Annotated in this window: 52 protein-coding genes, 1 other RNA gene and 1 riboswitch (1 of these 54 running past the window's edge); of the genes, 34 read left to right on the top strand and 19 right to left on the bottom strand. The window is 60.4% G+C overall.

What is annotated here, in order from left to right; all coding sequences use genetic code 11:
* From PTZ19_RS22525 to PTZ19_RS22505, 5 genes are all read right to left on the bottom strand, one after another.
* A protein-coding gene (locus PTZ19_RS22525; protein ID WP_276357888.1) for a sugar phosphate isomerase/epimerase family protein crosses the window boundary here: on the bottom strand, window positions 1-743 show its 5' portion. The gene continues 85 nt to the left of window position 1, outside the view; the window shows 743 of its 828 coding nt (coding positions 1-743); the start codon lies at window positions 741-743; its stop codon lies off the left edge, out of view.
* A 101-nt stretch (window positions 744-844) separates the two neighbouring features.
* The gene (locus tag PTZ19_RS22520; protein WP_276357887.1) at window positions 845-3,412 is read right to left on the bottom strand and encodes an ABC transporter permease; all 2,568 of its coding nucleotides are present in this window, start codon (window positions 3,410-3,412) and stop codon (window positions 845-847) included.
* Window positions 3,409-4,098 carry an ABC transporter ATP-binding protein gene (locus PTZ19_RS22515; RefSeq protein WP_276357886.1) on the bottom strand — a complete coding sequence of 230 codons (690 nt, stop codon included), beginning with the start codon at window positions 4,096-4,098 and terminating at the stop codon, window positions 3,409-3,411. Before PTZ19_RS22515 ends, PTZ19_RS22520 begins: the two co-directional genes overlap by 4 nt.
* Before the next feature lie 99 nt (window positions 4,099-4,197).
* Window positions 4,198-5,544 (bottom strand): sensor histidine kinase, encoded by a 1,347-nt coding sequence (locus PTZ19_RS22510; protein ID WP_276357885.1) that lies wholly within the window; start codon window positions 5,542-5,544, stop codon window positions 4,198-4,200.
* Window positions 5,532-6,218, bottom strand: a complete 687-nt coding sequence (locus PTZ19_RS22505; protein ID WP_276357884.1) for a response regulator transcription factor — start codon at window positions 6,216-6,218, stop codon at window positions 5,532-5,534. The genes PTZ19_RS22510 and PTZ19_RS22505 overlap by 13 nt, the downstream gene beginning before the upstream one ends.
* A gap of 218 nt (window positions 6,219-6,436) precedes the next feature.
* Between PTZ19_RS22505 and PTZ19_RS22500 the strand changes: the two genes are divergently transcribed.
* Window positions 6,437-6,703 carry an aspartyl-phosphate phosphatase Spo0E family protein gene (locus tag PTZ19_RS22500; protein WP_276357883.1) on the top strand — a complete coding sequence of 89 codons (267 nt, stop codon included), beginning with the start codon at window positions 6,437-6,439 and terminating at the stop codon, window positions 6,701-6,703.
* Here the strand turns inward: PTZ19_RS22500 and tadA are convergent.
* A complete protein-coding gene (gene tadA, locus PTZ19_RS22495) occupies window positions 6,626-7,129 on the bottom strand; it encodes a tRNA adenosine(34) deaminase TadA (protein WP_276357882.1) in 504 nt (167 codons plus the stop codon). The genes PTZ19_RS22500 and tadA overlap by 78 nt on opposite strands.
* A 338-nt stretch (window positions 7,130-7,467) precedes the next feature.
* On the opposite strand from tadA, the gene PTZ19_RS22490 reads away from it, so the two are divergent.
* Entirely contained in the window at window positions 7,468-8,001 is a 534-nt protein-coding gene (locus tag PTZ19_RS22490) for a hypothetical protein (RefSeq protein ID WP_276357881.1), read from the top strand.
* A 33-nt stretch (window positions 8,002-8,034) separates the two neighbouring features.
* Here the strand turns inward: PTZ19_RS22490 and PTZ19_RS22485 are convergent, their stop codons facing one another.
* Together PTZ19_RS22485 and motA are read right to left on the bottom strand one after the other, a co-directional pair.
* Entirely contained in the window at window positions 8,035-8,841 is an 807-nt protein-coding gene (locus PTZ19_RS22485) for a flagellar motor protein MotB (RefSeq protein ID WP_276357880.1), read from the bottom strand.
* Window positions 8,819-9,628 carry a flagellar motor stator protein MotA gene (gene motA / locus PTZ19_RS22480; RefSeq protein WP_276357879.1) on the bottom strand — a complete coding sequence of 270 codons (810 nt, stop codon included), beginning with the start codon at window positions 9,626-9,628 and terminating at the stop codon, window positions 8,819-8,821. Before motA ends, PTZ19_RS22485 begins: the two co-directional genes overlap by 23 nt.
* A gap of 351 nt (window positions 9,629-9,979) precedes the next feature.
* On the opposite strand from motA, the gene PTZ19_RS22475 reads away from it, so the two are divergent.
* Together PTZ19_RS22475 and PTZ19_RS22470 are read left to right on the top strand one after the other, a co-directional pair.
* Window positions 9,980-12,760 (top strand): S-layer homology domain-containing protein, encoded by a 2,781-nt coding sequence (locus PTZ19_RS22475; RefSeq protein WP_276357878.1) that lies wholly within the window; start codon window positions 9,980-9,982, stop codon window positions 12,758-12,760.
* Window positions 12,761-12,811: 51 nt separating this feature from the next.
* Window positions 12,812-13,111, top strand: coding sequence for a 4a-hydroxytetrahydrobiopterin dehydratase (locus tag PTZ19_RS22470; protein WP_276357877.1), 300 nt, complete (start codon window positions 12,812-12,814; stop codon window positions 13,109-13,111).
* 81 nt (window positions 13,112-13,192) lie between these two features.
* Here PTZ19_RS22470 and PTZ19_RS22465 read toward each other — a convergent pair whose 3' ends face one another.
* Both PTZ19_RS22465 and PTZ19_RS22460 read right to left on the bottom strand, forming a co-directional pair.
* On the bottom strand, window positions 13,193-13,396 hold the full coding sequence (locus tag PTZ19_RS22465) for a DUF378 domain-containing protein (RefSeq protein WP_276357876.1): 204 nt from the start codon (window positions 13,394-13,396) through the stop codon (window positions 13,193-13,195).
* A 113-nt stretch (window positions 13,397-13,509) separates the two neighbouring features.
* Window positions 13,510-14,013 (bottom strand): GNAT family N-acetyltransferase, encoded by a 504-nt coding sequence (locus PTZ19_RS22460; RefSeq protein WP_276357875.1) that lies wholly within the window; start codon window positions 14,011-14,013, stop codon window positions 13,510-13,512.
* A gap of 78 nt (window positions 14,014-14,091) precedes the next feature.
* Between PTZ19_RS22460 and PTZ19_RS22455 the strand changes: the two genes are divergently transcribed.
* On the top strand, window positions 14,092-15,303 hold the full coding sequence (locus PTZ19_RS22455) for an MFS transporter (RefSeq protein ID WP_276357874.1): 1,212 nt from the start codon (window positions 14,092-14,094) through the stop codon (window positions 15,301-15,303).
* Between the two features lie 110 nt (window positions 15,304-15,413).
* Here PTZ19_RS22455 and gdhA read toward each other — a convergent pair whose 3' ends face one another.
* Both gdhA and PTZ19_RS22445 read right to left on the bottom strand, forming a co-directional pair.
* Entirely contained in the window at window positions 15,414-16,787 is a 1,374-nt protein-coding gene (gdhA, locus tag PTZ19_RS22450) for an NADP-specific glutamate dehydrogenase (RefSeq protein WP_276357873.1), read from the bottom strand.
* A gap of 180 nt (window positions 16,788-16,967) precedes the next feature.
* Window positions 16,968-17,969 carry a diaminopimelate dehydrogenase gene (locus tag PTZ19_RS22445; protein WP_422615033.1) on the bottom strand — a complete coding sequence of 334 codons (1,002 nt, stop codon included), beginning with the start codon at window positions 17,967-17,969 and terminating at the stop codon, window positions 16,968-16,970.
* Window positions 17,970-18,167: 198 nt separating this feature from the next.
* On the opposite strand from PTZ19_RS22445, the gene PTZ19_RS22440 reads away from it, so the two are divergent.
* Window positions 18,168-18,926, top strand: a complete 759-nt coding sequence (locus tag PTZ19_RS22440) for an MgtC/SapB family protein (protein WP_276357871.1) — start codon at window positions 18,168-18,170, stop codon at window positions 18,924-18,926.
* Between the two features lie 85 nt (window positions 18,927-19,011).
* On the opposite strand, the gene PTZ19_RS22435 is transcribed toward PTZ19_RS22440, so the two are convergent.
* A complete protein-coding gene (locus PTZ19_RS22435) occupies window positions 19,012-20,415 on the bottom strand; it encodes an ABC transporter substrate-binding protein (protein WP_276357870.1) in 1,404 nt (467 codons plus the stop codon).
* 216 nt (window positions 20,416-20,631) lie between these two features.
* On the opposite strand from PTZ19_RS22435, the gene PTZ19_RS22430 reads away from it, so the two are divergent.
* Complete coding sequence (locus PTZ19_RS22430; protein ID WP_276357903.1) at window positions 20,632-20,946, top strand: TFIIB-type zinc ribbon-containing protein; 315 nt, start codon at window positions 20,632-20,634, stop codon at window positions 20,944-20,946.
* 65 nt (window positions 20,947-21,011) lie between these two features.
* On the opposite strand, the gene PTZ19_RS22425 is transcribed toward PTZ19_RS22430, so the two are convergent.
* From PTZ19_RS22425 to PTZ19_RS22415, 3 genes are all read right to left on the bottom strand, one after another.
* Window positions 21,012-21,512 carry a C40 family peptidase gene (locus tag PTZ19_RS22425; protein ID WP_276357869.1) on the bottom strand — a complete coding sequence of 167 codons (501 nt, stop codon included), beginning with the start codon at window positions 21,510-21,512 and terminating at the stop codon, window positions 21,012-21,014.
* A gap of 5 nt (window positions 21,513-21,517) precedes the next feature.
* Window positions 21,518-21,654, bottom strand: a riboswitch (cyclic di-AMP (ydaO/yuaA leader).
* Window positions 21,655-21,877: 223 nt separating this feature from the next.
* Complete coding sequence (locus PTZ19_RS22420; protein ID WP_276357868.1) at window positions 21,878-22,696, bottom strand: hypothetical protein; 819 nt, start codon at window positions 22,694-22,696, stop codon at window positions 21,878-21,880.
* 11 nt (window positions 22,697-22,707) lie between these two features.
* Entirely contained in the window at window positions 22,708-24,693 is a 1,986-nt protein-coding gene (locus tag PTZ19_RS22415) for a M1 family metallopeptidase (RefSeq protein WP_276357867.1), read from the bottom strand.
* 152 nt (window positions 24,694-24,845) lie between these two features.
* On the opposite strand from PTZ19_RS22415, the gene PTZ19_RS22410 reads away from it, so the two are divergent.
* Window positions 24,846-25,568, top strand: coding sequence for a hypothetical protein (locus tag PTZ19_RS22410; RefSeq protein ID WP_276357866.1), 723 nt, complete (start codon window positions 24,846-24,848; stop codon window positions 25,566-25,568).
* A gap of 76 nt (window positions 25,569-25,644) precedes the next feature.
* Here the strand turns inward: PTZ19_RS22410 and PTZ19_RS22405 are convergent, their stop codons facing one another.
* Window positions 25,645-27,756, bottom strand: coding sequence for a HelD family protein (locus PTZ19_RS22405; protein WP_339329353.1), 2,112 nt, complete (start codon window positions 27,754-27,756; stop codon window positions 25,645-25,647).
* Between the two features lie 215 nt (window positions 27,757-27,971).
* On the opposite strand from PTZ19_RS22405, the gene PTZ19_RS22400 reads away from it, so the two are divergent.
* From PTZ19_RS22400 to PTZ19_RS22365, 8 genes are all read left to right on the top strand, one after another.
* Entirely contained in the window at window positions 27,972-28,475 is a 504-nt protein-coding gene (locus PTZ19_RS22400; protein WP_276357865.1) for a YwhD family protein, read from the top strand.
* A gap of 43 nt (window positions 28,476-28,518) precedes the next feature.
* Window positions 28,519-28,974, top strand: coding sequence for a GNAT family N-acetyltransferase (locus PTZ19_RS22395; RefSeq protein ID WP_276357864.1), 456 nt, complete (start codon window positions 28,519-28,521; stop codon window positions 28,972-28,974).
* 170 nt (window positions 28,975-29,144) lie between these two features.
* Complete coding sequence (locus tag PTZ19_RS22390; RefSeq protein ID WP_276357863.1) at window positions 29,145-30,890, top strand: sensor histidine kinase; 1,746 nt, start codon at window positions 29,145-29,147, stop codon at window positions 30,888-30,890.
* A 1-nt stretch (window position 30,891) separates the two neighbouring features.
* Window positions 30,892-32,463 (top strand): response regulator, encoded by a 1,572-nt coding sequence (locus PTZ19_RS22385; protein WP_276357862.1) that lies wholly within the window; start codon window positions 30,892-30,894, stop codon window positions 32,461-32,463.
* A gap of 221 nt (window positions 32,464-32,684) precedes the next feature.
* Window positions 32,685-33,710 (top strand): sugar ABC transporter substrate-binding protein, encoded by a 1,026-nt coding sequence (locus PTZ19_RS22380; RefSeq protein ID WP_276357861.1) that lies wholly within the window; start codon window positions 32,685-32,687, stop codon window positions 33,708-33,710.
* Between the two features lie 19 nt (window positions 33,711-33,729).
* On the top strand, window positions 33,730-34,743 hold the full coding sequence (locus PTZ19_RS22375; protein WP_276357860.1) for a substrate-binding domain-containing protein: 1,014 nt from the start codon (window positions 33,730-33,732) through the stop codon (window positions 34,741-34,743).
* An 84-nt stretch (window positions 34,744-34,827) separates the two neighbouring features.
* Window positions 34,828-36,342: a sugar ABC transporter ATP-binding protein gene (locus PTZ19_RS22370; protein WP_276357859.1), complete on the top strand. Its 1,515-nt coding sequence runs from the start codon at window positions 34,828-34,830 to the stop codon at window positions 36,340-36,342.
* The gene (locus PTZ19_RS22365) at window positions 36,339-37,325 is read left to right on the top strand and encodes an ABC transporter permease (protein ID WP_276357858.1); all 987 of its coding nucleotides are present in this window, start codon (window positions 36,339-36,341) and stop codon (window positions 37,323-37,325) included. Before PTZ19_RS22370 ends, PTZ19_RS22365 begins: the two co-directional genes overlap by 4 nt.
* 49 nt (window positions 37,326-37,374) lie before the next feature.
* Here the strand turns inward: PTZ19_RS22365 and PTZ19_RS22360 are convergent, their stop codons facing one another.
* Window positions 37,375-39,411, bottom strand: a complete 2,037-nt coding sequence (locus PTZ19_RS22360) for a transglycosylase domain-containing protein (RefSeq protein ID WP_276357857.1) — start codon at window positions 39,409-39,411, stop codon at window positions 37,375-37,377.
* Between the two features lie 235 nt (window positions 39,412-39,646).
* On the opposite strand from PTZ19_RS22360, the gene speE reads away from it, so the two are divergent.
* The 3 genes from speE (at window position 39,647) to argS (ending at window position 42,994) form a co-directional block, all read left to right on the top strand.
* Entirely contained in the window at window positions 39,647-40,474 is an 828-nt protein-coding gene (speE, locus tag PTZ19_RS22355) for a polyamine aminopropyltransferase (RefSeq protein ID WP_276357901.1), read from the top strand.
* A 400-nt stretch (window positions 40,475-40,874) separates the two neighbouring features.
* Window positions 40,875-41,321 carry a DUF1934 domain-containing protein gene (locus PTZ19_RS22350; RefSeq protein WP_276357856.1) on the top strand — a complete coding sequence of 149 codons (447 nt, stop codon included), beginning with the start codon at window positions 40,875-40,877 and terminating at the stop codon, window positions 41,319-41,321.
* Complete coding sequence (gene argS / locus PTZ19_RS22345; RefSeq protein WP_276357855.1) at window positions 41,318-42,994, top strand: arginine--tRNA ligase; 1,677 nt, start codon at window positions 41,318-41,320, stop codon at window positions 42,992-42,994. Before PTZ19_RS22350 ends, argS begins: the two co-directional genes overlap by 4 nt.
* A 24-nt stretch (window positions 42,995-43,018) precedes the next feature.
* Here argS and PTZ19_RS22340 read toward each other — a convergent pair whose 3' ends face one another.
* Window positions 43,019-44,164, bottom strand: coding sequence for a S8 family peptidase (locus PTZ19_RS22340; protein ID WP_276357854.1), 1,146 nt, complete (start codon window positions 44,162-44,164; stop codon window positions 43,019-43,021).
* A 420-nt stretch (window positions 44,165-44,584) separates the two neighbouring features.
* Between PTZ19_RS22340 and rpoE the strand changes: the two genes are divergently transcribed.
* From rpoE to PTZ19_RS22265, 15 genes are all read left to right on the top strand, one after another.
* Window positions 44,585-45,130 carry a DNA-directed RNA polymerase subunit delta gene (gene rpoE, locus PTZ19_RS22335; RefSeq protein WP_276357900.1) on the top strand — a complete coding sequence of 182 codons (546 nt, stop codon included), beginning with the start codon at window positions 44,585-44,587 and terminating at the stop codon, window positions 45,128-45,130.
* A 262-nt stretch (window positions 45,131-45,392) separates the two neighbouring features.
* A complete protein-coding gene (locus PTZ19_RS22330) occupies window positions 45,393-46,997 on the top strand; it encodes a CTP synthase (protein ID WP_276357853.1) in 1,605 nt (534 codons plus the stop codon).
* Window positions 46,998-47,145: 148 nt separating this feature from the next.
* On the top strand, window positions 47,146-47,541 hold the full coding sequence (locus PTZ19_RS22325; RefSeq protein WP_276357852.1) for a response regulator: 396 nt from the start codon (window positions 47,146-47,148) through the stop codon (window positions 47,539-47,541).
* Window positions 47,542-47,635: 94 nt separating this feature from the next.
* Window positions 47,636-48,490 carry a class II fructose-1,6-bisphosphate aldolase gene (fba, locus tag PTZ19_RS22320; protein WP_276357851.1) on the top strand — a complete coding sequence of 285 codons (855 nt, stop codon included), beginning with the start codon at window positions 47,636-47,638 and terminating at the stop codon, window positions 48,488-48,490.
* 151 nt (window positions 48,491-48,641) lie between these two features.
* Complete coding sequence (locus PTZ19_RS22315; RefSeq protein WP_276357850.1) at window positions 48,642-49,892, top strand: UDP-N-acetylglucosamine 1-carboxyvinyltransferase; 1,251 nt, start codon at window positions 48,642-48,644, stop codon at window positions 49,890-49,892.
* An 86-nt stretch (window positions 49,893-49,978) separates the two neighbouring features.
* Window positions 49,979-51,268: a transcription termination factor Rho gene (gene rho, locus PTZ19_RS22310; RefSeq protein WP_276357899.1), complete on the top strand. Its 1,290-nt coding sequence runs from the start codon at window positions 49,979-49,981 to the stop codon at window positions 51,266-51,268.
* 36 nt (window positions 51,269-51,304) lie between these two features.
* A complete protein-coding gene (locus PTZ19_RS22305) occupies window positions 51,305-52,564 on the top strand; it encodes a radical SAM family protein (protein ID WP_276357849.1) in 1,260 nt (419 codons plus the stop codon).
* A gap of 106 nt (window positions 52,565-52,670) precedes the next feature.
* Window positions 52,671-52,868 (top strand): 50S ribosomal protein L31, encoded by a 198-nt coding sequence (gene rpmE, locus PTZ19_RS22300; RefSeq protein WP_276357848.1) that lies wholly within the window; start codon window positions 52,671-52,673, stop codon window positions 52,866-52,868.
* A gap of 173 nt (window positions 52,869-53,041) precedes the next feature.
* Window positions 53,042-53,470 carry a hypothetical protein gene (locus tag PTZ19_RS22295; protein ID WP_276357847.1) on the top strand — a complete coding sequence of 143 codons (429 nt, stop codon included), beginning with the start codon at window positions 53,042-53,044 and terminating at the stop codon, window positions 53,468-53,470.
* Window positions 53,471-53,530: 60 nt separating this feature from the next.
* An RNA gene (gene ffs / locus PTZ19_RS22290) (signal recognition particle sRNA large type) lies at window positions 53,531-53,794 on the top strand.
* 150 nt (window positions 53,795-53,944) lie between these two features.
* Window positions 53,945-55,726, top strand: coding sequence for a DNA polymerase III subunit gamma/tau (gene dnaX, locus PTZ19_RS22285; protein WP_276357846.1), 1,782 nt, complete (start codon window positions 53,945-53,947; stop codon window positions 55,724-55,726).
* A gap of 15 nt (window positions 55,727-55,741) precedes the next feature.
* Window positions 55,742-56,053 (top strand): YbaB/EbfC family nucleoid-associated protein, encoded by a 312-nt coding sequence (locus PTZ19_RS22280; RefSeq protein WP_276357845.1) that lies wholly within the window; start codon window positions 55,742-55,744, stop codon window positions 56,051-56,053.
* Window positions 56,054-56,075: 22 nt separating this feature from the next.
* On the top strand, window positions 56,076-56,675 hold the full coding sequence (gene recR, locus PTZ19_RS22275) for a recombination mediator RecR (protein WP_276357844.1): 600 nt from the start codon (window positions 56,076-56,078) through the stop codon (window positions 56,673-56,675).
* Between the two features lie 314 nt (window positions 56,676-56,989).
* Window positions 56,990-57,190: a hypothetical protein gene (locus PTZ19_RS22270; protein ID WP_422615032.1), complete on the top strand. Its 201-nt coding sequence runs from the start codon at window positions 56,990-56,992 to the stop codon at window positions 57,188-57,190.
* Window positions 57,187-57,453: a pro-sigmaK processing inhibitor BofA family protein gene (locus PTZ19_RS22265; RefSeq protein ID WP_276357842.1), complete on the top strand. Its 267-nt coding sequence runs from the start codon at window positions 57,187-57,189 to the stop codon at window positions 57,451-57,453. Before PTZ19_RS22270 ends, PTZ19_RS22265 begins: the two co-directional genes overlap by 4 nt.
* Window positions 57,454-57,671 lie beyond the last annotated feature (218 nt).

The raw sequence follows: 57,671 nt of genomic DNA, 5'->3' as shown, positions 1-57,671 counted from the left end.
CCGTCGTAGCGCGACTGTTTCATCGCCTCCAGGCACCGGCGGAACTCCGTTTCGTCGGGAAATCCGTTCTCGTCATAGGAGGCTTTCGCGTGGACGGAGAGGCTGCGGGGCAAGATCGCCCGGAATTCCTCGTACTTGGAAGGCGCTTCGAAATTGCCGAAGTCGGTAATAAAGCCGATGGCGTCCCCCGTCAAGCCGAGCAGCTTCGCGCAGCTGCCGCCCGTTTTCGTTAGCGCCTGAAAATTTTCGGACACGACGCTCACCCCGAAGCGCGACGCGTATTCCGCGAGCTCGACCAGCCGCCCGGCAGACCGGCGGATCGCTTCTTCGTCCGTGTGCGGCGCTTGCCCGGCGATTACGCGGATCCGTTTCGCGCCCGCCTCGGAGGCGATCACAATCCACTTGCGGATCATTTCCAGATCGGCCTCGAGACGGTCCGGGTCCTGCGACGTCAAATCGCCGTAATCGAGCAGCAGCGTATCGAAAGCGACGCCCGCCTGTTCGAACGCGCGCCGGAGGGATGCCGAATATTCCGGATCCGTAGACGGAAAATGGAAGTGGCAAATCTCGGCGGCCGCATACCCCCGTTTGGCCAACTCCCGCGGCAGTTCCAGCAAGGAGAAGACTTCCGGTTCGGGCTGCACGTGCGTGACGTGGGTCCGGCGCTCTTCATCCCACCCGGTCCACCGAAGCGGGCCGAGCAGCCGATGCAGGCTCCAGGTACTGACGGATAAATAGGACATCGTTTGCCATCCTCTCCCAAGAACATGAAATTACTGTCATCATAGCCTGCCGGCAACGAAAAAAGAAGGCCGGATTCGGCCTTCTTTATATGCGATTGTGGCTAGGTGTCCTCGCGCAGCTCCTCGATCAGATTGGACCGGGCCATCTTGCGCAGCGGGCCTTGAACGGAGAGCAGGCCGACCCCCAGGGCGAAGACGCATGCGATAAGCGCCCCGCCCCACGGGAATTCGAACGGCATCCCCTGGATGCCGGAGAGCTCCTTGAACAGGAAATAGCTGAGCGCTCCTCCGAGCAGCAGCCCCCAAAAGCTGCCGATGACCCCGAACCAGATCCCTTCCGCGGAGGCCATTTTGCGGATCTGTCCCATCGTCATGCCCACCGCTTGCAGCAGCCCGATTTCGCGCCGGCGCAGCAGCAGGTTCGTTTGCACCGTGTTCATGATATTCAGGCTGCCGATCAACCCGATGACGATCAGGAAGCCGTAGACGAAAATTTGCATCTGGAGCGCGAACTGACGCTCTTGCTTTTGCCGGTCCACGATATTGACCAATTGCCCGCCGGGAATGTCGGCCGCGATTTTCTCCAGCGCCTCGCGTACGGGCTCGGAATCCGCGCCGTCTTTCAGGGCGACGGACAAGCCCATCATGGCCGTGCCGAAAGGACGCATATCGGCGGGAGCGGCTTCGAGCAGCCCGGCGACCGTGCTTTTCGTGCCGATCACCGTCAGCGCGCTCGGCTGGTAAGCCGAATCGAACGGGGATTGGGACAAGATGCCGGCGATTTTCACTTGCCGAACCGTCTTTGCGTTCCCCGGCTGATCGCCGAAATACAAGGTCAGCACGTCACCCGTTTTGTACCGGGACAGCGGCAGAATCTCTTTCTTGCCGGCGTCCTCGTTATAAGGCTTGACGGTCTGAATGAGCAGCACGCCGCCTTCGGCTTCCAGCTTCTCCGGATCCACCGTGCCGGAATCGAGGAAACGGGCTGCCTTCGCGAACATGCCGTCGTCATATAATTGCAGATTCACCGGGACCTCGGAGCTTTGCGCTTTGCCGTCTCCGCTGACTTGCGGGAATTGGAGCCGGCTGACGCGCGTGAATTCAGGGTTCAGCAGCTTGTCGGGAACGATCGCGGACGGCGACGGCAGATCATAACGCCCGTAGACGCCTTCTACGCCGGCCAGGCCGGCGATTCGTTCCCTCTGTTTGGCGTCCACGATATCCGGCACCCCCGCGTCTGCTCCGTTCTGATCCGTCTCCCCTGCCGTCAAGGTCACGTAACGGGTCAGCTCGAACGCGATCTTGGTGTTTTCCGTCTGATCCACCGTCATTTTGAACGTTTCCTGGGTAAAATAGTGGAACACGATGAACAGCATGACGCTGACGATAATCGAGAACGTCGTAATCCGGAACTTCGTCCGGTTCCTCCGAATATTGCTCGAAGCCATCCGGCCCTCGACGCCCAGCAGGCGGAGCGGGGAAGGCAGCCTCGCCCGGCGGTACGATTCGCGGACGATGCTGCCGGCTCCCTTGACGGCTTCCACGGGAGAGACCTTCGCCGCTTTCCGGGCGGGAAGCCAGGCCGCCGCAAATACGGCGGCGATGCCGACGCCGACGCTGAGGCCCATGATCCACCAGTGGAACGTCAGATGGAAAGACTCCATTTGCAGAATTTGAAATCCGCTCTGGATCATCAACCAGAGGACGAGCCACAACCCTCCCCAGCCGACGGCCAAGCCAAGCGGAATGCCGATGAGGGCAAGCGTGGAGGCTTCCCGGAAGACGAGATGGCGGATTTGCCGGGGCGTGGCCCCGATCGTGCGGAGCAGCCCGAACTGGCGGATTCGCTCCAGGACCGAAATATGGAAGGCGTTATAAATGACCGCGACCGTCGAGATTACGACCAAGCCGACCAGCGTGCCGAAAATGATCGTGAGCACTTGGTTCAAATTGCGGTCGGCGGATTCTCCCATGAGCGCGAGCACGTTCTGGTTGGTGGCAAACGGGCGGTCCAGCTTTTCGAACTCCGGTAAATGGCTGCTGATGTCGACCCCGTCCCGGAATGCGGCGAACAGCTGGTCGGATTGCCCGGCGGACGGAGATGCCGCCGGCTCCGTCAGCAAGGTGAACGCCCTGGAAGTTCGTTGCATCTGGGTTGACACTCCGTTCTCCAGAATCCCGACCAGACGGTAACCGAACGGCCGGCCGTCCGGGCCGTTCAGCGTGACGGTGTCCGAGAGCTTCGGATGGCCCGGAAGCCGTTCGGCTATCCATTCTTCGATCACGACTTCGTCCGGGGACTGAGGGAGGCGGCCTGTATTCAGGTGGATCGGCAGCAGCGCGAAAGCATCTTCGTCGGCCTGCTCCACGAACAGCTTATACGTTTCCCCGACGGGCGTCTCCGCTCCGGAGCGCAGCCGGCCCACCTTGCCGATCAGCGCGTTTCCCTTCAAACGGTCGTATAATCCCGGATCGGGCTGGGTATACGCGAAGTGAAAGGAACCGTTCTCGCGAATTTCCTTGGCCAGCGTGTTGTCCTTGAGCGCTTGGCCCATCGTCAGCAACGCGCTGATCAGCGCGACGGACAGCACGATGCCGACGACCGTCAGCGCGGTGCGCCGGCGCTGCTGCTTCAAATAGCGCCCCGAAAGCACGGCATAACCCTTCATGCCCGGACCCCTCCCCGGGAATCCTCGATCAGCCGCCCGTCCTGCATGCGGAGGATCCGATCGGCTTCCGCCGCCACGTTCATGTCGTGGGAGATGACGATCACGGTCTGGTGGAACTGGCGCACGGCCAGCTTCAGCAGCTCGATGACTTCGCGGCCATTCGCGGAGTCCAGGTTGCCGGTAGGCTCGTCGGCAAGCACGATGGCGGGCCGGTAAGCGAGCGCCCGGCCGATCGCCACGCGCTGCTGCTGGCCGCCGGACAACTCGGAAGGCAGATGGGCGCGCCGCTGATCCAGCCCGAGCGTGCGGATCAGATCGGCGATATACGCCTTGTCGGGCTGGCGGTGATCGAGCAGAAGCGGCAATTGGATATTTTCTTCCACGCTGAGCACGGGAATCAGGTTGTAAGATTGGAAGATGAACCCGATTTTGCGCCGGCGGAATACGGCTCTTTCTTTTTCCTTGAGCCCGTACAAATCTTCCCCGTCAATCCGGACTTTGCCCGATGACGGCCGATCGAGGCCGCCGAGCAGGTGCAGCAAGGTGCTTTTGCCCGAGCCGCTCGCGCCTACGACGGCGACGAATTCTCCTTGCTGGACCGAGAAAGACACGTCCTTGAGCGCTTCGACCTGCGTGCTGCCGGCGCCGTAGACTTTGCAGAGGTTTTCCGCTTGGATGACGTCCATGGTTTCACGATACCCCTCTCTCCAATTGGGCGAAGGCGGCTAATAAGCGTTGCTCAGACCGCGCTTCGGCATTCTACGGTCTACTATACCGCGGCAACCTTACAGTTCCCCCTTGTCGGGGCTTACAGATTCGTAAGTTTCGTCGGAACCCGGGGAAGGAAGGGGATGCAGGGGCAGCGTGAGGGAGAAACGGGTGCCGCCGCCCTCGGGAAGGGAAGCGGTCAGCATGCCGCCGTGCCTTTCGGCGATCGTTTTGGCCAGCGGGAGGCCGAGGCCGACGCCGCTCCCGCTGCGGGAAGCCCGGAAGAACTTCTTGAAAACGTGGGGCAAGTGCTTCGGATCGATGCCGGGACCCGAATCCTCCACGTGCAGCCGCAGGAAGACGGGCGTTCGTTCCAGACGGATCCGGACGGGGCTGCCGCTGCCGGCCGGGCTGTGCTCGACGGCGTTTTTGAGCAAGTTCGCGATCGCCTCCGCGAGCCATCGCGGGTCATGGGGAACGGATACCGGCTCGGCGGCGGATTCGTCCAGAACGATTCGCACACCCCGTTCCTCGGCCAGCCTCCGGATCGCGTCCAACGCTTGTTCGATCGTCTCGCCGAGCGGGGCGGGACGAAGCTGAAGCGGGAGCGCATCGGCTTCCAGGCGGGCGATTTTGAGCAGCGACTGGATGAGCCACTCCATGCGGTCCAGCTGGCGGCGGCACGTCTCCAGGAACTCCCGGGCGGTCGCCGGCTCTACGGCGCCTTCCAGCAGCAAATCGGTATAGACGGCCAGGGAAGAGAGCGGCGTTTTGAGCTGATGGGAGATTTCGGCAACGGTATCTTTCAGGAACAGCTTGTCCCGGCGGAGCTGCCCGATCGTCTGCTGCAGCCGGATGGCGAGCTCTTGCGCTTGATTCGCCAACAGACCGATCTCGCCTTCTCCGTAAAGCCGGAACTTCATCGGAACGTTATGCTTGACCGCGTTCTCGAGCGACAGGGCCAGCTTCCGAACCGTCGTCAGTTCCCGCCGGTACTCCCGGAGCAGCAATAAGGCCAGGATGCCGAACACGACGAGCACGCCCCCGCTGAGCAGCAGGCCGTTTCGCAGCCGGTTTTTCCCTACGATTGGAGTAAGGCTCGCCTCGAGCTCCTCGGTCAGTCCGTATTGCGCCGCGAGCTCGCGTCCTTGCGCAAGCTCTTCGGGGCTCAGCCGCTCCGGATGCGCCAACAGGCGCGCCAGCCGCGGGGCCTCTTCGGGCGACTCGGCGGCTAACCGGCCCAGGATGGCCGCTTGTTGGGCCAGCCAATCCTGGCGCAGACGATCGGACGTGTACCCGATATACCCCCAAACCAGAAGAACCGCGGCCGCGCAAACCGCGAACAGCAGCGTGGCCAATCTCCGGACGGAGGGGTTGCGCCAGAGCCGCGCCATCTCTTCCGTGGCATACGCTATCCGTTCCATCGGTATCCGGCTCCTCGTATGGTGGTAATCAGCCGCGGTACTTGGGGATCGTCCTCGATTTTCTCCCTCAATCGGCGAATGTTGACCGCCACCGTATTGTCGTCCAGGATTTCGGCGCCGTCCGGCCAGACGTGCCGGATGATCTGGTCCCGGGAAAGCACCGCGCGGGGGTGGGCCAGAAACAGGGCCAGCAGCCGATACTCGGTCAAGCTCAGCGCAAGGTCCCGTCCTTCCTTCTCGACCCGCATTTCCCCCGGGTAATGGACCAGGCTGCCCGCGATCTCCATCCGTCCTTCTTTCCCGATCGCCGGACGGCGCCTTCTCAAGACGGCATGCACGCGGGACAGAAACTCCCGCACCCGGAAAGGCTTCGTTATGTAATCGTCTCCGCCCAGGTCGAGCCCCCGGACGATGTCGATTTCCTGATCGCTGGCCGTCAGGAAGATGATCGGAACGTCGGAAGACCGGCGAATCTCCGCGCACCATTCGAAGCCGTTTCCGTCGGGCAGCTGCACATCCAGCAGGATCAGTTCGAAAGGCCTGCTGCGGAACGCTTCGCGGGCCTCCTCTAAGGTACGCGCGCCCCACGGCTCGAAGCCCTCCTGCTGCAACGTGAATTGGATTCCCCGGAACAAGGCTTCGTCATCTTCGACCAGCAAAATCCTAGTCCCCATACGGCTTCACCCTTCCCATTCCAGCCGTTCCTCTCGCGTTCATGTTCGGGAGAGTATGACCAAAGACCTGGTTTTGTCGGAAAATAATTGAAATTTGCGCCATTTCATCGACAGCGTTCTACAATCTCGTGAATGAATTTGTCCTATAATGAGAGCAATAGGAAAAATCTAGCGCGTAATGGCGAAAAAAATAAGGAAAGGAGCGGTCAGAAGCTCGTATGGATACCCCGCAGCTTATCCATCGCCTTCAATTGCTTCAGCGTCGACTTTGCGAAATGGCTGACGATCTGGGCAATCTGACCGATCCGGAAATCGTAGCCGTCAGCGAGGAAGCGGATCGGTTGATCGTGCAGCTTCAGCGGCTCCGCAGGGAAGAAGCCGAGGAGCGTCGGAGAGGGGAGCGGGTGTCAGGACCGCTCCTGTCTTCGCAGTCCGCGGAAGAAGTCGGTGAGCAGGGAAGCGCACTCTTCCTGAAGCACTCCTGAACGCCAAGGCAGCCGGTGATTGAACCGGGTATCCTGCAGCAAGTCCATCAACGTGCCGACGCAGCCCGCCTTCGGGTCGGAAGCCCCGTACACCACGCGTTCCACCCTCGATTGCAGAATGGCGCCCGCGCACATGGGACACGGCTCCAGCGTCACGTACAAGCTGCATCCGAGCAGCCTCCAGGCGCCCAGCCGCTCGCTGGCTTCGCGAATGGCGATCATCTCCGCGTGCGCCGTCGGGTCCCGCCGTGTTTCCCGTAGATTGTAGCCGGCCCCCACGATTTCGCCGTCCCGGACGATTACCGCGCCGATCGGCACTTCTCCAAGGGAACGGGCCACAAGGGCCTGCGCGATCGCTTCCCTCATCCAAACCTCGTCGTGATCGATCAACGTGTAATCTCCCTTTCCCTTCCAGCGAACATGCATTCGTTGTTAACATGGTGTGCATAAAGTTGTGGATAAACCCCTTGTTGTCCACAGACTTATGCACATTTTTCCGTTTTCCGCGGGTATAAGTCATTCGTGGTGCATCGATAGATGTTTTTTTTAACGTTACAGAAAGTTTAAGTTCGCAAGGGGTATAAAAGCGCAAAAAACTTTCTGTACTTGAAAAAACATCCGCTTAACGCGGTCGCTCCTCTTCGAAAGACTTCGATAGATGTTTTTTTTATTGTAACAGCTTGGAAATGAAGGTCAAATGCGCGGGGGATTCCGAATAGGCTGAGAATAGGCGGACAACCGTTGAGAAGGGGAGGGATGAAACGATGATCCGTCTGGCATTCCGGGAGCACCCCGAGCGGGAGCCGTCCGGCAAGGTCTCAATCCTCGGCAACGCGCTCTGCGGCGCGGAACGGATGGACGGCTATGCGTCCAGGCGCAATCCGGGCGCTCCCCGCGTTGCCCGGATCTATTTGGAACTAGGGGCCCGGCGCGGCGTCCGGGGAGACGTGGCGTTCTGCCAAGCCATGGTGGACACGAAAACGTGGACGGAGGAGCCGCAAGGTCCCCCCTGGAGGCCGTATGCCCAGTTGATCTGGGGCAGAGCGGCCGAAGGCTGGCCGGAGTCGGAGCTGGAGCGCCGGGTGGAGCGGCATTTGGATTGGCTGGCGGCGATCGCTTCCCGGAATAAAGAGCAGAAGATGTGTTGGGAGGATCTGAACGGCGTCTGGGCGGTGCCGGGCTACCGATACGGACAGGATATTCTCGCCGTATGGCGGAACATGATGGAATGGAGCGGGGATGTCGGAGCGGGGAAGCCGGGCGCTGCTTCGGACGAACGAAAACCCGTCTCCGAATGACGGAGACGGGTTGGGCGGTAACGGATTTTTGGCTTACGGATTCTGCACTTGCAGCGTGGTGTTCGGGTTGGCCGTTTCCGTCGTGAACTTGCGCAAAATGGCGACTTCCACGCGGCGGTTCTTGGCGCGTCCGGCAGCCGTATCGTTCGTGTCGACCGGATGGAACTCCCCGTAAGCGGTGGAGCTGAAGTTTTTCGGGTCGAATCCGCTCGTCGCAAGCAGGATCTTCATGAAATTCACGGCCCGCTTAAAGCTGAGATCCCAGTTGGACGGGAATTCCGGCGTATTGATCGGCTGGTTGTCCGTATGGCCGGCGACCAGCACGTTGTAATCGCTGTAGGGTTTAAGCATTTGCCCGATGGCTTCCGCCAGCTTCCCGGCTTCCGGCTTGATGGCGGCGCTGCCGCTGGCGAACAGGGCGTTGTCGCGGATCGTGATCAGAAGCTCCGATTGGTTGAGCTGGGTATCGAGCTGGGAATCCAGCTTGTTCTCCCTAATGTACTTATCCAACTGCTGCTGCAGCTGTTCCAAGTTCTGCTGCTCCTCCTGCTGGAGTTCGGCCTTCGATTTTCCGCTCGGGTTCAGGCGTTTAGTCATGTTGGTCGGACTTTGGACGTCGCCCGTCGGCACCATCGTCGAGGCTTCGAAAATGTTCAGCCCGTCGCTGAACGCGGACTTGAACGCCTTGCTGAGCTCTTCCAGCTTGGCCGTATTCACAGAGCTGACTGCATATAGCACGATGAACAAGGCCAACAGCAGCGTCATCAAGTCGGAATAGGGCAGGAGCCAGGATTCGTCCGGATGCTCCTCATGATGCTCATGCCGTTGCTTTTTGCTCACCGGCGGCTTCCTCCTTCTCGTTGAACGCCCTGCGTTCGGTCGGAGTCAGGAAGACCATCAGCTTCTGCTGGATCGCGATCGTCGATACCCCGGATTGAATGGAAAGAAGGCCTTCCACCATCATCAGCTTCAGGTCGACTTCCCGCTTGGAAATGCGCTTGAGCTTATTGGCGATCGGGTGCCACAACACGTAACCGGTGAAAATACCGAGCAGCGTGGCGATAAAGGCGGCCGCGACGGCGTGGGCCAGCTTCTCCATGTTGTCCAGGTTCTGCAGCGCGGCGACGAGGCCGACGACGGCCCCGAGCACCCCGAGCGTCGGCGCGTACATGCCCGCTTGGGAGAAAATCTGGGCGCCTGCCCGATGCCTTTCTTCGGTGGCCGCGACGTCTTCGAGCAGGACGTCCCGGACCAGATCCTGGTCGTTGCCGTCGATGATCATCCGCATGCCGACCTTCAGGAATTCGTCTTCGATCTCCTCGACTCTCGCTTCCAAGGCCAGCAGGCCTTCGCGGCGGGTGACCGTCGCCCAGTCCATGAACATCGTGATCAGCTGTTCGCGGGGGATCAGCTTCGGTTCGACGAAAACGATTTTGAACAGCTTCGGCACTTTCTTCAGGTCGCTCATGGGAAAGGCGACGGAGACCGAGGCCACCGTGCCGACGATGATGATGACGAAAGCCGCGGGGTTCGTGACCAGGGCGACGAGCGGCGCGCCCTTCAGCACCATCCCGACCAAGAGGGCGACCAGGCCCAGTACCAAACCGATAATCGTAGAATTTTTCATTCGTGCACCTCAGCAAGAAAAGTAGTAGGCGTGGCTGAGTTTCCTCGCATCCCGACACTCTAACCTGTTTATCGACAAGTTCCGCCCAAAGCATTAGAGCGATAGCTTAATTTTTGGCGCTCCGAGGGTGCGATAAAGGCGGGGGAACGCCTTCTGGACAAGGCATCGGGACCATGTTAAGATGGCATCACAATTGGATACGGCGGAAGCAGGCATTTCGTAGTTCAAATAGAGAAGTTCGGTGATCGCCCGACGCAGCGGAATCGCACGCCGAACGCACGAGGGCATCCCCGGACCCGGGGATGCCTATTTTTCGCGCCGTAGTCCAGCGGATCGAGGGAGAGAGACGGGATGCGGATGGAAAGTCGGAAACGGGCAACCGGGGATACGCGGCTGTTCCGCCGGTACGGATGGCCGCGCGCCTGGGCGGCGGCGGTGCTGGCGCTGCTGCTTTCGTTCGGCGCCTGGACGGGGACGCTGGCGGCGGACGGGGAGACGGAGGCGGATCCCGCCGGCGCGCCGACCCCGGCCCAAGTCGATGAAGCGCTCCGCGCGCTGCAGTCGTCGATCGCCCAGGCGGAACCGTTCACCGACTGGGCGGCCTTCGCGCTGGCCCGCGGCGGCCAAGCGGCGCAGCAGCGGTATTTTGCCCTGGCGGGCAAAACGGTGACGGAAGGCAGCCTCAGGCTCGCGACCGACTACGCGCGCGCGGCGCTTGCGATCAACGCCAACGGGGGAGATGCGCGTAAGGCCGGACCGGCGGGACTCGACCTGCTGGGGAGACTGGCCCGCCTCGATAACCTTGCCGCCGAGGGGCCCAACGCCCCGGCGTTCGCTCTAATGGCGCTCGATGCAGGCGGTTACGTTTTCGGCAGCCAGGACAAATGGTCCCGCGACGCATTGATCCAATGGCTGGTCGAGCAGCGGGCAGACGGCGGCGGCTGGTCGCACGTCCCCGGTCGGAGCGACGTCGAATTGACGGGAATCGTGCTGACGGCGCTTGCCCCGTACAAGGACCGGGAGGACGTCAAGCCGGCGGTGGAGGAAGCGCTGGCATGGCTGTCTTCCGTTCAGCTTCCGAACGGCGGGTTCGGCCGTCCGGAAACGAGCGAGGCCGCCGTTCAGGCGATCATCGCCCTCGTCTCGCTGGACATCGACCCGGCGAACGACCCGCGTTTCGTCAAGAACGGGCATTCCGCGCTGTCGCGGCTGTTCGGGTTCCGGCTGCCGGACGGCAGCTTCAGCCATTTGCCGGGCGGCAAACCGGACAGCCTCGCTTCCTTATATGCGCTGCTGGGGCTGACGGCCGTCGACCGCTGGCAGGACGGCTTGCCGGGCTTATACGCCGGTCTTCGCTTCGGCAGCGAGGTGAAGGTGTCGGTCTACGGGCCGGCCGGCCGGTTGGCGCAAGGCACGGGCAACGGACGTACCGCCATGGAGGACCTGGTGCAGGTCCTGCGTCGAAACCATGTGGCCTATACGTTGAAACGGGATCCGCAGGACGGGGTCATCCTGACCTCGGTCGGCTCCTTTGAGAACGGCGCTTTCGGCGGGGACGACGGCTGGCGGTATGCGGTCAGGAAAAGCGGCGAATGGGTGCGGGACGTGCCGGGATTGAGCGCGTACGATCCGGCCGGCGCGGCGGAGATCGTGGTGTACTACGGCGGCGAATCCCCGGACTTGATCCATTCGGTGAAGACGGAGCCGGTTTCCCCCCGCGAAGGGCAGCCGATCCGCGTGACCGTGGAGAAGGAAACGTACGACCCGAAAGCCGGGAAATCCGTCACGGCCCCCGCGGAAGGAGCGAACGTCACGATCGGCGGCGTATCCGCCGTCACGGACAAGGACGGGACGGCCCTCCTGAAGGACGTCAAGGCGGGCGAAACGTCGCTGCGGGTGGACGGCTACAAAGCCGGAGCCTTGCCGTCTTACGTGACGAGTGAGCAGCCGTTCACGGTCGGTTCCTACGTCAAACGCGTTACCGTGCGGGTGGAAGGGGACCAGGGGCCGATCGCCCAAGGCTCGGCCGAAGGCGGCACGGCGCTGGAAGCGCTCGAATATCTGCTGGCGTCCGGCCATATTCCATATGAAACGGAAGAGATCTCTTCCTCGGGCAAATCCATTTCTTCTATTAAGGGCATCTCGAAAGGCCAATACGGCGGATCCGACGGCTGGACCTTCGCCGTCAAGGGCAGCGCCGGGTGGATCGAACCGAGCGAGGGGATCGGCACGTTCCTGCTGGAAGAGGGGCAGGAGGTCGTCGTGTACTACGGCGGGGAGAGCACCCGGCTCCTCGAGCCCGTCTCCGTGGCGCCTGCCCGGGTGAAGCCGGGCGAGCCGGTGACCGTAACGGTCACGTACCGCGATCGAACGGCCGGCAAGCTGGCGCCGGCGAAGCCGCTGGCCGGCGTCCGGGTCGAGGCGGCAGGCGTCGCGGCGGTGACGGACGACGCCGGGCGCGCCGTGCTGCAGGGGCTCCCTGAGGGCGTTCATAGGGTTACCGTGTCGGGCTATTCTTCCGATCGAGCGCCAACGGTCGTCCGGGCAACCGCTCGGGCGGCCGTCGCGGGGGATTATGCCGACCAGGCCCAAATTCCCGGTTGGGCGGCCGACTGGGTCCGCGAAGCGCGGGCTTCGGGCGTGCTGCTGGGCGAAGGCGACTCCAAGGACGCTCCCTTCCAGCCGAAGGCGGCGGTCACCCGCGCCGAATTCGTCGTTTCGCTCGTGCGCGCGCTGGGCACGCTGCCCCCTGCCTCCGGCGGCACCGCGTTCCGGGACGTGCCGGCCGATGCTTGGTACGCGAAGGAGATCGAAGCGGCCGCCCAAGCGGGGCTCGTATCCGGAACGGCGCCCGGCGTATTCGCTCCGGACGCTCAGTTGACGCGGGAGCAGGCGGCATTGCTGCTCGTTCGGGCGCTGAACATCAAGACGGCCCATGAACAGCCGATTTCCGACCTGCCGCAGGTTGCCGCAGGGGCCGTTTCGGCCGTGCAGGCGGTGGTCGAACAAGGCTGGATGACGACGCAGCCGGACGGGAAATTCCTGCCCAAAATGACGATGCCGCGCGAACAAGCGGCCGTGATCGCGGTGCGCGTCCTGCAGCAGGTCAGGTACGCAGTGTGGGGGGAATAACCCCCGGGCAAGGATGAATGCCGGCTCTGCCGGAGAGGAGGTACGGATCCCATGGGCAAGGAACCGCTGTTGAACGAAGAGGAGCTTGCGGAAGGACTCGGCCGGCTGCCCGGCTGGTCGATCGAGGAAGGCAGGCTGACGAAGAAATATTTGTTTCCCGCGTTCGCGGACGCGGTGGCGTTCGTGAACCGGGTGGCGGCCGTCGCCGAGCGGATGAACCACCACCCGTTCATCTCGCTGGACTACCGCCGCGTCACCTTGAAGCTGACGACTTGGCATTCCGGCGGGATCACCCGGCTCGACCTCGAATCGGCCCGGGCTTACGACGGCGGGGAATCGTCCTCCGATTAGACCGACGAAAAAACCGGAGCCCGCTGCCGATTTCGCCCGGGCTCCGGCTCATCTTGACATGGCCGTCCGTGCCGATCAAGGTCAATTGTCCCGGGTGACCTTGGGGAAGAACGACAGTGCCCACAACGCCGCCGCGCCGAAGACGATGTAGACGATTTTGGATCCGACTTCGGTCGATCCTCCGAAAATCTCGCTGACGACGTCGTACTCGAACAAGCCGACGGAAAGCCAATCGAGCCCGCCGAGAATGACGAGGATCAGGGCGATCGCGTGCAAAGCCTTCATTCGGAAACCGCCTCCTTCAAGGTTTGTCAATCGGGGAGAATCTCCAAACCGCAAAAGCGCACCGCTGCCGAAACTTGTGGTTCCGTTACAGGTTTATGTGCCCGCCGGGCCCGTTATTCCGCCGCGCCGCGATCCGGCCCCGGGGAACGCTCCCGCCATACCATGCAGAGAACCCGCACGATCCCGTGCTCCGCCCGTTTTCCGTATTCGTCTTCTACGACGAAGCCCGCTTTCTTGTAAGCTTTCACGGCCCGCTCGTTCCACGTCTCCACTTCCAGGTCGATATCCGCGTCCGGACGCCTTCTTCGGGCTTCCCGCGCCGCCAGGAGGATCGCCTCCGGCCCGAGGCCGAGCCCGCACAGATCGGGACGCAGGCCGATCCCGAGACGGACCGCGCGATCCAGGGGGAACAGCTGCGCGTATCCGGCCAACTCTCCTTTGGCGTCCGCGAAGCTCACGTATTGCTTCGCCCGGATATCGGGGTCCGCGAATTCCCGTCCCTCCTTCGCCATCTCCTCCCAGGCAGGCCAGCGATAGCGGTCATAAGGCTCGGGGTACCTCCATTCGCACAACCGGCGGGCATCTTCTTCGGTCATGGGGCGCAGCGTAAAAGGCATCGCCATTCATTCTCCTTGCGTGGTATGATAGGAAAGTTGAATTCGGAAGCAAGCTCCGGAAAGGATGCGATCGAACGGATGGCTCGGCTGATCTTCCTGGGCAGCATGGCATATTTGATGGTCGGGCTGGCCCAACTGGTCATCGGCACCGTGATGGAGCCGATGGTACACGCATACGGCGTGTTATACGGGGACGGGGGGCAGCTGGTCATGCACCAGTTCCTCGGCGGCATGACCGGCACGCTGGCCGCCCCTTGGTTGATTCGGCGATTCGGCCGGAAAGTGCCGCTGTTGTCGGCGCTTGTCTTGATCGCCGTGATGCAGGCGGTCTACGCGATGCACCCGCCATGGCCCGTGATGCTGGCGCTTGGTCCCTTGACCGGGCTCGGCTTCGGCTTGACGGAAACGACGGTCGGTTCCTTCGTCATCGTGGCCGCCGCCGGCAACGCGAACAAAGCGATGAGCCGCATCGAGGTTTTCTTCGGGGCCGGGGCTTTGCTGATGCCGTTTCTCGGCTCTTGGCTGATTGCGAACGGCTGGTGGCGGATGTCGTTCGTGGCGGTATCGATATTCGCCGCCGCGACCTTCCTCGCTTGGACTCTATTGTGGCCGAAAATCCTGGATTCGTCGAGCGCGTCCGCCCAAGCGCCGGCCGATTCCGCAAGCCAGGAGCGGGAAATCCGCACGATCCGCCCCGCGCGGGGAACAGTCGGCTGGACGCTGGGCGTCTGCATCCTGTTCTTTCTCGTCTACGTCGGCTTCGAGATGAGCTTCGTCCATTATTTGCCGTCGCTCATGGTGCAGACGAATGGACTGTCCGACGCGGAGGCGTCCCTCTCGATCAGCCTATATTGGACCGCCATGACCGTCGGCCGGATGGTGGCCGGACACGCGGCGGACCGATTCGGCGGAGCGGCTTACCTCGTCTCCATGTGCGCGGTGAACGCGGTGTGCTTCCTGCTGATGACGGGATTCTCCGGCGTGACTTCGACGCTCGTGCTGACGGCCGTGTCCGGGCTGGCCATGTCGGGCATGTTCTCCATCGCCCTCGTGTTCGCCAACCGGGCCGTCCCCGGCATCACGGAGCGGACGACCAGCCTGCTGATGGCCGCGGGCGGAATCGGCGGCGCGCTGCTGCCGAAGCTGACCGGCTGGTTTCTCGACCGTTTCCAGGAAGACATGACCCGCTGGCTGTTCGCGGCGTTCGGCATCTTGCTGCTGCTGGTCATCGTATGGGCAGCCGCCTTGGCTTCCCGCAGCTCGCGCAAAAATATCGTCATGGAAGCATAGCAGGCAGATAGAGCGAAAAAGACACGAACCCGGATGTTTCAAGGGTTCGTGTCTTTTTGTTTCCTGTGGATAAACAAGGCTCGCGAGGGATCGCCCGTTTATTCGAATTTTTATACGACGCCTTGCGCGAGCATGGCTTCGGCGACCCGCACGAAACCGGCGATATTGGCTCCCGCCACCAGATTGCCGGGCAGACCGTAGGCTTCGGAAGCCTTCACGCTGTTCTGGTAAATGTTCTTCATGATGCTGTGAAGCTTGGCGTCCACCTCTTCGAACGTCCAGGACTGCCGCATGCTGTTCTGGGACATCTCGAGAGCGGATACGGCAACGCCGCCGGCGTTGGCAGCCTTGGCCGGTCCGAACAGAACGCGGTTTTTCAGGAACACGTCGATCGCTTCCAGGGTGGAAGGCATGTTGGCGCCTTCGCCGACGGCTTTGACTCCGTTCTCGACCAGCATTTTGGCGGAATCGGCGTCGATTTCGTTCTGCGTGGCGCAAGGAAGGGCGATATCGCACGGGAGGGACCAGATGCCTTGGCAGCCTTCCGTGTATACGGCGTGGGGATGCTCGTCGACGTACTCCCGGATCCGCTTGCGCTCGATTTCCTTCAACCGTTTGACGGTGTTGAGGTTGATTCCGTGCGGATCGTACACGTAGCCGTCGGAATCGCTGCAAGCGACGACTTTGGCTCCAAGCTGCGTCGCTTTGTCCATCGCGTAGATGGATACGTTGCCCGAACCGGAGACGACCACCGTGCTGCCTTGGAAGCTCAGTCCCCGGGACTCCAGCATTTCGTTCACGAAGTAGACGCATCCGTAGCCCGTCGCTTCCGTCCGGGTCAAGCTGCCGCCGTAGACGATGCCTTTGCCGGTCAGAACGCCGGCTTCGTAGCCGCCGCGGATCCGCTTGTACTGGCCGAACATATAGCCGATCTCCCGGGCTCCGACGCCGATGTCGCCGGCCGGCACGTCCTCGTCCGGTCCGATGTATTTATACAGCTCGGTCATGAAGCTCTGGGTAAACCGCATGATCTCCCGATCGGACTTCCCTTTGGGATCGAAATCGGAACCGCCTTTGCCGCCGCCGATCGGCTGGCCGGTGAGCGAGTTTTTGAAAATTTGCTCGAAGCCGAGAAATTTGATGATGCTCGCGTTGACGGAAGGATGGAAGCGCAGTCCTCCCTTATACGGGCCGATGGCGCTGTTGAACTGAACGCGGAAGCCGCGGTTCACCTGCACGTTGCCGTTGTCGTCCACCCACGGGACGCGGAAGGTGATCATCCGCTCCGGTTCCACGATTCTTTCCAGAATGCCGTGTTTCATATACTTAGGGTGTCTGGCGAAGACGGGGATCAAGGAATCGAGGATTTCTTTGACGGCCTGGTGGAATTCGCTCTCGTGCGGATTGCGGCGGATCACGGACTCATAAACGGACGATACGTACTGCTCGGCTGCTTGCTCCGAGCCGGTGAGCGTGGAGGGCATGGGGCATCTACTCCTTCGTTTTGTACTTTGAAACAGTTTTTTTGCATTTTTATACTTAATAATTGTAGATTATACACAAACTTTGGGTGGATGGAAATAAATTTTGATTCCCAATCTCCAAAAAAACAATAAAAAACCGAACCGCCGGGGATGGCGGTTCGGATGGAGATGCCGATCGGATTACAGCAATTCGCGGCGGAGCTCCTCGGGAGATTTGGGCGAGAGGTAGCCGGGCGCGATGTCGAAGACGGTTTTGGCGCCGGTATGTCCTTCGCCGCTGAGGCGGACGGCCGCTCTCGCGTAGGCGACCAGCACGCTGGCGGTGAATTCCGGGTTGCTCTCCAGCTGCAAGCGGAATTCGATGAGCTGTTTCGTTCCTTCCCCGGTGACCCCGCTGCGGATGACGAAACCGCCGTGGGGCATTCCCTGGTGCTCTTTGCGAAGCTGCTCTTCCGAGATGAAGGCAACCGTCGTATCGTAGTCCGAGAAATAGTTCGGCATCGAGACGATCTCGTGCCGGATTTTCTCCAGATCCGCGCCTTCTTCCGGCACGACGAAGCATTGCCGAAGATGCTTCTCGCGCGTGGCCAGTTCGGGCGTCTCCCCGGACCGGATCCGGTCGATCGCTTCCTGCACCGGCACGGTATACTGTACGCCGGCCTTAACGCCCGGTACGCGGCGGATGGCGTCGGAATGGCCTTGGCTGACGCCTTTGCCCCAGAACGTATAGTCTTTGCCTTCCGGCAGAATGGCTTCCGCCAGCATGCGGTTCAACGAGAACAACCCCGGGTCCCAGCCGGTGGAAATCACGCTGAGCGTACCCGCTTGCCGGGCCGTTCGGTTGACGGCGTCGAAAAACTCGGGGATTTTCGCGTGGGTGTCGAAACTGTCCACCGTGTTGAACATGGCGGCCATTTGCGGCGTCTGCTCGGGAAGGTCCGTGGCCGATCCCCCGCACAGGATCATGACGTCGATTTTTCCTTTATATTGTTCAGCCGCGGAAATATGCTCGAAACGGACGCCTTCTGCGGCTTGCATCTGTTCGGGCGGTCTGCGCGTAAAAACGGCGACGAGCTCGAAATCGGGGTTTTGGGCGATCGCTTTCCGCACGCCTTTCCCCAAATTTCCGTACCCGACGATTCCTGCTTTGATTTTTTGTGCCAATCGAAACAGCCTCCTCATCTTCATTGTGAACCGTATGTTTGATCCTTTACCATCCTATCAAAATCTGACACGGCATGTAAACGAGGAAACGGCGCGGAGGCGCTAAACGACCGAAATCGACAAACAACAAGGAGACTTGGCATTGACTTCCGAATTCCATTCCACCTATACTACGGTCATCAAATCTCCTTGAAAACTTTAGGAGGCGACGCCTGGATGTCCAACCCGGCCGTATGGCAGATCAGTCATTGGGAGCTCACGATGCGGATTCTGTTCGCGCTCGTCGTAGGCGGATTAATCGGTCTGGAGCGGGAATACGGGCAGCACTCCGCCGGATTCCGCACGCATATTCTCGTCTGTTTGGGCTCGGCGCTGATCATGCTGCTATCCATCTACGGATTCAGCGCCTTCGTGGGCGAGGCCAACGTCCGCGCCGATCCGGCGCGTCTGGCCGCCCAAGTGATCAGCGGCATCGGGTTTCTGGGCGCGGGAACGATTCTGCGCAACGGCAATTCCATCTCGGGCCTGACGACCGCGGCTTCCCTGTGGGTCGTAGCCGCGCTGGGTCTCGCGATCGGGGCGGGTTTCTATTACGGGGCGCTGCTCACCGCGTTTCTCGTGCTCGTCTGCCTGTTCGTGCTGAACAAGCTCGAGAAGTCGTTCTCCGGCAAGCGGAGGATGGCCGAGGTGACGGTGGTCCTTCAGGAGACCGGCGGCATTATCCGGCACGTGATGGGGATCATGTCCCCGTTAGGCGCGTCGGTCACGGGCGTCTCGTCCGATACGGACGCGGGAATACCGGGAGGACCGATCCTTCAGCTGCAGTTGAAGGTGAAGAACATGATGCTGGAGAAGCACCCCGAGATCATCGGGGAACTGCGTCTGATCCCGGGCGTTCAGCAGGTCAACTACCAGCTGGCGGACAGCAAGTCGCGCCGTAAACCGTCGGAGGATCCGTTATCGGGAGAGGAATGACGGGAAACTCGGCGTAATGGAGAAGAGGGGCCTGCCGTTTTCCCGGCGAGGCCCCTCTTCCCGTTTGTTCATGAAGCGAGGTTCTTCAGCCTCCGGACGCCGCCGGGGAGGGCGACGGCGACTCTTTCGGCGGTGCGGCCGCAAGCGCCTCCTGGGCTTTCGTCTGGAGATCGTTTAACGCTTCGTCCAACGATTTCTGGCCGGAGGAGGCGGCCTGCATCTCCTGCTGGGCCATCTCCTGGAACTTCATGAAGAAATCGTCCGGAAGCTTGCTGTAGCTTTTGTACATCGCCGGCTGAACCGGCTTCAAGGAATAGAACGCCTCGAAATGGTGCCCGGCGTCGTCTTTCAGGTACTGGGTGCGGACCGGCATCGACCCGGTCTGCCGCTTGGAGGTCACCCGGGCGAACTCGTCGCTCGTGATATAGCTTAGGAATTTCCAAGAGGCTTCGATCTGGCCGCTCTGGGCGGAAACGGCGAAAATGTTGTTCAGCGAAACGTTCGGACTGACGTCCGGATTGGCCGGATCGACGGGCATCGTCACGATGTCCCAGTTTTTGATCGCCTTGTCCTTCACGACTTCCTGCGCCTGCTTGATTTCCCCCATCAAATAGTTGCCTTCGATGGTCATGGCCGCCTTGCCCGCGATAAACGGATTCTGCAGCAAATAATCCTCGTACTGCATCGGTCCGTTCATATTCGGACTCTCCGTATAGAGCGCGCCCGATTTCATCGCGTTCAGCGCCGTGCCGAACACTTTCTTCCAGGCGTCGGAATTGATCGTCACTTGCTTGGCGGTCGCATCGACGATATTGAGGTTTTGCGTAACGCCGATCATGTTGGCGAGCTGATAGAGATCGAGCCCCCCGTAGTTCATGCTCATACCGTAGACCCGGTTATCCTTGGAGCCGTCGGTCGGGAACATGGCGGCGAGCCGAAGCAGCTCGTCCCAGCTCATTTTGTCCTTCGGAAGGTCGACGTGGTGTTTTTCGAACAGATCCTTGTTATAGTAGACCACCCGGCCGTAGAAGTCCGGGACGAGGCCGTACAGCTTTCCTCCGCTCAAATCTTTCAAGTAATCGAGCATGCCGGGCATGAGGCCTTCTTTCTTGAACCCTTTCTCCTCGATCCGGCTGTCCAGCTCCAGCAGCTTGCCGTCCTCGGCCATTTTCGTGTATTGGTCGGCAGACAGCATCATGATGTCCGGCTTCTGCTGTTCGATGAACTCCATCATGGCCTTGTCCATGTCCTTGCCCGGCTCGTACTTCACGCTTTGCGTATTGACGACCTCGATCTCCACATCGGGGTGGAGCGCCGAGAACAGCATGCCGTATTGGTCGAAGAACGACCTCTCATCGTAATACATGACCTTGATAACGACCGGTTCCGCTTGGCTTGGCGTGTCTCCGGACTTCATGGAGCAGCCTGCCAGCAGAGCCGCGGTCATGGCGATCGCCAGAAACCGACTCGTACCGCGTTTGCGTGCCAAAAAACGTTCACTCCTTCTGCGTATTGGACCGGCTTCGGGAAGGCCGTCCATTTCCAATTATCTTCCATTGCGAGGGAAATGCCTAGCGATTTATGGAAATCTTAATAAAAGTTAAGGTAGATTTTAAAATCTTGGAAGGTTCGCGAAGGACCGAAACCGGATGCGGTTTGCCGCGTAAGGAACGAGGGAAAGCTGGCATGGGAGGGGATGATGGGTTTGAATTGTCCGGTATGTAATGAGGTCCGAATGAGGGAAGTCGAGAAAGACGGGATTTTGATCGACGTATGCCCGTCCTGCAAAGGGGTATGGCTGGATCGGGGAGAGCTGGAAAAGCTTATGGAGGGCGTAAGGGAAGTCCGCCAATCGTATAACGAATGGTATTACGGAAGCGGAGACGCCGGACGTCCCGCGCCGCAGCCTCCGTATCCCCCGAAACAGCAGCAGCCTTATTATGGCAGCCACCCTCACGGGCATCCGAAGTACAAGAAAAAGAAAAGCGTGCTCGACGTATTCGGCGATTTGTTCGACTGATCGCTGCGGCGAAAGAAAACCCCGCCCTCCGGAGGAAGGCGGGGTTCTTTCGCGCGCGGGGCCGATCAGGCTTCCGGCTCTTCCGCGGCCGCGGCGACTTCGGGATCGGTCGCGACTTCTTGATAGGTGTCGGTATCCATGACGCGGCGGGCTCCGACATAACGTTTGGCGTAGTAACTCTCGTCCAGGGACGTAATCGTGACGCCCTTGGAGGTGGAGGAGTGGGCGAATTTGTTATCTCCGACGTAGATGCCTACGTGGGATACGCCGTGTCCGTCCGTGTTGAAGAATACGAGATCGCCGGGGCGAAGGTCGGCTTTGGCGACTTTCTGGCCCTTCTTGAACTGTTCCTTCGAACTGCGGGGAAGCTCGATGCCGAGTTTCTTGAATACGTAGCCCGTAAAACCGGAGCAATCGAACCCGCTCGTGGTCGTTCCGCCGTAATCGTAATCGACGCCGATCACTTTGGAGATCGTCTCGTCCAATTTCGAATCGGCGAATGCGCTTCCGACCTGGAAAGCAAGCAAAAAAGCAAGAGAAAGCAGCATGACGGTGAACTTGCGCAAAGCTGGTGTCTCCTTCCAAATGCCTGCGAGGTTAGCTGGAGGGTTCGGTTGAAGGTTCCCTATGGCTCCTGTCTTGCGAAGCCAATTCACCCAGAGTGGTTCCCCCGTTTCCCGAAACACGGGAATTCGGCAATTTTTTCACACAGCCTTACATATTCGCTTCGTTCGACGGACTTCCTGCTCATTCTGGATTAGAATTCCTTAATCTTCGTCCCGATTCGCCGCTCTCCCCGCCTGGATCCCCGCTGCGCCGTCACCCTCCGAAAAACGCGCAACCCCCGCCCCAGGCCATGCGATGGCCGAAGGACGGGGATTGTGCGGATGGGATTGCCGGGCGAATCCGTTTGTCGAAATCCGCCGGCGTTTCAGCTCTCCAGCTCCCTCCAGACCGAAAATTGGGAAGCGGCGGTCCAGAGGGCCAGCAGGGAGCGGACGAAATGGAACGATTGGTGGATCACGACGGCGGCGAAGCCGGACCAGACGACGGTGAAGGCGGATACCGCGGCGGAAGCGGCGAAGCCGATCCCCGCCATCGCCAGCGAGACGGCCAGGAGCGGGACCGCCCGCCCCAGCGCGCGGGACATTCCCCGGAGGACGCCGAGTCTGCTGACGGCTCCGAATTGCATGCAGCGGAACGCGAGGTGGACCGCGAAGCCCCAGACCAGCCACCCGGCGGCGTAAGGGAGCAGGTCTTGGAGCCAGTCGCCGGCCGAACCGCTGGCAAGGAACCGTTCCTTCGCCATCGGGATGAGCCGCAGGGCGGGCAGCAGGATGAGGGCGTTCTCCGCCGCGTACAGCAGCACGACCGGTTTCCACGACGAGCGGATGCCGGCCAGCATTCGAGTGCCGCCGCCTCCTTCCCCGGCATGATGGAAGGAGTAGAACAACCCCGCGTCGATCACGGGCGAAATGATCATCCGGAGGATCAGAAGCCCGGCGAGCAGCCAGAGCAGGGAATCCATCAGATCGGTTCGCAGCAGCCGGAATTCCGCTTCGATTAGGAAGATCGGAATCGCGTTCGCGTTCGGATGGAGATCCGGGTACCGCGCGAGAATCGGCGTCACGACGGAATCGACGAGACGGAACAGGAAGAACCCCCATAGCAGGCGGTACAGAAAGAGGAGCAGCCCTACATATTTATGCCGGACGGTCATGTCCCATCCCTTGCCAAGCCATGCCTTCACGATCGTTCACCTCACCATGCGAATGTGCCGAACACGCTTTCGAGCGCTTGTGTCAGGCCGGCCGTCCATTTGATCCTTTGCTTCGACGGAACTTCGGTTTTCAGGAAGTTGTTGAATCGCCGATTGTCCAGCACGGCGGACAATTCCGGGTCGACGGCCGCGTAAAGGAGCCGGGAAGCCGAATCCGTCTGGATCTGGACGTGGTTCTGGGCACCGTCCCACGTCTTGCGCTCGGTATGGCCGTCCGCGTAGCCGAGCAGCACGCCGACCGGCTGCGGGCTGCCCCCGGCGCGGGTGAGCATGACCGTATTGCGGTATTCCCCTTGGCCGGTCTTGAAAGAGTCGGCGGCCTCGACGGTGAAGTCGGCCATCTCTCCCCGGTACACGTAAGCGCCGAAGAAATCGCTCCACTTCGTTTTCGTTACGGACTCGACGACCTTCTGGAAGTCGGACGAGGAAGGGTGCTTGAAGCGGTATTTCTGGAAATACGTCCGCAAAATCTTGTTCATCGTTTTGCTGCCGACCTGCCGTTCCATCGCGGTCAGCACCAGCTTGGCCCGCAAGTAAACGTTGTCCGCGTAGCCGTCCGGTTCCCGGTATCGCCAAGCGAACTGGCGCAGCGGCTCGGGGTGGGTCATGTAGCTGGCCTCCACCGGCGTGTTGGGCACGACGCCGTAGATGGACGACATCAACTTGTCTTCCGTGTAAGAGGTGAAACCTTCGTCCAGCCAAGCCTCTTCGAATTCGTTGGAGGCGACCATTCCGTACCAGTATTGATGGGCGATTTCATGGACCAGTGTGCGTTCCAGGCTGTATCCGGGATTTTCGGACTTGGCGGCCTCCGCCGTCACGAGCGTCGGATATTCCATGCCGCCTGCCCCGTTGCCTCCGGCCGGCGGAACGATGACGGACAGCGTGGAGTAGGGATACTCCCCGTACCAGGCACCCAGCTTGGACAGCGCGGATTTGGCGGCGTGCATGTAGCGGTCCTTCAAATTTTCGTGAAGGGGATCCAGGTAGAGCCGGATGCGGACGCCCGGAACGCCCGGCGACGACAAGGATTCCTCGGCGTAGACGAACCGCGGCGAAGCGGACCAGGCGAAGTCGTGCACGTCGTCTGCGTAATAATGGTAGATTTTGCGCCCCTTCGAGACGGACGCGGGTTTGGTCTGGAAGCCGGTCGCGGCTACCGTGTAAGTTTCCGGAACGTCGATTTTGACGCTGTAAATGCCGAAGTCCGAATAAAACTCCGAATTGCCGTGGTATTGATGGAGATTCCAGCCTTCCGCCGCCCGGCCCCGGGTGCCGGCCGTTTCGTAGACCGCCACTTTCGGGAACCATTGTCCGGCCATGACGAAGTCGCCGGCGGTTCCCATGCGGGCGAAAACGGGGGGGAGCTTGACCTTGAAGCCCACTTTGAGCGTAACGGAGCCGCCAGGAGGAACGGCTTCGGGGAGGCGAAGCGTGGCCAGCGTCCGGTCCGACTTGTTGCCGTCGTCCGGCTGTACGTAGTGCAGGCGGGGCAGCAGCGTCTCGCCTTGCTCGGTCGTCAAGGTTGCCAGTTCCATGGATCCGTAGCCGCCGGCAGGCATCTTGTCGCCCCGGAGCTGCCCGCCGGACTCCTTGAGAAACGTGCTGCCGGGAGAGAAGGCGTTCGGATAGAGGTGGAAGTAGAGGTCGGACACCGATTTGCGCCCGGGATTTTTCCAAGTCACACTCTCCTGCCCCGTCAGCGTGCCGCCGTCTTCGAGCTTCACCGAGAGGTGGTATTCGGTGATGCGCTGGCTGTACACGATCGGTTTCGGCTGCAGCGGGGCGGCTTCCGGTTGAGCGGGTTTGGGGGCGGAGGAGGCCGGGGCCGTCTCCAGCGCCGAGGCGGCCGCCGGCCAGGCATATTGGGCCTGCCATGCCTCGGCGAATCCGTACCGGATGGATAAAGCCAGGATACACGCGGCGGCGGCGAATAGAAGCAGGCGTAACGTACGGCGCTTCGGCATAACGGATAACCTCCCGTTGACAAGCATCTACGGACATCTATATGCGGGTTGTCCGTCGATTATATCTGCCTGTCTTACGGGAGGGACGGGTTGTTGGGTTAACTGGAACTTATTGGAGGCCGGAGTCGTCTGTATGGAGAGGGGGGATCGACATGAGGCTACGATGGCTTGGCGTGCTGATGGCCGTCCTGTTCTTGTACGGCTGTTCGAACATGCAAGATAACCCGATCAAGGGGAATGCGGAGATCGACTGGGTCGATTTCGTGAAGTTGAACGGAAAATCGTATACCGGAATGTGGGAAGGCGTGATTCGTAATCCGAAAGACGTAACGGATCAGGTCGTCGGCAAAGTCAGGTTCAAGGTGGCGGACGTGGTGACGAACCCGGAATACCGCACGAAGGACGGGGACGCCGCTTTTTTGGCGAAAGGCACGGAACTGTACCGCGTGAAGGGTTTCGGGAGCGACGAGCTGATCGCGGCCAAGGACGAAACGAAAATCGGCGGCTTCCGGATTTACGCGGAAGACGGGTTCAGGAAAACGATGACGGGCGGACGATACGACGAAATCGCGAAAGCCGGCATCGAGCGGATCGAGCTGTATGAAGGGTTCGAAGCGACGGCGCCCTACAGGACGCTGATCGGAGACGACATGGCGCGGTTCGTGCGGCTGCTGGACGAAGGCGAAGACAAACCCGGTTACGTTCCGCAAACGAAAGACCGCGATCCGGATTACCGGCAGATGGTGTTTTACGCGAACGGTCCGATTGCCTATGCCTTCCCCATCGCCGATGACGGGACGAACGTTTATTTCACGCCTCGGGAAACGAGAATCGTCGATCCGGCCATTCGCGGGCTGCTCGAGCCTGAGTATTGAGGAGAAAGCCGCGTCCCTCCATAGGTCGGAGAGACGCGGCTTTCGGTTCGTGTTTCACGATATCGTCGCTGAACGGTTATGAAGTCGCGCTCACGAGCGGGGTGAGCGTTCCTTCGTAGAGCAGCGTCAACCGGTGCAGGGCGCGCGTGCAGGCGACGTAGAGCAGCTTCGCGTCCTGCGGGTCCGCGGCGTAATGCGCGTCGTCGGCGTCGGCGATCAGCACGGCGTCGAACTCCAGGCCCTTCGCGAGGTAGACCGGCACGACGGACACGCCGCCGCCGTACCGGGTCTGGCCTTCGGCGATGAGGCGGACCTCGAGGCCGGTCCGCTCCAGCTCGCCCGCCAGCCGGCGGCAATGCTCGTCCGTGCGGGCGATGACGGCGATCGTCTGCATGTCCCGGCCGCGGCCTTCGGCGATGAACTCGGTAATGTACCGAATTTTCTCCGCGTCCGTCAGCGTTTCGACGATTTTGACGGGATCTCCGCTTCGGAAAACCGGCTGGGCCGGCGGCAGCGAAGTCTCGGTGAACGGCAGGATGCGGTTGGCGAATTCGATGATTTCGAGCGTCGACCGGTAACTCATGCGAAGCTCATGGTAGGCGTTCCGATCTTCCGGGAACACGGCGGCCAGTTCCTCCCACCGCCGGATGCCCCGATAGGCATGGATGCCTTGCGCCAAGTCTCCCAGGATCGTGAAGGAAGGTTCGCTCATCATTTCGTTCAGCACGGCGATCTGCAGCGGCGGCACGTCCTGGGCCTCGTCCAGCACGACGTGGTCGAACGTCTCCTCCCGGCCCCGGAACCGGAGACGGATCCAGAGGAGCGCCGGTAAATCTTCGGGTTTGGCGGCGCCTTTCTTCATATAAGCATTCGTGCGTTCCGCGATTTCGGGCGGCAGTCCATCGGCCTTTCGGTCGAATAAGGACCGGTAGAACGAATACGCGTCCGCCGCGGGCAGCTTCTTCTCGTACGCCTTCAAGCGCTGCCGTCCGGTTTTCGTCCGATCTTTGCGGATTTTGGCGTCCCCGATCTCCTTCAGCTGCATCTCGAGCCAGCGGTTGATCCGGGCGACCAGCCGCTCGCGCCGGACGGCGAGCGGATAATGGCGGTACTCGACGTCGAACCATTCCCGGATTTGCCGGGCCGGCAGCGTTCTTCGCTCCCAAGCCTCGAAATCCGCGTCCGGCAGGTAGTCCCGCTCGAATCGGTCGAGCTCCTCCGTCAGCCACTCCTTGAAGCGCAAGGAGCCCTTGAACCGTTCGGGCGTCCGATCGTCGTCGATCGCCGGGCGTTCCCGGCCGACCGAGAACCAGCGGGCTCCTTCCCCCGTCTGCTCCGCCAGCCGGACCGTGTCCTCCAGCTTTTCCAGCGCCCAGTCGGCGAACGTGGTCTGCCGAACGTTCCCGACGCCGAGCTCGGGCAGAACGCCCGAGATATAATCAAGGAACATCGAGTTCGGAGCGAAAATGATCATCCGTTCCGCTTTCATCTGCTCCTTGTATTGGTACAGCAAGAAGGCGAGTCGGTGCAGGGCGACCGTCGTTTTGCCCGATCCCGCGGCGCCTTGGATGATCATGGCCAGGTTCCGGGGGGCGCGGATGATTTTGTCCTGTTCCGACTGGATCGTGGAGACGATGTCCCGCAGCCGGTTGTCCTTGCGTTCTCCCAACCGGTAGAGCAGGAACTCGTCGCTGACGCCGAGGTTTTCCCCGCCCCGTACGTAACTTTCGACCACCCGCTGCAACGTTCGGTCACGGATTTGCAGGTTCCGCTTGCGATGGACGTCCCCTTCGATCGTTCCCTCGGGGGCTTCGTAGGAGACCGGCTCCACGCCGCTGGTGAACGAATAGAACAGACTGGCCACCGGGGCCCTCCAATCGATGATGTACGGCTCTCCGCTTTCCTTGCGGTCCAAGCCCCGCTTGCCGATATAGAGCGGATTGGGCTCGGGGCGCCCCTTCTCGCGGAAATCCAGCCGCCCGAAATACGGCTCGGTTCCGAGCAGCGCCAGCCGTTGGCGAGCTTCTTCCCGTTTCTCCTCCAGCAGCTGTTCCACGAAATCGGGACCGTGATAGACGGGCCCGATCTCGGAGCGCTGCCGCTCGATTTCCTCCAGCGTCTGCCTCAGCCGTCCGCTTTCCTCGCGGTACATGTCCGGTGCGTCTTCTAGCTCTTGCGTTTGACTCAAACCGCTTCCTCCCTTTTCCACGATCGATTGGCGCCAGTACCCATTTTGCACAAAAACCCGCGAAAAGAATAGACTTATGTTTTCGGTTTTGGTATGATGTTGGTTATCGGATTACCTAAAAACAATAGAACGTTTGTTCGCATAATCGGAACGGGTGGGGGGCCCTTGGAAAGGGGATTCTTGGCCCGTTTTTTTAACGGAGGTTGAAGACCGTCATGGACAATCAGGAAAAGCCGGCGGAGAAAAGGAAGCTTTCGCTGAATGTCGTGAGCAACAAACCGCACAAAGGGTTCGGAGCGGGTTCGATCGACTTGAGCGACGTAGCTTGCGTGATCATCGACCGCGGTGAGGCTTATATCGATGCCGGGGCGATGCACGCGAAAAGCCGGGTCGAGCGGGGAGTCAAATTCTCGCCGAACAAGGAAGAAGTGCCGAACGGACGGCCTTGCTGGGTCGTGTGGGTAGCGGTCGACCGCAATGAAGAGGGCAGCTACTATGCGGGAGTCGCTTCCTGCGAGATGCTGATCGACGAAGAAGCCCGCCGCGGGTGGAAGATTCTGGCCGACCACGTGAACCGGCTGGACGCCGCGATCAAGCGCAAATTCAAGCTCGACAACATCGGAACGGAAGAGAAAGCCGCGCTGAAAAAGCTGCTGATCGAGCACAACGCCGAATGGTGGGACCGTTCGCCGGAGGAACTGAAGCAGCAATTGGGCTGAAGCGGCGGCGCACGGGGATCGCGGCCGAGACGGGGGATATCCGATGGAAATCAGACAGGACGATCTGAACGGGCCCGAGGTACGGGCGCTGATCGCGGACCATCTGCGGAGCATGTTCGAGCTCTCCCCGCCGGAAAGCGTGCACGCGCTGGACGCGGACCGGCTGAAACGGCCGGACGTCACCTTCTGGAGCGCTTGGGAGCGGGGCGAGCTGGCCGGTATCGGCGCGCTCAAAGAGCTGGACGGAGTGCATGGGGAAATCAAGTCCATGAAAACCGCCCCCAGCCGCTTGCGCCGAGACGTGGCTTCGCGTTTGCTCGAACGTATCCTGGAGGAAGCGAAGCGGCGCGGATACAAGCGGGTCAGCCTGGAGACCGGGTCGATGGAAGCGTTCGAGCCGGCCAGAAGGCTGTACGCCCGCTACGGCTTTCAGCTCTGCGGGCCGTTCGCGGACTATGGGGAAGATCCCAACAGCGTGTTTATGACCCTGGAACTATAAGCGAAAAACGCGGAAGCTGCCGTCGGATTCGACGGCAGCTTCTGTCATGTCGATTGTCGATATGATCCCGAAGCTGGGGTTTGGAAACGGGACCGTTCGACGAATGTCGAGCGGTTTTTGCGTTTTTCGCTATAATAGGATAAAAATCGCTTACGGAAATGAGGGGGAACGTGCTTAACAAACTTCCTGCGATTCCGGCTTGGAAAGACACGACATTCTACAAGAAGCTGCTGATCCTTTATTGTTTGCTTGTCACGCTGCTCGTCGGATGCTTCTATTCCGCCTCTTATTTTACCTCCCGGGAAACGCTGGATTTGAAAACGAAGGATTACATGGACCATATCGGGGATTTGATCAGTCTCAAGATCTGGCGGAGCATCGACGAGCTGGACAATACGATCCAAAGCGCGCTATTCGACATGTATCTGAACGAACTGCTGGGAACTTATAACGAGGGCGGAGACGCCGACCGGCAGACTACGCAGCAGTACATCTCCGGCAAGGTGAACCAGTTGATCTCCTTGAATCCGTACGTGGAAGCCGTCGATTTTTATTTCTACAACGGCGACCTCTGGATCAGCCCCGCTTCCAAGCCGATCCCCGACGTGTTCAAATCTCCGTACTTCTACATCAACAATCTGAACCAGAAGCTCGACTGGGTCGTCTTCGAGAAGGCCAACAACACGATCAACGGCTCGAAAATCGTGATGGACTCCAAACGCAGGGCCGTCGCGCTCATGGTCGTCAAGATCAACCGAAAGTTCCTGACGGACGTGTTGAACCAGGACGATCTAACGGCAAGCATGGATTACGTATTGACGAATCAGGAGGGCGTGATCCTATCCTCGACCGATCCTCGGCAGCTTGGCCAAATCTGGCGGCCGGCCAGGACCGGCAGCTCCATTCGGACGGAACGCACCGTAACCGTGTTGCAATGGAACCTGCATCTGCAGGCGCCGAAAGTGACGTTTTCGGCCTACGTGCTGGAATACGGCAAAAGCCAAATCGTGCTGACGCTCGTCATTCTGCTGCTCGGTTTCATGACTTCGCTGGCCATGGCCCGTTCGATCTCCAAGCCGATCAATCGGCTGGCGCGGCAAATGCGCACCGTCGGGGCTCCCGAGCTGAACATGCCGGGCGCGCCGGTGACCACCAACGAGATCGCTTTTCTGGAAAATTCGTTCGAACATATGGTCCGGCGCATCGACGAGCTGATCAACAAGGTGTACAAGGAAACGATCTTTCGGCGGGAGTCCGAATTGAAAGCGCTTCAAGCCCAGATTAACCCGCATTTCCTGTTCAACGTCTTGGATTTGCTGAACTGGAAGGCGCTGATGGCGAAACAGGAGGAAATCAGCGAAGTCGTCCAGTCGCTTTCCCGGCTCATGGAAGCGAACATGCGCATGGACGAGAAAATGGTGCCCGTCTCGCAAGAGACGGCTTACGTTCGGGATTACTTCAAGATCATGAGCAAGAAGTTCGGCGGACGAATCCGTTTGACCGAAGAAATCGATATCCGCGGCGCGGAGCTGCCCATCCCCAAATTGCTGCTCCAACCGTTGGTGGAAAACGCCATCAAGCACGGTTTCCGCTATATCGAAGCCGGGGAAATCCGCATCAAATCCGTCGTGTCCGCCGATCGGCTGATGATCCGTGTCGAAGACAACGGCCATGGCATGCCCGCGGAACGGCTTCATGACGTGCTGGCCGCGATCGGCTCCCGCCCGGGCCTATCCTCGTGGGAATCGGAATTGCCGGCTGGCGAGCGGGAGAGAACGGGAGTCGGTCTCGTCAACATCGCGCGGCGCTTGCAAGCCGTATACGGCGAGGAAGGGTATCTGCAGGTCAAGAGCATCGAAGGAAAAGGCACGGTCGTCGTGCTGGATTTGCCGATTCGGGAACGGGAGGAAGCATGACATGTACAAGGTATGCTTGCTGGACGATCAACCCTTTGTGCGCGAAGGGCTGCGTTCGATTATCGACTGGAACGGCCTGGATTGCGAGATCGCGGGAGAATGGGATACGGCGGTAACCGCGGTCCGGGAGTTGGAACGCATCCGGCCGGATATTCTGATTTCGGATATCGTCATGCCCGGCTTGGACGGATTGGCGCTGATGGACATGCTGAACCGGACCGGGATGTCCGTCAAGGTCGTGTTCCTGTCGGCATACCGGAACTTCGAGTACGCGCATAAAGCGATCGAGCTCGGGGCGGTGGATTACCTGGTTAAACCGACGGATCCGAACGAAGTCGTACGGGCGGTGCTGAAATGCATCCATCGGATCGAAGGGGAGAGGGCGGCCTGGGGCGCGTCGGCCGCCGCCCCGGCGACGGCTCCGGACAAGGGAAGAGAGCAGGAAATGCTGTCCCTTCTCGTTCGAGGGGCGCCTGAGACGCCGGCGAGAATCGATCCCCGGCTCTGTTACTCCGTGATGATGCTGAATTTCGAGAACGGCGCGGCAGCAGCTCCGATCATGGAGCGGAGCGCCGAGTTGATCCGCCGGAAGCTGAAGCTGGACTTGCCGCCGGACGTGCTGCCCATCTTCGACAAGATCGCGGTCGTCGTCGCCGGGCCGGATCCGGAGGAGCTTCAGCGTCAAACGAGCGAGTGGGCGGAGGAAATCCAGTTCTGGCACCGCCAGCTCCTGGACATGACGGTATCCATCGGCATCAGCTCCGTGCAGCGGGGGACCGGCGAGCTTCATCGGCAATACGCGGAAAGTCTCAAAGCGCTCGAGCAGTCGTTCTATTACGGAAAAGGATCGATTTTCACCGCGCCCGTCGAGGCCGCTCCGACTGCCGCTGCGGACGACGGTCCTTCCCTCGGCTTGAAGCCGAACAAAGCGGAGCTGCTGTTGGAGGTTATCCTCAAGGGCGATGAGGAACGCCTGGCCTATTGGCTGGACGTCTGGTTCGAGGAGTTCGTCAAGGAGCGGACCGATCCGGACGAAGCCAAATTCGAGGTATGCAAGTGGATTTTGTACATCATTCCCCATCTGCAGCCGGAAGCGGATAAGCCGTTATGGGAGAAGGAGGCCCGTTCGATTCTCGCGCTCCAATCCCTTCCGGATATCAAAGAGCGGTTGACGGCGATTTACGGGCGCATGATCGCTCCGTACAAATCGTCGCTGTCCGGCCAACATCAGCAGGTGATCCTGCAAGTGGCTCAGTATATCAAACGGCATTTCCGCGATCCGGACGCTTCGCTTACGGGCGCGGCGGAATCCGTCCATTTGTCCGGGAACTACTTAAGCCGGCTGATCAAGCGAAGCACCGGCAAAACGTTTACGGAATTGCTCAACGAACACCGGATGGAGGAAGCCAAGAAGCTGCTTTCCGCCGGGAACGGCAAAAGCTATTGGGTGGCGGAACAGGTCGGCATCCCCGATGCCCGCTATTTCAGCCAGTTGTTTCGTAAGTACACGAATATGACCCCGTCGGAGTTTAAAAATCAATCCGGGTCTGTGGAGAAGAAAGACCGGGTTTAAAAATAGGGTGAAATCCGTTTGATTTTATGCTTTTTTGTCCGGTAGAAACCCTGAAAGTTCAACAACAAAAGCCGTTAGCCTGCCTTCGTCTCCCCGCCTAAGCCGCCTTATAATAACGAGCGGGAAACCGCTTACAGGGCAGCCAAAGGGGGGACGCGCCATGAAGGTAGGCCATGCGGCAGTCGGCATCGGCGAAAAAGGCATAAAGGAGGGGTCTGAAATTGAAAACCATTCGTCAATTGCGGGCGGCCGCGTGCCTGATCTTGGCGGCGACGGCGGCGGTCTCGTGTTCGCCCAGCCCGCATCCTCTGGCAGAAGCGGCGGACGGCGCCGACGGCGGCGCGCGGACGGAGAAGGTCATCGCCTACTTGCCGTCCGGCATGACCAGCCCGTTCTATTCCCAAGCCGCGCAAAGCGCCGCGCAGACCGGCGAGAAGTACGAATTGAAGCTGGAAGCGCAGGCGCCTCCGGCCGAGACGGATTTTAACGGACAAGTCGCCATTTTCGAAAACTTTATTTCCAAAAAAGTGGACGGGATCCTGTTCTGCGCGATCGACGACAAAGTGCTCGCCCCTTCCATTCGAAAAGCGAACGAGGCCGGCATTCCGCTCGTGGTTTTCAACAGCCTGACCCCGCAAAGGGGCGGCAAGATCGCCGGGTACGTGGGTTACAACCAATTCAAAGCCGGCTTCCGAGTCGGGGAGTACGCGGCGCGTCTTTTGAAAGGCAAAGGGAAGGTGTTCATCGTTCGGGGAGTTCCCGGCTATCATGACACCCTTCGAACCCAAGGGTTTTACGAAGCGTTGAAATCGTTTCCGGGCATCCGAATCGTGGGCGAGCAAGCGGCGGACTGGGTGCGCGACAAGAGCATCACCATCGCGTCCGACGCGCTGGATGAGCATCCGGATTTGGACCTCATTCTCGGCGTCAACGACGAGATGGCGATCGGGGCCTCGATTGCCGCCAGAAGCAAACGCAGGAACGTCTACACGATCGGCATCGACGGGAATCCGAACGCCATGGACGAGATCGAGAAAGGCAACCTGACCGCTACGCTGGCGGCGTTTCCGGAGAAGATCGGGGAAGTCGCCATGGAACAAATGCACAAGCTTCTGGAAGGCCAATCGATCGAGCCCTACCTGGAGACTCCCTCCGTCGTCGTCGATCAGAGCAATCTCGCCCAGTATAAAACGGGAGGACTTTGGACCGAACCTCGCGCTTCCGAACCCGAGAATTGGCAACCATAATTTCGGGGAGGCAAACCGGTTGAGAAAATCGAAATTTTACGCGATGGCACTCGTATTGGCATTGCTGACATCCATGCTGGCTGCTTGCGGCGGCAATAAAGAGGCTTCCGAAAGTCCGTCGCAGAGCGCGTCGCCTTCGGCCGCGTCCGCTTCGCCATCTTCCGCGGGCGGTGGAGAGAAGAAGCTGAAGACGGTGGCCATGACCGTCATGACGTTGGATAACCCTTATTTCGTGGCCTACAAGGAATCGCTGGAAGAAGTCGCGAAAAAGGAAGGCTTCGAGGCGATCACCGAAGGCGCCGAATTCGATTTGGCCAAGCAGCAGGCGCAAATCGAGACCTTCATCCAGAAGAAAGTGGATCTGATTCTCGTCAACGCGGTCGACTCCAAGGGGATTGCCGGGGCGGTCAAAGAGGCGGCCGACGCGGGCATTCCGATCATCGCGGTGGACGTCGACGCCGACGGGGGCGTCACCTCGACGATCATGTCCGATAACAAGCAAGCCGGCAAGCTGGCGGGCGAGTACCTCGTCAAGCGGCTGAACGGCAAAGGCAACGTCGTCTTGGTCAACGGCAACCCGATCACCTCGGTTTTCGACCGGGTGGAAGGCTTTAAGGAAGCGATCAAAGACCATCCCGACATCAAGATCATCGAAGACCAGAACGGCAAGCTGAACCGCGACGATTCGTACAAGGTGTTCGAGAATATTCTCGCCTCCCATAAAGAAGGCACGATCGACGCCGTGTTCGGCGTGAACGACCCGACGACGATCGGCGCCTATTTGGCGGCGAAAGCGGCCAACCGTTCCGACTTCTTCTTCGTATCGGTCGACGGCTCCAAGGACGCGGTGGAATTCATCAAGAAGGACGACATGTTCGGCGAGACGTCGGCCCAGCACCCGAAGGCGCAAGTCGTGAAGGCGATCGAATTGGCGAAGGATTTGCTGGCGGGCAAGCAGGTGGAACGCACGGTGCTCATCCCCGTCGATTCCGTCTCGAAAGAAACGCTGTCTTCCTTTACGCCGGAATTCTGATTCGAGGCACAAAGCACTGCGGCATGATCCCGGAGGCGGCGCAAGCCGCCTCCGGCGTTTCCCAGAGAGATGGAGGAGAAGCACATGAACCCTTCGGAGGTTCTTCTGCTGCGGAATATTTCGAAATCGTTTCCGGGAGTGAAATCCTTGTCCGGCGTCCATTTCGAGCTGCGCAAGGGAGAGGTTCACGCGCTGGTCGGAGAGAACGGCGCCGGCAAATCGACGCTGATGAAAATCATCGGCGGCATTTACTCGCCGGACGAGGGAGAGATCGTTTACAGGGGGCAGCCGACCAAGTGGAGCAACCCCCAGCAGGCTCGGGCGAGCGGGATCAGCATCATTCACCAGGAACTGAAGCTCGCGCCGAGCCTGTCGGTCGCGGAGAACGTGCTGATGGGCACAACGCTGCCGCGCAACCGGCTCGGCTTCATTCGGTGGGAGCGCATGTACGAGCGTTCGCGGGAATTGTTGTCCTCGATCGGTTCGGACCTCGATCCGAAGCGGAAGGTCGGGGAGTTAAGCGTCGCCCAGCAGCAGATCGTGGAAATCGCCAGGGCGCTGTCGATTCAGGCGGACGTCATCATCATGGACGAACCCAGCGCGACTCTGACCGGCAAAGAAATCGACCGGCTGTTCGCGCTCATTCGACTGCTGAAGAGCCGAGGGGTCGGCATCATCTACATTTCGCACCGGATGGAGGAAATTTTCGAAATTTCCGACCGGTGCACCGTATTGAGAGACGGGCAGTGGATCCGGACTTTGGAGACCCGGGAAACAAGCGACAAGGAATTGGTCCGGCTGATGGTGGGTCGGGACGTATCCGTATTGGCCGGCAAGCGGGAGGGGGAACTGCCCTCCGGCCGGGAAGCTCCGCTGCTGGGCGTCACCGGTTTGTCGGACGGGAAGCGTTTTTGGGACGTGTCGCTCCGCCTGAATGCCGGCGAGATCGTCGGCATCGCCGGCCTGGTCGGATCCGGGCGCTCCGAGGTGCTCATGACGCTGTTCGGAGCGACCCGCGCCGCGAAAGGCGATATCCGCCTGGAGGGAGAACCGGTGTCGCTTGATTCCCCGCGGGACGCGATCCGGCGCGGCATCGCGCTCGTGCCCGAAAGCCGGAAAGAGCAAGCTCTGTTCCTGCAGATGGGCGTCGGGGAGAACATGAGCGTCCTGCGCCTGAAGGACCTGTCGGCCGCCGGATGGATCCGCATGAAGCAGAAGGAAGCACTGGAACAAGAGAGCCGGGAAAGGTTGGGCGTCAAAACCGCGTCGTTGCGGAACCGCATCGTCAATTTGAGCGGCGGCAACCAACAGAAGGCGATCCTGGCCCGCTGGCTATCGCTGTCGCCCAGGGTGCTGCTGCTCGATGAACCGACGCGCGGCGTGGATGTCGGAGCGAAAGAGGAAATTTATACGATTATTCGGGAGATGGCGGCCGAAGGCCTCGGCCTGATCGTCGTGTCTTCCGATTTGCCGGAAGTGATCGGAATCTCGGATCGCGTCTACGTCATGCGGCAAGGCCGGTTGGTCGCCGAACTGCAGGGCGGCGACATCCACGAGGAAACGATCATGATGCATGCGACAGGGGGGCAAGTATCGTGAATGGAAATCCTGCAATGACGGAAACCGGCCGGGAAGGCGCCGCGAGGCTGAACTGGCGCGGTATCATGGACAAAATGGGCATCGTGATCGTCGTCCTGATCATCAGCGCCTTGTTCGCGGTCATGGACGAGAATTTCCTGACCTGGTCCAACATGATGAACATGCTGCGGCAGACCGCCATTAACGCGATCCTTGCCGCCGGAATGACGTTCGTCATTTTGACCGGGGGAATCGACTTGTCGGTCGGCGCGATCGTCGCGTTGGCCGGCGTCAGCGGCGTTTATTTCTCCCAATGGATGCCGGCGTTGCCGGCGATGCTTCTGGGGACGCTGGTCGGCGCCGCCGCCGGATACGTCAACGGCGTGTTGACCGCCAAAACCAAGCTTCCGGCCATTATCGTCACCTTGGGCAGCATGACCTACCTCAGAGGGATCGCCTACGTGGTGACGGGCGGCTACCCGCTGATCCTGAACGACGGATCGTTCATCAAGATGGGGCAAGGCTATTTGGGTCCCGTTCCGATTCCGATCGTCATCATGCTGCTCGTGTATGCCGTATTTTTCGTCATCCTGAAGTATACCGTCTTCGGAAGAAACGTCTATATGATCGGCGGCAATTCGGAAGCGGCGTTCTTGACGGGGATCCGGGTCGTTCCCCGCATGACCTGGGTGTACACGATCAGCGGAATCTGCTCGGGCATCGCCGGAGTCATTTTGTCGGCGCGTTTGCTGTCGGGGCAGCCGAATGTCGGTTCCGGCTACGAGTTGGACGCGATCGCCGCCGTCGTGCTGGGCGGAACCAGCCTGGCCGGAGGCATGGGAACCATCGTGGGCAGCCTGTTCGGCGCTCTCTTCATGGGAACGCTCAGCAACGGCTTAACGCTGCTGAGCGTACCCTACTATTGGCAATTGATCATCAAAGGCATCGTGATCGTGCTCGCCATCTATATCGACCGGCTGCGCCAACGCGGCGCGCGGGGTTGAACCGAATAACGGGCCGGATCCGCAATCCGTCGGATCCGGCTCTTTTCGTTTACCCGCCCCACCAACGCTTAAACTTCTTCCACCAGCCGCCGCCGCCGGCAGGTTCCGGTTTCTTCTCTTCCGGCAAACCGTGGAGCGGGCAGAATTCCGTCGGCTCGGTCCCGGCGAGGAACGTCTCGAGCACCGGCTTCGGACAGCCAGGGGCGGCCCGCATGCCGCTCCGCGGATCCACGAAGATGCTGACGACGCCCTCCGGCATCCGGAATTCCGCGGGCGCATGGTCCTTCAGCGCGGCTTCGGCGAAGTTCGCGAATATCGGCGCGGCCCGGTGGGCTTCGCTCGAACGGATGGCGCGTCCGCGGTCGTACCCGACCCAGACCGCGGCGGTCAGCTCCGGCGTATAGCCGACGAACCAGGCGTCGGAATCGGTCGTCCCGGTCTTGCCGGCGACCGGACGGTGCAGCAGTCCGGCTACCCGGTGCGCGGTTCCGCCCGATTCGAACACGCTCTCCAGCAAGCGCGTCGTTACGTAGGCGACGGCGGGCGGAAGGACCTGCGCGGTGCGCGGGCGGGCTTCGTACAGCACGTTGCCGCTTCGGTCCTCGATCCGCAGGATGGCGAGCGGATCGGCGCGGGTGCCTCCGGCCGCGAATACGGAATAGGCCCGCGCCATTTCGAACGGGCTGACCGGATAAGCGCCGAGCGCGAGGGAAGGCACGGCCTTGAGCTTGGCGGTGATGCCGAGCCGGCGGGCCATGTCCATGACGGCTTCCGGCCCCGTCTGCATGATCGTATTGACCGCGTATATGTTGTCGGAAGCCGCGATCGCCTGCCGGAGGCCGATTTCCTCGTGAAAATAACGATCGTTGTAGTTGCTGGGCCGATAGATCTCCCGGTTGTTGTCGTAATAGAAAATCGTCGGCTCGCTGCGGAAGCGGGTGGACGGCGTGACGACATGGTTCTCCAAAGCGGCGGCGTACAGAATCGGCTTGAAGGACGATCCCGGCTGCCGCGTGGTCGCGAAAACGCGGTTGTACTGGTTCATTTTATAGCTTCTGCCGCCGACCATCGCCTTGATATAGCCGTTGCGGGGATCCATCGCGATCAAGGCGGCCTGGAGCTTGGAATCGCCGGGCAGCCCTTTCTTGACGGCTTCTTCGGCGGCTTTCTGCATGCGCAAGTCGAGAGTCGTCTTGATGACGAGGCCGCCGTCGTTCAGCAGGCGCTCGTCGATGCCGAGACGTTCGACGGCGATCCGTTTCACGTAATCCGTGAAATAGGGCGCCGTGCGGTCCGGCTCTTCGGGCAGGGGCTGCACGGCGGGTTTTTGCCGTTTGGCTTGTTCGGCTTGCCGCTCGTTAATCGCACCGTCATCCAGCATCGCCTGCAGCACCGTGCGCCTGCGGGCTTCCGCATCCGCCGGATGGAGATGGGGCGAGTAGTAACGGGGACCCTTCGGGATGCCGGCCAGCAGCGCGCTCTCCGCCAGCGTCAGCGATTTCGCGGACTTGCCGAAATACAGCCGGGCGGCGGCTTCGGCCCCGTAGGCTCCATGGCCGTAATAGATTTGATTCAAATACATTTGCAGGATTTCGTTCTTGCCGTAGGTCTGCTCCAATCGGGCGGCGTACCACGCTTCTTTCAGCTTTCTCGTCCACGTTCTCTGATGGTCCAGGTAGAGGTTGCGGGCGAGCTGTTGGGTGAGCGTGCTGGCGCCTTCCCGTTTCTCCAGGTGTCGCACGTCGACCCATGCCGCGCGGGCCAGCCCTCGGACATCGAAGCCGGAATGCTCGTAGAATCGCCGGTCCTCGACGGCCAAAGTGGCTTTGATCAGCCAAGGGGAAATCTCGCCGAGCTTCACGGGGTGCCGGTTGACGCCGCCCATCATGCTGGCGATGACATTGCCCTCGGCGTCCAGGATTTGCGTGGACTGCGGAACGGCGCCGGCAGGCAGCGATCCGAAGCGATGCAGGACGAAGCTTCCGCCCGCCGCGAAGACCAGGCAGAACAGCGTGAACCAAGCCAGCCGGCGGCGAAGCGGTCCGCCCCCTTCCGGTCCCGGTTTCGGCTTATGTCGCGATTCCAAACGGCCCGCCTCCTTCCTCCATCGGCATCATTTTCCTCCTAGTATGGAGAAGGGGGACGAAGGCTATTCGGGAGGCGCGCCGTTCGATTCGGACGGAGCGTGATTCCCCGACCGTGAGAGCCTGCCGGCTTACGCCGCCGGGTTGCTTTGATTTTCGCGGGTAATGGCCTATAATACAATTTGTTCCGGATTGTCGGCATTTACCTAGGAAAGAGGGGGGTCTCCCATGTCTTCCATGGAATTGTGGTTCACCGAGAAGCAGACCGAAAATTACGGCATCACGATGAAAATCAAGCAAACGATGGTCCACGAACAGACCGATTTCCAAGAGCTCGCGATGATCGAGACGGAAGAGTGGGGCAACATGCTCGTTCTTGACGGCATGGTCATGACGACGATCAAGGACGAATTCGTCTACCACGAAATGGTGGCCCACGTGCCGCTGTTCACCCATCCGAATCCCGAGCACGTGCTCGTGGTAGGCGGCGGCGACGGCGGCGTCATCCGGGAAGTGCTGAAGCATCCCCAGGTGAAGAAGGCCGTGCTCGTCGACATCGACGGCAAAGTCATCGAATATTCGAAGAAATATTTGCCGGAAATCGCCGGGAAGCTGGACGATCCCCGCGTCGAAGTGCTGGTGAACGACGGCTTCATGCATATCCACGACCACAAGAACGCGTACGACGTCATCCTCGCGGACACGACGGAGCCGGTCGGCCCGGCGGTGAACCTGTTCACGCGCGGCTTCTATCAGGGGATCTACGAATCGCTCAAGGAAGACGGACTGTTCGTCGCCCAGACCGACAATCCCTGGTTCAAAGCGGATTTGATCCAAAGCGTGAACCGCGACGTGAAGGAAGTGTTCCCGCTCGTTCGGGTGTACGCGGCGAACGTGCCCACCTATCCGAGCGGACTGTGGACGTTCACGATGGGCAGCAAGAAACACGATCCGCTGGCCGTCGACGAGAGCGCCATTCCGGAGCTCGACACGAAATACTACTCGCCCCGCCTGCACAAAGCCGCGTTCGTGCTGCCGAAGTTCGTGGAGGATTTGACGAAGTAAGGCGCAGGTGCGCGTGACAAAGGCCCTTGTCCGGTCGATCGGACGCGGGCCTTTTCTTTTTCCGGACGGACGGATAAGGAGCGCGGCAGGATGACGAGGAGAAGAGACCGGGGGAAACCGTTCCCATAACGTCGGAGGCACGCATTCAATCGGGCGTCCATCGGATCGGGAGCGAGCCGCATCCGTCCCTGCAACCCTATTTGACTCCTTGCCAAAGCCGCCATTTGGGCTTGCGCGCCGCCGAAGCGCAGACTGGCGCGGGTGGCCCCCGGTCGGCGCCTGCCCGCGAGCCTGGATTCGCGTAGATGCGGCCTGTCTGTTCCCTCATTGAATTGCCCCGCCGTTCTGTATATAGTAGTAATATTAAATGAAGGAACCGCTGAAGACGGGAGGGAGCCGCATGCCGGACGCCGCGCGCGTGTCCGCCTCCCTGCGCATCCGGCGGGACGGCGGGGCGGTGGAGCTGGCCGCCGCGGGGCAGCTGCATCGCTTGCTTCACGGATGGGCTCTGACTTGCCGATTGCAGGAGACGGGCAGGACGGCCGACGCGCCTCAAGACGACAGCCCTGCTTCGGAAATGATGCTGATCCTGCGGGAAGACGAGATCCGGATGAACCGCAAAGGGGAAATCGCCCAGGATCAAGTGTTCCGCGTAGGGGAATGGAAGGCGGGAACGATCGGCACCCGCTACGGGACGCTCCGGGCGGAGGCTTACACGACCCGCATCGAAATGGACTTGCTGCCGGGCGGGGGCAGCGTGGAGTGGGAATACGACTGGAGAACGGCGGATCGGCAAACGGAACGCTGTTCGGTCAGGCTGGAAATTCGGGAGGAAGTTGCGAAATGAACGTTTTGGAGAAGCTTCATACCGTCATGTCGAACGCACTGTCCGACGCGGTGCTGGGGGCCGGACTGGCGGACAGCCGCGACGAGCTGCCGGCCATCGTGCTGGAGGTGCCCAAGGACAAGGCGCACGGCGACCTGGCCACGAACCTGGCCATGCAATTGACCAAAATCGCCAAGCGCAATCCGCGCCAGATCGCGGAGCTCATCCTGGAGCATCTCGACAAAAGCCGCGCCTGGATCGAATCCGCGGAGATCGCCGGCCCCGGATTCATCAATTTCCGACTGGATAAAAGTTTCCTGCACCCGGTCATCGGCGACGTACGGACCCAAGGGAACCGTTACGGTTCCGTCGAAGCGGGGCACGGGCAGAAAATCCAAGTCGAATTCGTCAGCGCGAATCCGACGGGAAGCCTGCATCTGGGGCACGCCCGCGGTGCCGCGGTCGGCGACGCGTTGTGCAATTTGCTGGAATACGCCGGTTACGAGGTGACCCGCGAATATTACATCAACGATGCCGGCAACCAGGTAGCGAACCTGGCCAAGTCGATCGAGGCGCGGTATCGCCAAGCGCTGGGCCAACAGGCCGAGATGCCGGAGGACGGCTACCACGGCGAAGACATCGTCGGCTTCGCCCGGGAGCTGGCGGAACGCGAAGGCGACCGTCTGCTGGCGCTGCCCGAAGAGGAGCGGCTCGCGTTCTTCCGCAGCTACGGGCTGGAACGGGAGCTCGATAAGCTGAAGCGGGACTTGGAGCGCTTCGGCGTCCGCTTCGACGTATGGTACAGCGAGACATCGCTTTACGAGACCGGCAAGGTGACGGCCGCGCTGGACGCCCTCCGCGCCAAAGGCCAAGTCTACGAGCAGGACGGGGCCATATGGTTGTCCACCACGCCCTACGGAGACGACAAAGACCGCGTGCTCGTGAAGAGCGACGGTTCCTATACCTATTTGACGCCCGACATCGCCTACCATATGGATAAGTACGGCCGAGGCTACGATCGGATGATCAACATCTGGGGAGCCGACCACCATGGGTACATCCCCCGGATGAAAGCGGCCATGGCGGCTTTGGGCAACGATCCGTCGAAGCTCACCGTCCTGATCGCGCAGATGGTCAGCTTGTTCCAGAACGGCGAGAAAGTCAAAATGTCCAAACGGACGGGCAAAGCCGTCACGATGGAAGACTTGATGGACGAAGTCGGCGTGGATGCGATCCGCTACTTCTTCACCATGCGGAGCATGGACTCGCACCTGGACTTCGACATGGATCTGGCGGTGTCGACGTCGAACGAAAACCCTGTCTACTACGTCCAATATGCCCATGCGAGAATTTGCAGCATTTTCCGCCAAGCGGAGGAACAAGGCATCGCGCTGCTCCCGTGGGAAGAAGCTCCGCTGCACCGATTGACCGCGGAGCAAGAGTACGGCCTGCTGCGCAAGATGGGCGAGCTGCCCGAAATCGTCGCCGACGCGGCGAGGAGTTTCGCCCCGCATGCGATGATCCGGTACGTCTACGAACTGGCTTCGCTGTTCCACAGCTATTACCGGGCGGAACGCGTCATCACCGAGGACGCGGAGCAGAGCCAGGCCCGCCTGCAGCTGCTCGCGGCGCTTCGGATCGTTCTCGCGAACTGCCTGAAGATGGTCGGCGTCTCCGCACCGGAGCGGATGTAACCCATTTAACGGAAGCCGCGAACGCTATTTTCGGATGTCCGCCGCTTTCAGCAATCGGATCACGTTCAGCTCCCCGGCCGCCCGGGGAGCTTTCGCGCCTTTCAGGGGTTTGCCGGATCGCTGGATGATTTCTTTGATCTGCTGCGGCGTAAGCCCCGGCTTCAACGCCAGCAGCAGGGCGATCGCTCCGCTGACGTGGGAGGTCGCCATGGAGGTGCCGCTCATTTCCCGGTACTTGCTGCCTACCCATGCGGAGACGATCTTGTCGCCGGGCGCGTAAATATCGATGAGCCCGCTGCGGTTGGTGAACGAAGCGACGCGTCCCAGCTCGTTGGTCGCGCCGACGGCGATCGTGTTCCCGTACCGGGCGGGGTAATCGATGCCGCTGCTGCGCCCGTCGTTGCCGGATGACGCCACGACGACGACGCCGGCCTGATTGGCGGCTGCGACCGCCTGCAGCAAGGATCGGCTGCGGTTTTGCATGCCGAAGCTCATGTTGACGATATGCATTCGGTTGCGGACGCACCAGTCGAGGCCCAAGATGATGTCCGATACATAGGCCGTGCCCCCGTAATCGAAGGCTTTCACCGGATGGACGGAAGCCCGGGGCGCGACGCCGATCATGCCTTCCATCCGGTTGGCGGCCGCGATCGTGCCGGCGATGTGGGTGCCGTGTCCGTTGTCGTCCTGCGGAGGAAGGGTGCGGTAGATCAGGTTGATTCCCCGCTCGACGGAATAGCGCAAGTCGGGATGCCGGAAATCGACCCCGGTATCGATCACCCCAATCCGCACGCCCAGTCCGGTCGTCCGGTTCCACGCCTCGGGAGCCTGAATGTGCCGGACGCCCCAAGGGATCCCTTGATCGATCGAGACGGAGCCTCTCGACAAGGCGTCGATCCGGATCGTTTCGTCTTCTTCGCATCGGATTTTGTCGTTCCAATCGCGCGCGATCGACGGGGGAGGCGAGGGGCACGAAATGCCGCGGATGAGACCGAGGCGCCGAATGCTTCCGGTCCCGGCCCCTGCCCTGCGGGGCCGCATCCGTTCAAGCACTTTCAAGATTTGCCGATAATCTCCGGGATCGGAGAACCGCAGGATGGTTTTCCGGCCGCGCGCTCCGCCTTCGGTTAGGGAATAGTGCAGCCAATCCAGTAATCCGTTCGCGTTCATGACGGTCCCCTCCCGCGAAGTGCTTCCCTATCGTATGAAGATGCCGGATGGACGGCTTGGGAAGCGGCCTTTTTTGGGGAGAAATGGGCATCGCTCCGTGTCAATTCACCTGCGGGGGCATACTCTGAAGGGAGAGTTTCGAGCCGGAGACTCTCGGCCATACCGGTCCTTCCGTCCGCGGAGCGGCCGGGGGGATACAGTCGAAAAGCGAAGATGCCGCCTGAGAAGGACGATGTCTTCGCTTTTCGCCTTTGCGAACGGGGCGTGCCCTGAACGCCCGCTCAGCTTGCAATTTTACGAGAAATAAGGTTTACTATAAGTTGACATTCAGGCGCCAGCTCATGGACGGTTTACATACAGAGAGGATGGGAAAACGTGGCCGAGTATGCATTGAAGCTCGACTCCGAGAAGATCCGGGAAATGCCGATGGTCGACCTTGCCTTCGAAGTGCTGAAGGCGGCCAACACCCCGTTTTATTACCGCGATCTGATGAATGAAGTCGCGAAGCTTCGCGGTTTCACCGAAGAACAGATCAATGAAGTGATTGCCCAGCTGTATACCGAGATCAACATCGACGGCCGGTTTGCCTGCGTAGGCGGCAACGTGTGGGGTCTCAAACGCTGGTATCCCGTGGAACGCGATACCGACGGCGTTGCCGGAGGCGGCAAGCGGCCCCATATCATTAACGACGACGACGATGAAGACGAGGATCTGTACGGCGAGGAAGAAGAGGATACCTTTACGACGGACGACGAGAATTTCGACCTGTTCGACGAAGACCGCGAGGAAATCTTCGACGAAGGCGAAGAAACCGCCGAAGTGGACGAAGAAGTCGTGCTCGATGACGAGGAAGACGCCGTGCTGGACGAGGAACTCGTGGACGAAGAGGATGCCGAAGGCGAAGACGAAGATCTCGCCGATTCGGACGAGGATGAAGATCTGGCTGACGAAGAGGACGAAGATTAAAGGAAATTCCGGCTTCGCGGGCCGCGCGGCGGATCGCGGAGCCGGCCTTCGGTTTTTGGCTTGACACTGCCCAGGACAGACGGTAAACTTATGCTTGGGCTTTTGAACCGAGTATGTTCATAGGGAATATTTGAAAAAAGTGCCCCCATTTATTGGGTGTCACTTTTTTGTTTTTTCTTGGTTCTGACGGATGGCGGATTCGGAGAACTGGGCAATGATAAGATAATGCCAAAGCGGCATGTGGTGGGAGGTTTAGGCGAGCGTGACCAAGTACATTTTCGTGACCGGCGGCGTCGTGTCGTCGCTCGGCAAAGGGATTACCGCAGCGTCGCTGGGCCGGCTTCTGAAGAACCGCGGCTTGAAGGTGACGATTCAGAAATTCGATCCCTACATTAACGTGGATCCGGGCACGATGAGCCCGTATCAGCACGGAGAAGTGTTCGTCACGGACGACGGGGCCGAGACGGATCTCGATTTGGGGCATTACGAACGGTTCATCGACATCAACCTGACGAAGAACAGCAGCGTGACGACTGGCAAAATTTACTCCACCGTCATCAGCAAGGAACGCCGGGGGGAATACCTCGGAGGGACCGTTCAGGTCATTCCGCACATTACGAACGAAATCAAGGAGCGCGTCTTCCGCGCGGGCCGGGAAGCCGGCTCCGACGTGGTCATCACGGAAATCGGCGGCACGGTCGGCGACATCGAGAGCCTGCCGTTCCTGGAAGCGATCCGCCAAATCAAAAGCGATATCGGCCGCGAGAACGTGATGTATATCCACGTGACGCTCATTCCCTATATCAAGGCGGCCGGCGAAGTCAAGACGAAGCCGACCCAGCACAGCGTCAAGGAGCTCCGCAGCATCGGCATCCAGCCGAACGTGATCATTTGCCGGACGGAGCATTCCTTAACCGACGACATGAAGCGCAAACTCGCCCTCTTCTGCGATATCGACATTAACGGCGTGATCGAATGCCTCGACGCCGATACGCTGTACGACGTACCTCTCATGCTGAGGGCGCAAGGGCTGGACGATTACGTTCTGCAGCATCTCCGCCTGGAGGCGGGTCCGCCGGATATGACCGAGTGGGAGTCTCTCGTGCGGCGGGTCAAGTCGCTGGAGAAGACGACGGAGATCGCGATCGTCGGCAAATACGTCGCCCTGCATGACGCGTACCTGTCCATCGCGGAATCGCTGGGCCATGCCGGCATCCACGCGGGGTCGAAGATCAAAATCCGCTGGGTGAACGCGGAAGACGTCACGCCGCATAACGTGAAGGATCTGCTCGAGGGCGTCTCCGGCATTCTGGTGCCCGGCGGCTTCGGCGACCGCGGCATCGAAGGCAAGGTGACCGCCATCCGGTATGCCCGGGAGAACCGGATTCCGTTCTTCGGCATCTGCCTCGGCATGCAGGTCGCCGTGGTCGAGTACGCCCGCAGCGTATGCGGAATGGACGGCGCCAACAGCTCCGAGATCCATCCCGCCACGCCATATCCGGTCATCGACCTGCTGCCCGAGCAGAAGGACATCGAAGACCTGGGCGGTACGATGCGCCTGGGGCTGTACCCTTGCAAACTCGCGCCGGGAAGCTTGGCGGCCGAGTGCTACGGGGAAGAGCTGGTGTACGAGCGGCACCGCCACCGCTACGAGTTCAACAACGAATACCGCGACCGCATCGAAGCGGCCGGCTTGCGCATTTCCGGCACCTCGCCGGATGGACGCCTGGTCGAAATGGTGGAGCTGCCGGACCATCCGTGGTTCCTGGCGGTCCAATTCCATCCGGAATTCACTTCCCGGCCGAACCGTCCGCAGCCGTTGTTCCGGGAATTCGTCAAAGCCTCGCTCGCCCATTCGGAAGGCTGAATCTGGTCGAAGCGTTAACGTCCTGGAATTCCAGGACGTTATTTTTTTTAAATGGAAAAGGAAGGAATCCGCGCGGGGGACCGCGAATATAGAAAGGATGCGCGATGTCGGGAAGGACAAGGCAGGTTCAGCAATGGAGGGATGAACGGTGAACAAGAAAAAACTGTTGATCGTCGACGACCAAGTAGGCATCCGGATTTTGCTGCTTGAAGTGTTTTCAACGGAAGGGTACGAGACGTTCCAGGCCGCCAACGGCCGGGCGGCGCTCGAGATCGTGAAGAACCACGCGCCCGACCTGGTGCTGCTCGACATGAAGATTCCCGGCATGGACGGACTTGAGATATTGAAGAAAATCAAGGAAATCAACCTAGACATCAAAGTGATCATGATGACCGCGTACGGCGAGCTCGACATGATCAAGGAAGCCACGGATTTAGGGGCTTTGATGCACTTCACCAAACCTTTCGATATCGACGAGATGAGAATGGCCGTCAATCTGCAGATGGGTGAAGGTCCCGCGTCCCGGATCGCCACGGGGTCGTGAGACCTTCTTTCTTGTCCAGGTTTTGTGGTATAATACCTCAGTATGAAATTCGGATAGGGATTCGAGAATTGAATTCGCAGGAGGAACATGTAAAATGCCACTTGTATCGATGAACGAGTTTTTGCCCAAAGCCAAAGCCGGCAAGTTTGCCGTCGGCCAGTTCAACATGAACAACCTGGAGTTCGCCCAAGCGATCACCGACGCGGCGATCGAAGAGAAGTCCCCCTTCATCTTCGGGGTCAGCGAAGGCGCATTGAAATACATGGGCATGGAGTATACGGTCGCGATCGCGGAAGCGGCGGCCAAGAAATCGGGCCTTCCGATCGCGCTGCACCTGGACCACGGGAGCTCGTTCGAAGTGGCGATGGCTTGTATCCGCGCGGGATTCTCTTCCGTCATGTTCGACGGCTCGCACCATCCGTATGAAGAGAACATCAAGCTGACGAAGGAAATCGTCAAAGCCGCTCACGCGATGGGCGTCTCCGTCGAAGGCGAGCTCGGCACGATCGGCGGCGTCGAAGACGACATCAGCGTCGACGAGGCCAACGCTGCCCTGGCGAAGCCGGAGGAAGCGATCCGGTTCTACGAAGAAACGGGCGTCGATGCCCTGGCCATCGCCGTCGGAACCGCGCACGGCATGTACAAAGGCGAAGTCAAGATCCACTACGATATCATCCGCGCAGTCGTATCCAAAATCCCGGTTCCGATCGTGCTGCACGGCGGCTCCGGCGTACCGGACGAAATGATCCGCGAATCGATCCAAGCCGGCGTCGGCAAAATCAACGTGAACACCGAGAACCAGGTCGCTTGCACGGCCGCGATCCGCGAAGTCCTCGGCAAAGACGCCAAGGTGTACGATCCCCGCAAATACTTGACGCCTGCCCGCACCGCCATGAAGGAAGTCGTCAAGGAAAAAATCCGTCTGTTCGGTAGCAGCAACCAAGCGTAAGCCTAAGCCGTCCGGCCAAACATCGATGTTTTCCGTCTGTTCGGACGGGTTAAGATGAAATAGAGCGGTATTTTCAGCAGCGGGAAAACGCCAATCGGCGTTTTCCCGTTCCTTCATGGGCACGGAACAACTTGAGGAGGACCCTTCGGTCATGGAGAAGCTTATGATACGGGGAGGTCGGCCGCTGAGAGGGACGGTCGGCATCAGCGGCGCGAAGAACAGCGCGATCGCGCTCATTCCCGCCGCGATTCTGGCGGAAACGGAAGTACGGCTGGACAACCTGCCCCAGCTCACGGACGTGGCGGTTTACGCGGAACTGTTGGAGCAATTGGGATGCCGGGTGAGCTGGACGGATGACGCGATGACGATCGATCCTTCGTCCATCCGGTCCGTGCCGATGCCGAACGGCCGCGTGAAGCTTCTTCGCGCTTCCTATTATTTGATGGGCGCGCTGCTCGGACGTTTCGGGGAGGCGGTGATCGGCCTTCCGGGAGGCTGCAATTTCGAACCCCGGCCGATCGACCAGCACATCAAGGGCTTCGAGGCGCTCGGAGCCGAAGTCACCAACGAGTCCGGGGCGATCCGGATCCGGGCGAAAGAGCTGCGCGGCGCCAAGATCTACCTGGACGTGGTCAGCGTGGGCGCGACGATCAACATCATGCTGGCGGCTTCGCGCGCGAAAGGATCCACGGTCATCGAGAACGCGGCGAAAGAGCCGGAAATCATCGACGTCGCCACGCTGCTGAACGCCATGGGGGCCAAGATCAAGGGAGCCGGAACGGAAACGATCCGAATCGAAGGGGTCGGCGAAATGCACGGCTGCCGGCATTCGATCATCCCGGACCGGATCCAAGCGGGCACCTACATGATTGCCGCAGCGGCCACCCGCGGCGACGTTCTGATCGACAACATCATCCCGAAACATCTCGAGGCCCTGACCGCCAAGCTTCAGGAGATGGGCGTGCACGTGTACGAAATGGACGAAGCCATCCGCGTCGTCGGGCAGCCGAAATATGAGTCGGTGGACGTCAAAGCTCTCGTATACCCGGGGTTCGCGACGGATCTCCAGTCTCCGATGACCAGCATGCTGACGCAAGGGGCGGGTGTCAGCATCCTGACCGATTACGTGTACAGCAACCGTTTCAAGCATGTGCCGGAGCTGGTAAGGATGGGCGCCCAAATCCGGGTGGAAGGCCGTTCCGCCATCATTGAAGGCGGCCGGTTGAACGCCGCCAAGGTTCGCGCAGCGGATCTGCGCGCGGGAGCCGCGCTCGTGGTCGCGGGGCTCACGGTCGAAGAAGGCACCACGGAAATCACCGGAGTCGAGTACATCGACCGCGGCTACGAGAAACTCGTCACGCAGCTGAGCAACTTAGGCGCGGAAGTGTGGCGGCAAGGGTAAGGCAACGGTAAAAGGCAAGACGGTACGTTTATTAGGGAAAGATCGATTTCGTAAGCAAAAGAGGGATTCTATTGACCGATTTCCAAATGTCAGACTTGGAGGGGCTTAAGCTCACGGAGCTGTATAAGCTCGCCAAGGAACACCAGATCGCCTCGTACGGGCAGATGAAGAAGAGGGAATTGATCATCGCCATCCTCCGGGCGCAGGCGGAACGAAGCGGCCACATGTTCATGGAAGGCGTTCTTGACGTCATGCAGGAAGGCTTCGGATTCCTAAGGCCGATCAACTATTTGCCGAGCGCCGAAGACATTTACATCTCGGCGTCGCAAATCCGCAAATTCGACCTGAGGACGGGCGACCTCGTATCCGGCAAATGCCGGGCGCCTAAGGAGAACGAACGGTATTTCGGCTTGCTGCAAGTCAACGCCGTTAACGGCGAACCGCCCGAAACGGCCGCCGAACGATTGCATTTCGCCGCGCTCACCCCGTTGTATCCGCAATCGAAGCTTGTGCTCGAAACGTCTCCTACCAAATTGTCCACGCGCATCATCGATCTTTTGGCTCCCGTAGGTCTCGGCCAGCGCGGCCTGATCGTCGCTCCTCCCAAAGCCGGCAAAACGCTGTTGCTCAAGGAAATCGCCAACAGCATTTCGACCAACCGTCCGGACATCGACTTGTTCGTCCTGCTGATCGACGAGCGGCCAGAGGAAGTAACGGACATGCAGCGTTCGGTCAAAGGCGAGGTTGTCGCTTCCACCTTCGACGAGGTTCCGGAGCATCACATCAAGGTCGCCGAACTCGTACTGGAGCGGGCCATCCGGCTCGTCGAGCACAAACGGGACGTCGTGATCCTGATGGACAGCATCACGCGGCTGGCGCGAGCTTACAACTTGGTCGTGCCGCCTTCCGGCAGAACGCTGTCAGGGGGGATCGATCCGGCTTCGTTTCACCGGCCGAAGCGTTTCTTCGGCGCGGCTCGCAACGTGGAAGAAGGAGGGAGCTTGACGATTCTGGCCACGGCCCTCGTGGAAACGGGCTCGCGGATGGACGACATCATTTACGAAGAATTCAAAGGCACAGGCAACATGGAGCTTCACCTCGACCGCAAGTTGGCGGAACGGCGGATTTTCCCGGCGCTCGACATCCGGCGCTCGGGCACTCGGCGCGAAGAACTGCTTCTGGGCAAGGAAGAGCTGGAGAAGCTGTGGGCCATCCGCAAAAACATGAACGATTCGCAGGAGTACGTGGAGCAGTTTCTTAAAAAGCTCGCCAACACGAAAAGCAACCGGGAGTTTCTCGATATGCTCGATACCTCCGGCGTCCCCTCGCCCGGCGGGGGCGGCGGGCGGAGGCCGGCGCGGGGCGCCTCTTCCTAAAGGTTCTCCCGCGCCTGCGAGGAAAGGAGCTTCACCATGCATTTGGTTTACGCAGACGAGAAGGGCAACGTGTTCGATCATCCGGAGTGGCATGGAATCGCGCGCAGCGGGGGCGATCTCGTCGAACTGCTGGAAGACGAGCTGATTCCGCTGCCGGCCGGCGCCACGCTGGTCGGTCTGCCCGGCACCCGGGCGATCGGCATGGACCCGGAGACCGGGGAAATGCAGGCGATGCCCGCAGGGTACCAGGCCGTCGGGGCTTTGCTGCCTCAAGGGTTCACGCGGCTGTATGTGCCCGGATACTTGAAATTGGACAAGTCGCAGCTGTTTCCGCTATTCGGGTATACCGCGGTGGTTTGGAAGGAAGACGGCTTTTATGTCGCCGCCGATCCGACGGACGACCCCGAGCCTTGGAATCCGGAGAACTGCGACCGCAAGGAACTGGAAATCGAAGTGGACCGCCTGCTGAAGGCGTATCCGGATAACCAGCTTTACCGGCATCTGTCCAATTGCGCGCTGGAATACGAGTGCCTGACGGCTTCGAATACGTTTCTGCGGCGGCTGGAAGGCGCGGTGCCGGTTTCGTTCGCCTGTAACGCCGGCTGCTTCGGCTGCATATCCGAGCAGCCTGACGACAGCGGATTTCCCTCGCCGCAGACGCGGCTGAAATTCAAGCCGAGCGTGGAAGACGTCACGGCGATCATGCTGGAGCATCTTCGAGCGGCGCCCGACGCGATCATCAGCTTCGGCCAGGGCTGCGAAGGCGAGCCCTCCACCCAAGCGCGGACGATCATCGAAGCGATCCGGCGGGTTCGCGCAGTCACGAAGGACGGCTACATCAACATCAATACGAACGCCGGGCTGACCGACCATATCCGGGCGATCACGGACGCCGGCCTGGATTTGATGCGGGTCAGCACGATCAGCGCGCTCGACGATCATTACAACGCCTATTACAAGCCCCGCGGCTATACGCTGGCAAACGTAGAGAAATCGCTTCGTTACGCGGCGGACCAAGGCGTATACACCTCGATCAACTACCTCGTCTTGCCGGGCGTGACGGACCGCGAAGAGGAGATCGAGGCGATGATCGGTTTCGCGCGCCGAACGGGGCTGAAGCTGATCCAGATGCGGAACCTGAACATCGATCCCGACGCCTACCTGTCGCTGATTCCGCCGGCACAGGGCGAGATCTACGGCATGAAGGCGATGCTGGACATTTGCAAGCGGGAATTGCCGGACGTCGCGATCGGTTCGTATACGCACGTTCCCCCGACTCGCCGGGCGTTCGTTTGAACGAATTGGTTGTTGTGTTTTGAGCTGAAGGCGTGTTATAGTAGCCTTATGTGTCAATACACTCTGGAGCCGACTGTTGCTCCAGGGCAGAAAGAAGGTGAACCCCTTGAAAGAAGCCATCCATCCGCAATATCATGTGACGACGGTTACCTGCGCATGCGGCAACACGTTCGAAACGGGTTCGATTCGTTCGAATCTCCGCGTCGAAATTTGTTCCAACTGCCACCCGTTCTTCACCGGCAAACAGAAATTCATTGATGCCGGCGGACGCGTTGACAAGTTCAAGAAGAAATACGGCCTGTAAGATCCGAATCAGGCAAGCACCTGCCGGTGCGCCTGACTGGATGCATGCGAACCGCGGTTAGCGCCGAAAGGCGCGCCCGGTCGTCATGAAGATCCGGTTTCCTCGGGAACGGATCCCGGCGTATAGAGATAAACCTCCCTTCGCATCCTAGCGGATAAAGGGAGGTTTTTTTCATGCGGATTCGATTGACCCCGGCAAAGCTCATCCAAGCGCTCGCGTGCGTGGCGGCCATCGTTTTGACTGCGGCTTGCGGCGCGAATAACGGAGCCGGCAACGCGGCAGGCGGGACGAACGGGCGAACGCAAGCGCAAGGCTACAGCGACGACGGATTTCTGGGAACGACCAACAGCTATCCGAAGATTCCGGGCCGCCACATGACCTTGAACTACGTGAACGACGCCAACATGATGCGGGACGCGATCCGCGACGTGCCGGGCGTGGCGGGTTCGAACATCACGTTCAACGGCGCCGAAGCGTACGTGACGGTGAAAATCCGGCCCGATTGGGATCCGCGCCGGATCTCGACCGTTGAGCGGCAGACCGCTTCCGTTCTGCGGTTCAATTTTCCCCGGTACACGATCCACGTGACTTCGACGAGGTGACCGGAGGGAACTGTTCCCTTCGGTTGCACATCGAGCGGCGATTCGTTATACTTATCTGTGCCGTGCTAGACGGGGAGGTAGCGGTGCCCTGTAACTCGCAATCCGCTCCAGCGAGGTTGAATTCCTGTCTGAGGTCTTGGGATGCAGGAATCGGCAAGCTTCTGTCGTGTTGAAGGCAGGGTCCTCCGCGAGGAACGGCCATGAACCCGGTCAGGTCCGGAAGGAAGCAGCCGTAAGTGGTGACGTTCTTGTGCTGGAGGAGTGCCCCGCCCGAGCGGCAGGGTTTGTGCGACTGGTTTCCAACGATCGGGGGCAGGTGCACGGTCCTTATCGAAATCAACGAATTCTCCGCAGGGAGATTGAAGCACCTTGGCGCGTGCGATATGGCGCCGGGTGCTTTTTTCGTATTCGTGGTTTGACCTCCGATGTTGTATAATGGAGTGAAACGGCAAAACCAGACGGGAGCGACGATACATGGCCCATTTGGCGCTGTACCGGGCCTGGCGTCCGCAGACATTTCAGGACATGGTCGGACAGCAGCATATCGTGCAGACGCTGCAGAACGCGATACGGGAAAACCGTCTTTCCCATGCCTATTTGTTCAGCGGACCGAGAGGCACCGGCAAGACGACGGCCGCCAAAATATTGGCCAAGGCCGTCAACTGCGAGCACGGTCCTTCTCCGGACCCGTGCAACGAATGTCCCTCCTGCGTCCGGATCACCTCCGGGGCGGTCATGGACGTCGTCGAGATCGACGCCGCCTCCAACCGCGGCGTGGAGGAAATCCGCGACATTCGGGACAAAGTGAAATACGCGCCGACGGAAGTCCGGCGCAAGGTGTATATTATCGACGAGGTCCACATGCTGACCACGGAGGCGTTCAACGCGCTGCTCAAGACGCTGGAGGAGCCTCCGGAACACGTCATGTTCGTGCTGGCCACGACCGAGCCGCATCGGCTGCCCCCGACGATCATTTCCCGGTGCCAAAGATTCGAGTTCCGCCGGGTGCCGCTGGAAGAGCAGGTCGCCCGGCTTCGGGAAATTTCCGGGCATGAAGGCATGCGCGCGGAGGACGAGGCGCTGGCGTACATCGCCCGCCTGTCCGACGGCGGCATGCGGGACGCGGTCAGCTTGCTGGATCAGATTTCCGCGTTTACGGGAGGAGAGATCACGCTCCGCCATGCGGTCGACGCGACGGGCGGCCTTCCTTCCGACCAGTTCGCCCGCCTCGCCGCCGCTGTGCGGGACGGGGATGTGTCGGCCGTTCTTCAGGAAATCGACGACATGATGAAGGCCGGAAAAAGCGCGGACAAGTGCCTCGAGCAGCTTATGCATTATTTCCGCGACATGCTGCTGGCCCAGCTGGCCCCGGAGACCGCCGGGTCGTCGGGCCGGGTGGCCGATCCGGCGGAGCTGCGCAAGCTGGCGGAAGGCTTTTCGCGTGAACGGCTGTTCTCCATCATCGACCTGCTGAACCGGTATCAGACGGAGATGAAATACGCGGCCCATCCGCAGACGATGTTCGAAATCGCGCTGATTAAGCTGTGCACCGCGTCCGCCGAAGGAGAAGCGCCGAAGGCGGCTGCTCAGCCGGCCGGCGCGGTCTCCGCCTCTTACGCCGCGGAAACCGCGAAGCTTCAGGCTCGCTTGGCGGAAGTGGAACGTAAACTGGAGGCGGCTTTGAAGGGCGGCGGCGTGCAAGCGGGAGCTTCCGGGAGCGGCGCTGCCGCATCCGGCGGCGGCCGGGGATCCTCCTCGGGTTTCGCTTCGCAGCAGCCGCGCGCAGCGGTCCGGACCCGCGTCAAGCTGGACGCGTTCTCGGCCGCCAAGGATGCCCCGGCGTCCAAGGAGCTGCTGGCCAAGTGGCCGCAGATTCTGCAGCGCGTGAAAGAAGAGCGGGTGACGGTCCACGCTTGGCTGGTGGACGGCGAACCCGCGGCTTTCGCGGACGGGACCGCGCTGGTCGCCTTCCGGAACACGATTCACCGGGAGACGACGGAGAAGCCCGCCAACAAGGCGATGATCGAAGGCGTGCTGGCTTCCGTCCTGGGGCAGCCGGCCGTTCTGGCGACCGTCATGCAGAAGGAATGGCAGGAGGCGCTGGCCGCGGATACGGGGCGAAGCCGCGAGGAAGCCGCGGCGGGCGAGGAGCTGAGCCTGCTCCCCGAAGACGGTTCGGAGCCGGCGCGGGAGCCGCTGGTCGAGGAAGCGCTGCGCTTGTTCGGCGAAGATTTGGTGGTCATTAAAGACGATTGAGGAGGATGTATTACCGTGAACAACATGAACCAAATGATGAAGCAAGTGAAGAAAATGCAGGAGCAAATGCTGAAGGCTCAGGAAGAGCTTGGCACCAAGACGGTCGAAGGTTCCGCCGGCGGCGGAGTGGTGACCGTGACCGTGAACGGGCACAAGAAGGTCACCAACATCGTCATCAAGCCCGAAGCGGTCGATCCCGACGATGTCGAGATGCTCCAGGATCTCGTGCTGGCCGCCGTCAACGACGCGATCTCCAAAGCGGACGAATTGGCGAACCAGGACATGGGCAAATTCACCGGCGGCATGAAAATCCCCGGCCTGTTCTGACATCGGAGAGGAGCCGAAATCTTTGTTCTACCCCGAACCGATAGCCAAGCTGATCGACGCCTTCTCCAGGCTTCCCGGGATCGGTCCCAAGACCGCCGCCCGGCTGGCCTTCTACGTACTCCGCATGAAGGAGGAGGAGGTCATCGATTTCGCCAAGGCTCTCGTGAGCGTCAAACGCAACCTGACCTATTGCTCGGTATGCTGCAACATCACCGATACCGATCCATGCCGGATCTGCTCCGACAAAACGCGTGACATGTCCGTCATTTGCGCCGTTCAAGAGCCTAAGGACGTTGTGGCGATGGAGCGCACCCGGGAATACACGGGGCAGTATCACGTCCTCCATGGGGCCATTTCTCCTATGGAAGGGGTCGGACCCGACGACATCCGCATTACCGAACTGGTAAAACGGTTAGGGGACGAGCGCGTCCAGGAATTGATTCTGGCGACGAACCCCACGATCGAAGGGGAAGCGACGGCGATGTATTTGTCGCGGCTCGTCAAGCCTTTCGGGATCAAGGTGACCCGGATCGCCCGCGGCCTGCCCGTCGGCGGGGACTTGGAATACGCGGACGAAGTCACGCTGTCCAAGGCGCTGGAGGGCAGACAGGAGCTTTTTTGAACGTTATAGGAAGTTTAAGTCCGCTATAGGAATAAAGCGCAAAACTTCCGCTTAACGCGGTCGCTCATCTTCGAAAGGCTTCGATAGGAGTTTTTTCTTCACAGGATATCGGGAGTCAAGAACGCCCTTTATGGGCGTTTTTTTGTGTCCGTAGCCCCCCGGTTCTAGTTTCCGAAATCCGTGTATAAACATGGTAGTGGGTTGTCCGTCGTGTACCGGGCAATACGCTTTCCACGGACGGAGGGGAAGTTACCGTGCGGATCGGGAACAAATCATCGCATTCTAAGCACGTTTCGAATGAAAGAATGGAGGTGATGGATGACGTGCGGCAGGCAGAGCGGGAATTGAGCATCGCCCAGTGGCGGTTCCACGACGCGCTCGGACAAGACCATATCGATTATGCCATTTACTCCCTGGAGGCCGCTGAGAAAAAGCTCGACATGCTGCTGCGCAAGGCTAAAGCGCTGTGGAGCGTGGAACCGCGCGAAGAGGAGAATCGGGGGAAAATCGGATGAAAACGGTATGGATGGCCGTTCTGGCGTTGTCGTCGGCCGGGCTGGCGTTTATGTTGATCCGTCATAAACTGCCCGCGGGATGGTTCACCCGGTTCGGCACCCATCTGGTGCTCGCGGCCATGGCGATATACGCGCTGAACTTTTCGGGGTGGATTACCGGCTGGTATATTCCGCTCAATCCAGCCACCATAGGCGCGGTCATGCTGCTGGGCCTTCCCGGAATCGGGCTGATCGCGGGTTTGCAATGGATCTTGTCATCGTGAACCGTTCCGCATGGTGACGGGTTTTTCTTTTATAGGCAACTCAACAAAAGATTGCCGTTGACTCGGCATGCGGAATTATGATAAATTTGATCTCGCGCCTAAAAGGCGGCAGTCGAACGGTGAAGGCAAAACGAAATTTCCAATAAGTAGTTGTTGCGCCGGGCGATTCGACTGTGATATATTATTTAAGTCGCCGTTAGCGCGGTGACGATAAAGCG

It is taken from the genome of Cohnella caldifontis (assembly GCF_029360585.1).
Taxonomy (GTDB): domain Bacteria; phylum Bacillota; class Bacilli; order Paenibacillales; family Paenibacillaceae; genus Cohnella; species Cohnella caldifontis.
Note: the sequence above shows the minus strand (reverse complement) of the source record. Positions and strands in the feature narration are given on the sequence as shown.

Bases quoted from the DNA above. Each gene is read 5' to 3' on its own strand.
- PTZ19_RS22520 (WP_276357887.1), bottom strand. From the start codon at position 3,412: ATGAAGGGTTATGCCGTGCTTTCGGGGCGCTATTTGAAGCAGCAGCGC.
- PTZ19_RS22515 (WP_276357886.1), bottom strand. From the start codon at position 4,098: ATGGACGTCATCCAAGCGGAAAACCTCTGCAAAGTCTACGGCGCCGGC.
- PTZ19_RS22510 (WP_276357885.1), bottom strand. From the start codon at position 5,544: ATGGAACGGATAGCGTATGCCACGGAAGAGATGGCGCGGCTCTGGCGC.
- PTZ19_RS22505 (WP_276357884.1), bottom strand. From the start codon at position 6,218: ATGGGGACTAGGATTTTGCTGGTCGAAGATGACGAAGCCTTGTTCCGG.
- PTZ19_RS22500 (WP_276357883.1), top strand. From the start codon at position 6,437: ATGGATACCCCGCAGCTTATCCATCGCCTTCAATTGCTTCAGCGTCGA.
- tadA (WP_276357882.1), bottom strand. From the start codon at position 7,129: ATGCATGTTCGCTGGAAGGGAAAGGGAGATTACACGTTGATCGATCAC.
- PTZ19_RS22490 (WP_276357881.1), top strand. From the start codon at position 7,468: ATGATCCGTCTGGCATTCCGGGAGCACCCCGAGCGGGAGCCGTCCGGC.
- motA (WP_276357879.1), bottom strand. From the start codon at position 9,628: ATGAAAAATTCTACGATTATCGGTTTGGTACTGGGCCTGGTCGCCCTC.
- PTZ19_RS22475 (WP_276357878.1), top strand. From the start codon at position 9,980: ATGCGGATGGAAAGTCGGAAACGGGCAACCGGGGATACGCGGCTGTTC.
- PTZ19_RS22470 (WP_276357877.1), top strand. From the start codon at position 12,812: ATGGGCAAGGAACCGCTGTTGAACGAAGAGGAGCTTGCGGAAGGACTC.
- PTZ19_RS22465 (WP_276357876.1), bottom strand. From the start codon at position 13,396: ATGAAGGCTTTGCACGCGATCGCCCTGATCCTCGTCATTCTCGGCGGG.
- PTZ19_RS22460 (WP_276357875.1), bottom strand. From the start codon at position 14,013: ATGCCTTTTACGCTGCGCCCCATGACCGAAGAAGATGCCCGCCGGTTG.
- PTZ19_RS22455 (WP_276357874.1), top strand. From the start codon at position 14,092: ATGGCTCGGCTGATCTTCCTGGGCAGCATGGCATATTTGATGGTCGGG.
- gdhA (WP_276357873.1), bottom strand. From the start codon at position 16,787: ATGCCCTCCACGCTCACCGGCTCGGAGCAAGCAGCCGAGCAGTACGTA.
- PTZ19_RS22445 (WP_422615033.1), bottom strand. From the start codon at position 17,969: ATGAGGAGGCTGTTTCGATTGGCACAAAAAATCAAAGCAGGAATCGTC.
- PTZ19_RS22440 (WP_276357871.1), top strand. From the start codon at position 18,168: ATGTCCAACCCGGCCGTATGGCAGATCAGTCATTGGGAGCTCACGATG.
- PTZ19_RS22415 (WP_276357867.1), bottom strand. From the start codon at position 24,693: ATGCCGAAGCGCCGTACGTTACGCCTGCTTCTATTCGCCGCCGCCGCG.
- PTZ19_RS22410 (WP_276357866.1), top strand. From the start codon at position 24,846: ATGAGGCTACGATGGCTTGGCGTGCTGATGGCCGTCCTGTTCTTGTAC.
- PTZ19_RS22400 (WP_276357865.1), top strand. From the start codon at position 27,972: ATGGACAATCAGGAAAAGCCGGCGGAGAAAAGGAAGCTTTCGCTGAAT.
- PTZ19_RS22395 (WP_276357864.1), top strand. From the start codon at position 28,519: ATGGAAATCAGACAGGACGATCTGAACGGGCCCGAGGTACGGGCGCTG.
- PTZ19_RS22385 (WP_276357862.1), top strand. From the start codon at position 30,892: ATGTACAAGGTATGCTTGCTGGACGATCAACCCTTTGTGCGCGAAGGG.
- PTZ19_RS22370 (WP_276357859.1), top strand. From the start codon at position 34,828: ATGAACCCTTCGGAGGTTCTTCTGCTGCGGAATATTTCGAAATCGTTT.
- speE (WP_276357901.1), top strand. From the start codon at position 39,647: ATGGAATTGTGGTTCACCGAGAAGCAGACCGAAAATTACGGCATCACG.
- PTZ19_RS22350 (WP_276357856.1), top strand. From the start codon at position 40,875: ATGCCGGACGCCGCGCGCGTGTCCGCCTCCCTGCGCATCCGGCGGGAC.
- argS (WP_276357855.1), top strand. From the start codon at position 41,318: ATGAACGTTTTGGAGAAGCTTCATACCGTCATGTCGAACGCACTGTCC.
- PTZ19_RS22340 (WP_276357854.1), bottom strand. From the start codon at position 44,164: ATGAACGCGAACGGATTACTGGATTGGCTGCACTATTCCCTAACCGAA.
- rpoE (WP_276357900.1), top strand. From the start codon at position 44,585: ATGCCGATGGTCGACCTTGCCTTCGAAGTGCTGAAGGCGGCCAACACC.
- fba (WP_276357851.1), top strand. From the start codon at position 47,636: ATGCCACTTGTATCGATGAACGAGTTTTTGCCCAAAGCCAAAGCCGGC.
- PTZ19_RS22315 (WP_276357850.1), top strand. From the start codon at position 48,642: ATGGAGAAGCTTATGATACGGGGAGGTCGGCCGCTGAGAGGGACGGTC.
- rho (WP_276357899.1), top strand. From the start codon at position 49,979: ATGTCAGACTTGGAGGGGCTTAAGCTCACGGAGCTGTATAAGCTCGCC.
- PTZ19_RS22305 (WP_276357849.1), top strand. From the start codon at position 51,305: ATGCATTTGGTTTACGCAGACGAGAAGGGCAACGTGTTCGATCATCCG.
- PTZ19_RS22295 (WP_276357847.1), top strand. From the start codon at position 53,042: ATGCGGATTCGATTGACCCCGGCAAAGCTCATCCAAGCGCTCGCGTGC.
- dnaX (WP_276357846.1), top strand. From the start codon at position 53,945: ATGGCCCATTTGGCGCTGTACCGGGCCTGGCGTCCGCAGACATTTCAG.
- PTZ19_RS22270 (WP_422615032.1), top strand. From the start codon at position 56,990: ATGGATGACGTGCGGCAGGCAGAGCGGGAATTGAGCATCGCCCAGTGG.
- PTZ19_RS22265 (WP_276357842.1), top strand. From the start codon at position 57,187: ATGAAAACGGTATGGATGGCCGTTCTGGCGTTGTCGTCGGCCGGGCTG.